Source organism: Microcoleus sp. F4-D5 (assembly GCF_036704885.1).
Lineage (GTDB): Bacteria > Cyanobacteriota > Cyanobacteriia > Cyanobacteriales > Microcoleaceae > Microcoleus.
In genome coordinates, this window is record NZ_JAUBSX010000047.1 from 1 (window position 1) to 54,434 (window position 54,434).

Consider the following 54,434-nt stretch of genomic DNA (forward strand, 5'->3'; position numbering starts at 1 on the left):
TTACTTATTATCTCGGATGATTCACTTTTATCCCCTCCATCTGCCTATGTGCCAGTTGGGGGTGCGGAATGTGGGTTGAAGGAGGAGGAAAAAGTGGGTGAAGCGAAGCTATCCCGTAGGGAATCGCTCAAAGGTTTCACGGTGCCTTAAGTTAACTAGAATGAGCAACACGCACTCTTTTCCAATTACTTTTGTCATCACTTAAGCGCACTGACTCAGCGGCGGAAATTCCCATTTTCCCGAATATAAAGTAGATGGCAGCTTTAAACAATAGGCAGCAGGAACCACCTCGATCAACCACCAATTAAACATATCTCGTTGAGCCGCAGCAAAACCAGAAATAGCATCCCCAGTAATGGCATTGTACAGAATATCTAAGATGGCATTGTAGGCTGTTTTGGTGTTGAGTGTTTGCAGCAAGCCGTAGAAAATATTATAAGCTTCGTCAGTAGCTTGATATTTTCCAATTTGGTTGATATTAGGAAACAAGGTATCTGCCCAAGTTTCTGGGATTTCACAACTATCCTTCAGCCAACAAGATACAATTCCTTCAACGATATCAGCTTTGTGTTCTTCAGGAAAGTAATGTTTAATAGTCGGTTTAGCTGCTAATGCTATTCCATAAGCCATATAGACGTATCGCTGATGGGATATTAGATCATTAGGCATTCCAAAGGCTGTCATTACTTCTACAAAAGCTTCTTCTACATTGCACTTTCCACCTCGTTCGTATAAATCGTCATATTTTCTGTCCCAAACCGTCTGAAGTGTTTCCTGTAATTGCTCTGGAATAGTTGAGTTGCTGGGCAATTTAAAATCGGTGTAGTGACCTAGAGCAAACTTTATCATTGACTTTCCCTCCTTATGTATTTAATTTAATCGTAAATCCCGAGCCAGCTAATGTTAAACTTCAGATATACCGGCACATTTGAAATTAACTGCAAACTCTGCTCGGACACCTATTATTCAGCCCATTTTAATCGTTTATGAATTGACATACCCTGCAATTTTTTACTTATTTCATATAAATCAACTTGCGGATAATCCCCCTTAAATAGCGGAATTAAAGCCTCAACAACAGCAGCGATTCCCTTCGGTGGCACTGCATTCCCAATCTGCCGCCGCACTTCAGTAGTAGAACCTTCAAAAACAAAATCATCGGGAAATGTTTGCAATCTTGCCCTTTCACGATTTGTCAAAGAACGCGGTTCTAAATAATGATAACCCCAAGTCCCGCCACCTCCACCCGCAATAATTGTCGATGATGGTTTATCTGGATGAATTCTGCGATAAACGTGACTGATCATGCCTTTGACATAGTATGGACTATCCTTGGGAATATCAGAAAAATTACCTCCCGGTTGAATTCGATTTAAAATTTCAACGGTGCGAGAATGAATTTTATGATGTTTGTTATTGTCAATAACTGTTTCTACATTTTTGAGTGCTTCGCCCGCTGTTCGATAGGGATATTCTCGATTTAGCCCGTATTCTGGCTGAGGATGCACAAAGTTAAATCCTGTATCCATCCGAATACCAACTAATAACACTCTTTGCCTAAATTGCGGAACTCCGTAATCGGCAAAGTTGTAAAGTTTAGGTTTAACTAAATAGCCCGGTGCTATACTTTCAAAGTCGGAAATTATTTGTTTGATTGCTTGATAATTATTGGCGCTTAATAAACCTTTTACATTTTCTGCTACAAAAGCTTTGGGCTTTTTCTTGTTGACAAAATCTAGAAAGTATGTATATAAATTACCTCTGGTTCCTTCAAGTCCGGGACGTTTCCAAATTAGGGAGAAATCTTGACAGGGGAACCCTCCTATACATATTTCTGCTTCGGGAACTTGTGCAATGTCTATATTTTCTATGCTGTTGTTGACGATGACATCGGCGATGTTTCTGCTGAATGTTTTGCAGGCGTATTTATTGGAGTCGATCGCCCAAACTACCTCAAATCCGGCTTGGTGGAATGGCAAGTCCATACCGCCACAACCAGAAAATAAGGATATGAGTCGCGGTTTTGTTGTCCAGGCGATCGGCTGGAGACGTTCGATTAACATAGGAGTGTAAAGTTAGCCAAGGGCGGGCTGGATGCCCGCACCACAAGAGTGTCATCATACCAAAACACGATCGAACTCGACTCATCAATTGATATTTCACTCTTCCTCATCTAACTCGATCCCCGCTTGACGCAGTTTTTCGGCCAATTTTTCCGCGCGGAGTCGTTCGCGATCGCCCCGCTGACGTTCTTGTTCTACTCGTTCTTCCGACCAAAGCAACAACTCGCCTTCTGCATCCCACCACCTCAGCCAACAGCCAGTTCTTCCTTCGTGGGTTCCTTCCCAAATACCCAAAAATAGGTCTAATCCCGGTATCCAATAACGTCCGTGTTCATCTGGTTTTTGCAAGTTGTAGTGCTCTGATTCTAAAGCGTAAACTTCTAAACGAGCGGTTTTGGCTCGAAATATGACGTATCTGGGGACTTTGATTGCTTGCTCGTAAAAATACCACTTTCCCACCCGCGAGGTAAATTCAACCGAGTATTCTTCTCCATAGGTTTCTGAAAGAAATTCCATCACGATTTGGGGGATGGTTCCTTCTGTGTGTGGGGTGTAACTGCGGCGGACTTGCGAGACATTTTTTGGATTGACGGGTTTCACGTACATCCAATCTGGTGCTTTGCAGATAATACGCTGTTCGTCGCTAATTGAACCTGGGAAACTTATGCCGGCACACAAGGCAAAGTTGGAAACAATTAAGGCATCCTGCATTAATTCAGGAAATCCTGTTAGCGGCTGGCGCAAAGCGGCAGCTAACAATGGTTGGCTTTCGTCTTCCACGGGGTCGTCTGGTAGTTGGAAATCTTCTGGTAGTAGCGGCCAGGTGATTGTGAGTTTTGTTTCTGGGTTTTTAGTTGCTACAGACATAGTTTATCAGAGGTTAAATGTTTTAATGTTTCAATTATATCTCTTGGTTTTTGGGATTAATGTTAATGGCTTAATCGCGAGGCAGAGCCTCTGGATATGCGTTACCGGGCAGAGCCAATTAGTAACGACTTAAGCAGACAGTCCGCCAGGGGTTGAAACCCACGGGGCTTTTAGCTAAAGTCCTCGCTATGAGGACTGAGAAGAAGACTGTTAAAATAATTAGTCATCATAGCGAGGACTTTAGCTTTGAGGCAGGGAATGAATTCCCTGCCGGACTTAATATGCAGCTATGATTTTCTGCTGTAGCTCATTTGTCATTGCTAGTAGTTCCGATTGCCCGATCGCACTTTGTTCACCACTCGCCAACCACTTCAATTGTACAGTTTCGTTTTCAGCTTCCGCATCTCCCAAAACTAAACAGCCAACTGCACCGCTTCTGTCGGCTCTTTTAAACTGTTTCTTGAAAGGACTAGCACTCAAATCTATCTCTACACTAAACCCGGCACTTCGCAATTTTTGAGCTAACAATACCGATTGCTGTTCTGCTTTTTCGCCCCTGGATACCAAATAAAAATCCAACTTGGGCGCGGGCAAAGGTTGCAACTTTTGCAGCAGGATAATCAACCTTTCGATACCCATTGCCCAACCAACGGCCGCCGTATCTGGACCGCCCAATTCTTTTACTAAACCGTCGTAACGGCCGCCTCCGCAAACTGTTGCTTGCGCTCCCAAATCGTCGGAGATAATTTCAAATGCGGTGTAGGTATAGTAATCTAAACCGCGCACTAATCTGGGATTTAACTGATAGCTAATTCCTAAATTTGTGAGCATAAGCTGCACTTGCTCGAAGTGCGATCGCGATTCCTCTCCCAAATAGTCCAAAATACTCGGCGCACCAGCTACAATTTCTTGAGTGCGCTGATTTTTGCTGTCCAAAATCCGCAGCGGATTGCGAGTCAAGCGATCTTGAGAATCCGCGTCTAATTTGTCTTTGTACGGTGTAAAATAATCGATCAAAGCTTCCCGGTAATTTTGTCTGTCTTGCTTATTTCCGACAGAATTAATATCGAGGCGCAAATTTTTTAAACCGAGGGTTTGCAGGATGTCGGTGGCGATCGCAATTACCTCGACATCCGCACGGGGATTCGCACTCCCCAAGACTTCCACGCCAATTTGATTGAACTGCCGCTGTCTTCCTTCTTGCGTGTGTTCGTAGCGAAACATCGGCCCAGCATACCACAGACGCTGCACGTCACCAGCCGCGTACAAACTGTTTTGAATAAAAGCTCGGACTACTCCGGCGGTGCCTTCTGGGCGCAAAGTAGTCGATCGATCGCCCTTATCTTTAAAAGTGTACATTTCTTTGCCCACGACATCGGTAGCTTCGCCGATGCCGCGTTCAAATAAAGATGTTTGTTCAAAAATTGGCGTCCGAATTTCTCGATAAGCCGCTTTTTTCAAAATTGTTCTAGCGACTTCTTCGACATTTTGCCAATATTGAATTTCAGCGGGCAAAATATCCCGCGTTCCCGGTAAAGTTTTAATTGCATTCATTTTGTTAGTCAGTAGTCATTAGTCAGCAGTCATTAGTCATTAGTCAGTAGTTATTAGTTAACGGTTATTAGTTGTTAGTCAACAGTCAACAGTCAACAGTCAACAGTCAACAGTTAACAGCTAACTATTCCCAATTCCCAATAACTAATGACTTAATAATTCCCAAGCTCCGTAACGCTCGCCATAATAAGCCAAAATTCGATCTACTCGCTCGCGGCCGACCAAATCGAACCCTTCAGGATACTGTATCCACAAACCCCCAACTTGGCTGTCGCTGTAATCAAAGCGCTGCGATTGCTGCGGAATTAAACCGATTTGCACCCCTTCAACTTGACGCAAATGGGCCGCCACTTCGCGATACACCGCCAGCGGCAATCCGCTGCATTGAATTTGATAGCCCAATTGTTTTTCTTGTGCCGTTTGCATCATTTCTTTGCCTGTCCCCAACCATAACCCCTACTTAAGATACTTCTTTATCGATCGGCCCCGGTAGAGGGCAGCAGTTAATATTGTCCAAACAAACCTTTCCCCACTGCAACGCCCAGCGTACAAGCGTAACTCGATTGTCAGCGCGCGTCTTGTTCAAGATATTGCTAATGTGGTTGTCAACTGTACGCTTGCTAATCTCTAACTTTTCCGCGATTTTCTCATTAGTCAATCCCGCCGCTACTAACTCTACCACTTGCAATTCTCTGTCCGACAGTGTGACAGGGGTCCCAGAGACACTCCCACTCATAAATTTTTCCTATGTCTGCATATTTACCTATCTACAATTCTAAAGGATGAGGGATCGAGTTATGAAGACAAAATTAAATTTGCTGTGCTACTTTTTCGGGCGCAAAGCACAAACTCGCTTGCAGAATCGCCTGGAGTGCAAACCCAGCCCCGAAACAGCAAGACGCGCAGCCACCCACTTGCACTGCTTGTGCGTCGGGTGCCGGATGCTGCCTTTACCTGCCCCTATCTGACATCCGGGCCCAACCTGCAGATGTTTGGGCGTTAAACAACTAACTGATATGCCCGCACTATACTTCAGTCTTAAGGGAGTAACTGCCAGTATCAGTAGGTCTGATATTATAGGAGCAGCCATTAAAAAATAGCTTGCAATTTTTCTGGGATGGGTTAAAAATCATTATTGACCTGTCTACTGCTGGTCTAAAATCTCAAATCTCAAATTCCTATGACTTATCCTCGCGTTCTGTGTCTGGGTGAACTTTTATTTGATTGTTTAGCAGACAAACCAGGAGTATCTCTCGAAGAGGTAGAATCTTGGACGGCATATCCCGGTGGTGCTCCTGCTAATGTTGCCTGTGCTTTGGTTAAATTGGGTACGGCGGCGGGATTTATCGGTGCTGTAGGTGCGGATGAATTGGGGAATTCCCTAGTGCAGGTATTGCAAGAAGTAGGGGTTGATATCGCTGGAGTGCAGCGGCATCCGAGTGCGCCGACGCGGCAAGTTTATGTCTTGCGGAATGAAGCCGGCGATCGAACTTTTGCCGGTTTTGGCGAATTCAATACTGCGGATTTTGCCGACACCCGTCTCCTCGCTGCAAAACTACCCGAGGTGCTGTTTGAAAATGCCGAATTTTTAGTGCTAGGCACTTTAGAATTAGCTTATCCTGAAAGTCGAGAGGCGATCGCCCGAGCGATCGAACTAGCAGAACAGTACGACGTTAAAATTATACTTGACATCAATTGGCGTCCAGTGTTTTGGTCAAATCCAGACGAAGCAAAAGCGCGCATTAGAAAAATCTTAAAAAAAGTTGATTTTGTTAAGTTATCTGAGGAAGAAGCCGAATGGTTGTTTGCAACTACCGACCCTGGAGCTATTACCTACCGCCTCGATTCTGTAGAAGGCGTTTTGGTGACTGCGGGCGAGAAAGGTTGCGCCTATTGTATCTCGGAAAATGAAGGAAAAATCCCCGCCTTTGCAGTAGATGTTGAAGATACAACAGGTGCCGGCGACGCATTTCTGGCTGGTTTTGTACGCCAATTGTGCAAGCATGGAATCAAGAATTTAGCCGATCCAAAAATAGCCCAAAAAATTGTAACTTATGCGAGTGCGGTAGGTGCGATGACAGCGATGAAACCCGGGGCAATTAGAGCTCAACCAACCGCCGCTGAAGTAGAAGCTTTCTTGTATTTATACAAAAATTAGCACCCCGAACCTATCAGTCTGGAAACGGAGAGGGCGCTAAATGTGGTTCACAAGCCCGGTTAATCCGAAAAAAAAATAACTCTTATACTAAATCCGCCTTAAAAAACCTCGATCCGGCTGTTTGAAATCCATACTATACAGAAATCCTTGCAGGAGTCATAAATTTTTTACCCCACCCCAACCCTCCCCGAACCCGCTGGGAGTCCGTAAGAAATTCACAAATGATGCGAGGATTGCTATACAAACTATCCTCCTAGCTGAGAGAAACTAAGAATTCAAGGGGTATAGAAGCCAGATTTGGTATTAGAGGTTTTATTGTGGGGAATTAAGGCCAGATCAGATTATTTCTAATTTGGCGCAAGATTACCTCTAGCGGTTGCGAAGCATCTATGATAATTGCATCTTCTGGTTCTTCGAGAGTGTCTAACTGGCTTAACAACAAGTCTGCTTTCATGTAGTGATTTTCGCGACTTGTTAACCGGGCTGCCAATAGCTGAAAAGAACATTTTAGATAAACTATCTTCATTCGCTGTTTGTCGCGGCAGAGTATTTCGCGGTAAGATGCTTTTAAAGCAGAACAAGCCAACACGACATTTTGATTTTCTAACAGCCACCTGTCTATTGCCGCTTGCAATTCTAATAGCCAAGGAAGGCGATCCGCATCTTCTAAAGGAATACCCCGACTCATTTTCTCGATATTAGCTGATGGGTGAAAATCATCGGCATCGCTGAAATGCCAATTTAGAGATTGCGCCAGCAACTTGCCAACAGTAGTTTTGCCAGAACCGGAGACTCCCATCACGATCGTAATCATGGCACTTATTTACCGAAATACTTGCAATCTCATCGAGTTGTGCGATCGACAAACCGGGTTTCTGAAGTTGCAGGATGAATTATACCACCCTAAAAAATTCAATAAACCCGGTTTATTTTTGATTCTCGTTTGATTCTCGATCAAATTTCTTCCAGAGTGGGTCTAATCAAGTTATAAGCCAAAACGCCGATAATTCCACCAACCACTGGGAATACAATAAACGCCCACAACTGTTGGATTGCCCATCCGCCTTGAAAAATTGCTACACCGATACTTCTAGCTGGGTTAACTGAAGTATTGGTTACGGGAATTCCGATTAAGTGAATCAACACCAGCATCAAGCCGATCGGAATTCCGCCCAAACCGACGGGATATTTGGGATGGGTAGTACCCATGATTGTAAATAACAGAAAAGCAGTCAGTACAATTTCCGTCAAAGCTGCTGCCAAAAGTCCGTAACCAGTGGGAGAATGTTCTGCAAAACCGTTAGACGCAAATCCCGAAGCCGCCGCATCAAAACCCGGTTTTCCTGATGCTATCATATACAAAATAAGACCGCCTAAAATTCCCCCTACAATCTGACCTCCTATATAATAAGGAAGCAAAACAGCATCGATCAGTTTGGCAACTACTAAACCGATGCTTACCGCCGGATTAATGTGGCATCCCGAGATAGGGCCGATCGTATAAACCATGATCAAGAGAGACAGACCAAAGGCGATCGAAACTCCCAAAAAGCCGATTTTGTCTCCAGCTAAAACCGCACTGCCACATCCACCTAATACCAACACAAAAGTACCAAAAGCTTCAGCAACCCCAATCTTTATTTTCTTGTTCATACTCACAATTCTTTGAAGTTTATGTTCGGTCTATTTCGCACCCAGACGAATTCTAATTATAAAAAGTAGAACTCAAATTTGTTTCAAGCAGAGGAACAATACTAATGGAACTCATTAGCACTGTGTAGCTCTAACTTTCATGAATTTTACGGGCTTAAACTGAGACGGCGGAATTTGGAATCGATAAATTAGCTCAAACGTACTCTATTATAGAAAAAATGTCAACATAGAGTTAATTATTTGTATAAATTGTGCAATCTTCTGTATTCAATTCACAATAATTAACTTGACTTATTCCCTAATTATGCGATCGTAATTTTACTTATTGTTGCTGATTATCCGATCGCACTCGCAGCTAAAACATCACTGCTAAACGGCTGGTACCTCCAACCTTGGAAGGGGCGAAAGTCTCGCCAATCGGCGGTCATCTTGCACAGCAAGCGGAACTGTAGCGGCGTTGGGGGTTGATTGAGGCGATCGACTTCTACGCGCACCAATTCTCGATGCTGCGAGATAAGTTGAAAAAAATCCCCGCAAAGATAGCGCGGACAATAGCCTACAATCCCGCGATCTTTCGTACACAGAAGCAAAGCAGAGGAATCGTGCGGATTTTGAAATTCGCGGGCTAAATACAAAAGTTCGCCCACTTGAAGCCGATTAATCCGTTCAATTGCCGGCTTGCGAAGGTGTCGCAGTCCACGTGCAAAAAAATGGATGCGGTAACGTCCATTTTCATCCGGTTCGGGACAGGGGAATACCTCAAAATTATCAGTTACCCGTTTCCCTCCGCTGCGGGCCAATAAAGCAATTGGGTCATCTTCGTGTTGAGGGATATTCAACCACTGTACAAATTCAGGGTAGTCAGGGCGCGATCGCGGCATCACTCGATTGGAAAACAAGGGAAACAGTTTCTGTGAAGTGTAAACATTATTGAAATCAGGGAAAGATGGCAAGGGTTCAAACCCGCACTTATCTTTAGCTTCTAGAACACCATTTGTATAATTGAACTGGTATTCTTTACCGTTAAATGTCAATCGACCAATCGGAAACCAACAACCGCCGCTTGGGTCTTGCCAAGCCAAAAATAGTGCTTTCAAAGCAAATCTCCTGTCAATTCAAGTAGGGGGTTCCGTGTGTACTGCACAAACACAACTCACCTACGCGGCTTAAAAAATGTTTACCCGATCGACCCTTGACATCTTACTCTCAAAATGAGAGTATAAGTATACAAACAGGACTTATACCAAATCCGAGTTTACTACCCCTGTTATAAATATTCCGTCATTGTTGCTGTGCGAAGCAATCGCTTGCGTCTGTGCTATTGCTTTGCACAGCGCACAATGACAATAAAGGGGATGCCTAACCCGGATTTGGTATTACGCTGCATAACCGAACTTTTACATCACTTGTAGAGTTTTGGTGGACAGCCATCTACAGATAAAATCTGTGAGTAATTCCTGTATAAAGTGATGGAATAAGCGACGTTAGGGTAGGGAAAGAGATGCAGTACAAAACCACCAAAAAACTCAAAACAAATGCACCTAATTTCGCTCCGCAACCTCCGTAATGATGCTGCTAAGTACCCGGATGTCAAAAACCAAATTGAGATTTGGAAAGAAACTGTCAACAAAGCGGAATGGCAGAATTTGGAGGATGTTCGCAAAATTTATCGGGATGCCGAAGCAGTAGGAAACTTTACCGTCTTTAATATCAAAGGCAACGACTATCGCCTGATTGTTGGGATTAACTATGAGAACCAAACTGTTTTTTACAAATATTTCCTAACCCACTCTGAATACGACAAAGAAAAATGGAAAAATGACCCTTACTTTTGACCAAACGACTTACAGCAACTTGCTCGCAGAAATTGCTCCAAAGGCGATCGAAACTGAGGAAGAATACGATCGCCTCCTGGCAGTTGCAGAAAGGCTAACATTTGCTAAAAACCTCACTCCAGAGGAGAAAGTTTTATACAAGTTGTTAGTCACTTTGATAGAAGTTTACGAGACAGAAAACTATCCGATAGATAAATCCGAACCTCATGAGATTTTACAACATATCATGGAATCCAGCGGCACCCGCCAAGCAGACTTGGTAGGTATCATCGGATCTAGCGGCGTAGTATCTGAAGTTGTTAACGGCAAGCGATCCATTAGCAAAGCACAAGCTAAGGCACTCGGCGATTATTTTCAAATCTCACCTAGCTTGTTCATTTAATTTAAAATGAATCGATCGGTTACGATTTAATTCCATCCATGTCTTGTAGGGGCGGCTTGGGCGACAATAATCGCCTAGAATCGACAATACAATAAACCCGCCCCCGCCCAGATCTAGACTAATCGATCGAACATAATATAAGGTGCGTCATATCCTAAACCCTCGATAAATTCTAGAGTGAAAGTCTGACGCACCCTACAACTGGTAAAAAGCAACTATCTAACACAGGAATTCGCGCGGATCGGTGACATACCCAGTCAGGGCAGAAGCCGCCGCCGTATAAGGCGAAGCTAGATAAACTTGCGCTTCTTTGTTCCCCATGCGGCCGGGGAAATTCCGGTTAGTTGTAGACACGCAAATTTCTGCTTCGTTCATCCGCCCGAAAGTGTCTTTCGGCCCGCCCAAACAAGCGGCGCAAGAAGGCGCTGCGGGTTCGATGCAGCCGGCAGCTAAGAAGATTTCTGAAAGCGTTTGACCTTCGTATTTTGTGACAAACAAATCTTCGTAAACTTTCTGAGTTGCCGGTACTAAATAAGTCGGAACTTTGACTTGGTTTCCTTTCAGAATGCGGGCGGCATTCAGGAAGTCGGAGGTTTTGCCGCCGGTGCAGGAACCGATGTAAACTCGATCGATCTTGACATCGCGGCAATTGCGGGCTAAGTCGCGGTTGTCGGGAGAGTGCGGTTTGGCGACGACTGGTTCTAATTTGCTGACATCGTAGGTGCGATCGCTGTAAAATTTAGCATCCCCATCGCTGTAAAATGAATCGAAGGGTTTGTCAGTCCGCGAAGTAACGTAATCAAACGTAGTTTTGTCCGGCGCAACCGTGCCGTTTTTACCGCCAGCTTCAATCACCATATTGCACAGCGTCATCCGTTCTTCCATCGTCAAACGCTCAACTGTATCGCCCGCAAATTCCATCGTCCGGTAGTTAGCACCGGCCACGCTAATATCACCAATAATCTGCAAAATCAGGTCTTTTGCTAACAAATAATCCGGCAGTTCGCCGTTGAACACAAAGCGCATGGTTGCGGGAACTTTGATTAACAGTTTGCCGGTTCCCATGATAAAAGCCGCGTCTGTATTGCCGATACCGGTGGCAAATTGTCCGAAAGCCCCGGCATTGCAGGTGTGGGAATCTGTGCCGAAGAGCACTTCGCCCGGCCGGGTGTGGCCTTCTTGTGCTAGCGCGATGTGGCAAACTCCTTTGTAGTCGGGATTTGCTTTGAAGTCCGATCGATCCGTGATGTCGTAAAAGTATTTTATCCCTTGTTCTTTGGCAAAATCGCGGAGAATATCGACGTTGCGGTTAGCGCGTTCGTCGTTGGTGAAAATGTAGTGGTCGGGAATGAGGACGATTTTGTCAGGGTTCCAGACTTTAGCATTCTCACCGAATTCGCGTTTGAAAACGCCGATGGTGCCGGGTCCGCAGACATCGTGGGTCATCAACACGTCTGTTTCTACCCAAATATTTTCTCCGGGCTCTACTTTAGTGCGGCCTGATGCTTTAGCTAAGATTTTTTCGGTCAGGGTCATTCCCATAGTGCGATCGCTCTTTTTTATTAGATGCTACATAGTGTATTGTAATCGAAACATTCCCTGTTGCCGAAGATACTAAGGTATGAAAATGTCTTGGATGTACTTCCAACTTTAGAGAACCCTCAAGTTTTATAGCAGTTTTCAATTGCATGGAATACCAATTGTAGGGCTGGAAATCCCCACCTTACGAAATTATGCGTAATGTTATGTGTTGTTAAATAATTAGACTTAATTATCAGGATGTAAAGTATATTAGACATCGACCTAATTTCAATATTCAGTTTTTGCCGAACAAAAATTCTGTAATATTTTGCGTACAGGTCGCAAGGAGAAATTACTATGATTTGCGAAAAAGTTCAACATTTCAAAGTGCAGCTAATACAAAGCGATCGCCTGCCGGAATTTGTACCGATCGCCAAAAAAACCCGATCGCTAAAAAGATCCGCTGCGGGAACTGCGATCGGCACTCTGCTAATTTTGTTAGCACCGCCGGTTCAAGCTGCTAATCTGACATTCGTGAGCGATCGCGCTGCATTAGGAGGAAGCGATCGCCTTGATTGGTCGATTTTAGGGCCAGTCTCGCCGCCGTTTAAAGTATTGCCCAATTCCTTCTCAGTCACCTCGGAACAAGGACTCGGAGTTAATGTCAATATTCCCCTCGCAGCAACTCCTGGAGTGACGCCTCCTTTACTTTTTCAAACCTTGCCTTCACCCGGCATTCCCACCAACTTTGCCAGCGGCGATTTCATTTTGTTTACAGGCTTAATACCAGGCCCGCAGCCAGCAGTAGGAAACCCTGGCCCGCTGACGATTACCTTCGATCGCCCCGTGGCGGCCGCAGGAACGCAAATAGCGGTAGATGATACTTTTTTATTCACTGCATTGATATCGGCATTTGACAGTGATAATAATTTGTTAGGCAGTTTTTCCACACAAGGAACCTCCTCATTAGCGCTGGATAATTCAGCGCAATTTCTCGGAGTTCGCAGCGATGTTGCTAACATCTCGCGGCTTGTTTATAGCAGTTCTGAGGGCGATCGCGCTTTGGGCATCAATTCGCTCAGTATTGCCGAAGCTGTGCCAGAACCTAGCAATGTTGCTGCCACGATCTTTGCAGGATTGGGGTTGTTGGCAGTCAAAATTAAGAGGCGATGTTAAATGACTTGCGTAATTGTCACATTTCAATATGTCTCTTATACCAAATCCGCGCCGAGAATTCCTCACGGTTAGTAGGGACACAGCACTGCTGTGTCCCTACATTTATCAGGTGCAATTTACCGAATTTGAGATAGTTTATGGATGCAAAAAATCTAAATGTTCCCCCGGAATTTGGCTCAACTCTTGGGGAGTTCCTGTTAGTTTGAGTTCGCCCCGATCGAGCAGTACAATCAAATCGGCGCGCTGAATGACTCGGGGACGGTGGCTGATTAAAATGGTCGTTTTGCCCTGACGATAAGCCAGCAGTCGATCGAGCACTTCAGTTTCTGTTGCCGGATCGAGGGCTCCTGTAGATTCATCTAAAATCAAGACAGGCGGGTCGGTAACAAGGGCGCGGGCGATCGCCAATCTTTGCCTTTGTCCGCCAGAAAGATTCGCGCCAAACTCGCCCAAAACAGTCTGATACGTGTCGGGAAGTCCGCTGACAAAATCGTCGGCACCGGCAATTTGGCAAGCTTTTACTATTTGTTCTAAAGTCGCGCTAGGGTAACAAAAGCGGAAATTCTCAACAATCGATCGGCTCCAAAAGTGAGCTTCCTGTGGCACGAGCACCACTTGTTCGCGCAGGCATTCTAGGGACAAATCGGATTGATTGTACTGTCCGAAGCGGATATTGCCGGATTGCAGCGCATACAAACCGGCAAGCAGTTTTGCCAGCGTACTTTTGCCGCAGCCGGATTTGCCAATCAAAGCTGTCACCTTGCCGCCGGGAATCGTCAGCGAAAAGTCTTTCAGCAAATCCACGCGGCCGATGTGGTGGAAGTTGAGGTTTTTGCAAGTAATATCGGCATCAGCGGGAATGTCGGCACGATCGCGCGGGGCGTTCTCCCCCATTTCTGGCGCGGTGTCGATGATGTCGCCGAGACGCTGCGTAGCAGTTTGAGCGCGGGCGAACTCGTCCGTCAAGTTGATGGCGGTGCCAATTAGGGCGGTGAAGTTGCGGTTCATGCCGTTGAATGCCAGCAGTTGACCGACGGTAAGTTCTTGGCGAATCACCAGAATGCTGCCAAAACAGAGGACGGCAAGGGAACCGACGCCGGAGGCCAGAGTAGAGAAGACGCTGTTGAGGATGCTGATTTGTAACAAGCTGAAGGTGACATTTGCCAGATGACCGAAGCGACTTTGCAGTTCTTCCCAAGCTTGAGGCGCGGCATTGTTGGTTTTTAAAGTCAGGGCTCCCTTGAAAGTCTCGACTAGGATGCCTTGGTTTTCGGTGTCTGTGACCAAAACGTCGCGGGTTTTCTGTTGCAGGGCGGGCAGGAAGATTAGGGCTGACAGAGTTGTGAGGAACGAGACGGCGACGGCAGCGACAGTCAGTTTCCAGCTATAGACCAGCATAAATCCCAGGGATACTAGGGCGATGAAGAATTCGCTAGGCAGGCTGGTTACTACCTGGGAGACTAGCAGATTGATTTCCCGGATGTCCCGCAGGCGGCTGACAATTTCGCCGCTGCGGTGCGATTCGTAGTAGCTGAGGGGAAGCCGCAGGATTTGGCGGCCGAATTCGAGTGCGAGTCCTAGTTCCAAACGCTGAGCTAAGTGAGCCACTAGATTCGCCTGAACTAGGCTTAGCAGGCTGCTGAAGAGGATTGTGGCGGCGGTGGCGATCGCGATCGTAATTAGCAGTTCCGTGTCTCTCCGCACCAATACGTCATCGGTGAGTACCTGAATCAGCAGCGGGAATGCCAGAGAAAGTAGGCCGATCGCCATGTTCAGCGGCAAAACTTCGGCAACTAAGCCGCGGTAGTGCCAGACGCGCTGCAAAAAGCGCCCAAATCCCCCGATTCGGTCATTTGGCAGTGCGTAAAAACGGTTTTCGTCCGGCACTAGCAGCAGCATCACTCCATTGTTCCAAGACTCTGTGAGTGCCTCGCGGGTAAGGTAGCGCAGGCCTGCACCGGGATCGGCAACTACATACTTTTTGCCCCGGCGGCCGTAGAGGACAACCCAGTGAACGCCTTTCCAGTGAATGATCGCGGGCAGCGGGGCTTCGTTGAGGCGATCGATTAATTCGGGCGTGGCTTTGACGGAACGGGCGTTAAATCCCAAAGCTTCTGCCCCGCGGCGCAATCCCAGCAGCGTTGTTCCCAATTGTCCGGTGCCGACGGCTTCGCGGACGCGGTTCATGGCCAACGTGCGCCCGCAGGATTTGGCAACGGTGGCGAGACACGCGGCACCGCAGTCTTCTTCGCTGTGTTGGAGAACGATCGGATATTTCATCACTAATTAACTTTTTATTAGAGGGTAAGTATTGATAGAAAGTTGAGCGGTTTTCTTTACTTTTTTTAACAAACCGCAGAGGACGCAGAGGACGCGGAGTGAGAGAAGATAGAGAGATTTGCTGGTTGAGAAACGCTTTAAAATTGTTGGGAGTTACGTATCAGACCAAAGAAAATGGGTTTTTACGAAAATCTTTTGTTGCAGCCAAAAGTTTAAGTAAAAAACCCGGTTTCTGACTACCGATGCGTAAGTCCCGATCGCTCGATCGGCGATCGTTGGGTTTGGCTCTCAGGAGTTCTCTTATAAAATAAGTTTTTGACACAGGATATGAAATCGTGGCTAACAGTAAATTTCCCGCTGCCGGTGCAAGTCAAGCACAGCATTTTTCCGAGATATTTCCTCAGTTGCCAATTCTTGGGAGCGATCGCGCAATTTGGACTGGTATCAGTTTAGAATATCACCGCCAGCCACCGTTTGAAACCTCGGAATATGCGATCGGTTCTCACATGATCGCCATCAACCTCGGACAGAGTTTCCACATGGAACGAAAGATTGAGCGAAAGTGGGAAACATCGCAAGTATTGCCAGGTGCGATCGGTCTTTGTCCGTTCAATCTATCTCACGAACTTCGCTGGCATAGTGAAATGAATTTACTCTCTCTCAATCTAGAACACGAATTCTTAGTTCGCAGCGCGCTGGAATTATTCAATACCGAGCAAGTTGAGTTATTGTGTCCGATGGGCTTTCAAGATCCGTTAATCCAGCAAATTGGACTGGCACTCAAGGCAGAAGCGCAATCAGATGGCGGGGGCAGCCGCCTTTATGCAGAGACAATGGCCAATGCCCTTGCCGTACATTTATTGCGGCATTATTCGACGCAAGGGCATCGTAAACTCGACGGCAAATTCGCAATGTGTCCGCACAAATTGAGGTGGGTAAAAAACTATATCAACGATTATTTAGAACGGCAATTCAGTGTAGATGAACTGGCGGGTATCGCCCAACTCAGTCCCTACCACTTCTCCCGCGCTTTCAAACAATCTGTTGGTATCAGTCCGCACCAATACGTGATTCAACAGCGGGTTGAACGGGCAAAACAATTGCTGTTGCAGGGAAAGATGAGTCTGTCTGAAATTGCGATCGCCTGCGGATTTACTCATCAAAGCCATCTCACTCGCCACTTCAAACGCTTAACCGGAGTGACTCCCAAAACTTTGCTCAAATCCCAGCAATAAGACGCAGAGGTGAATCATGTCGCAGCAGGAAGTACCAGAAGTACCAGAGGTTTATTCAACTGAAGATAATCGATTCCTCGATATTTCTGAGAGATCGCCCCTTCTCATTAGCAATAGCTCGGGATGGAGCGATATCGATCTGGCATCTTTTGACTTGCCAGCCGCAGAGATGGCTGAATATAGCATCGATCGGTATGCAATTGGAATTAATATAGGGCAAGGTTTTCACTTAAAACGATCCTTAGAAGAAACTGTGCAAGAGGGATTTATTCCTCCTGGTACAAGCTGTATTTGTCCGAGCTACTATCGCCAAGCTTACCGTTGGGATAGACGCAATCAGATTATCTATCTTAACTTGAAATCAGAATTATTGACTCGGCAAAAAATCGCATTACTAAAAACAGATTGTGTGGAGTTAATTCCTCATTTTGCAGTTCAAGATCCGCTGATTTATCAGATTGGGTTATCACTGAAGGCAGAACTTGAAACAAATGGATCGAGTAGCGATATTTATGTCGAGTCTGCCGCAACGTTCTTAGCCGTTCACCTGCTAAAAAATTACTCCACTCGAATCTACAAAATCCGAGATTATGTTGGAGGACTGCCTCAACATAAACTAAGGAATGCGATCGACTATATCCAAGAAAATTTGTCAGAAAATATATCACTTGAAGCAATAGCTAACCATATTGACATGAGTTCCTATCACTTTTGTCGCCTGTTCAAACAATCAACTGGTTTCAGTCCGTACCAATACGTCATTCAACAGCGGGTTGAACGGGCAAAACAATTGTTGTTGCAGGGAAAGATGAGTTTAGCTGAAATTGCGATCGCCTGCGGATTTACTCATCAAAGCCATCTCAACCGCCACTTCAAACGCTTGACAGGGGTAACGCCTAAAACGTTCCAGTGATAGCCTCTCCAGTGGATAATGGCGGGTAATGGGGCTTCATTGAGGCGATCGATCAACTCAGAAGTGGCTTGGACCGAACGGGCATTAAATCCTAACGCTTCTGCCGCCCGACGTAGCCCCAAAAGCGTTGTCCCTAGCTGCCTGGTTCCGATCGCTTCCCGAATGTGTGGAATGGCAAATGTTCGTCCATAGGATTTAGCAACGGTGGCGAGACAGGCGGCACCGCAGTCTTCTTCGCTGTGCTGGAGAACGATCGGATATTTCATCGAAAGTTCGCCATGCAAGTCCTATCGTTGAGTCGGAAGTTGCCCGCCAGAGTACAATTTGCATTGGCTGAAACCATTGCCATGCTTGAACTATAGCCACTGGGTTTCAAAATTGTGCACTCATGTAAGACTGGCGAACCCACAAAATTTGCCTGACAATAGTTTCAGACACAAGTTGCCCCCTTCGTGGGGCAACTTCCGCCCAACCGAGCCGTCTTGACCCTGGCTGTGGCTCAAGCGATCGGTCAGTTGTAACCAGCAACTTGCGCTTGCACAAGTTTAGCAATCGCCCAGCCCAAAGTGCAGAAGTACACTGCGCCCCAACTTCCTAACCATTTACTGCACAACTTTAGCAATCGCCCAGCCATAACCGCAGAAGGGCACTGCGCCCCAACTTCCTAACCATTTACTTTCGTTGTATAAACATGTCTCAAAAGCGTCGCTTCCACCTTTGATTTGGGCGCATTGGTCATCATCCAAGTCTACTACTAGTTCAGTAAGCATTACCGCTTCATTGTTCTGATTTGGAGAAGCAGGTAGAGTTGTGATAGAGATATTTGACATCTTAGTTCTTCCTGTTTGAAATAGATCCATCTGACTTAATATTGGCAGGAAATTAGACAGACATCTTGCATGATATTGCTATTTTTGCACAATCTTGCTACAGCTTGAGCAAAGTTTTAGGAGTCGCACTTAAAAAAGAACTGGCGGGTATCGCCCAACTCAGTCCCTACTACTTTTCCCGCGCTTTCAAACAATCTGTTGGTATCAGTCCGCACCAATACGTAATTCAACAGCGAGTTGAACGGGCAAAACAATTGCTGTTGCAGGGAAATATGAGTCTGTATGAAATTGCGATCGCCTGCGGATTTACTCATCAAAGCCATCTCACTCGTCACTTCAAACGCTTGACAGGAGTGACTCCCAAGACTTTGCTCAAGTCATAGCAAGAACGTGCAAAAACAGCAATATCGTGCAAGATTCTTCTGCCAGTGCGTGCGACTATACAAACTACTAAGTAACTAGCAAAGGAGCCATGAGATGTTTCGCAAGCCCTTAAATAAGAAGTTACAATCTTTTCAATCGTCACTACTTGTGCAATGCGAACTGAGCGATCGCGAGCAAGAAAGAATTTGTGGCGGTCAAAACTCTAGACCTTATACAGGTCCAACGGCTGTTCCAGGTTGTTGGGGCCCCAACGATATGTTACCTCCAACTTCTGGTCAACCTCGGTGTTAGTCATTTCGGAAATGGTTCGTTCATTCAGAATCATTCCTATAAGCGGTAATCAGAATGCCAGCGATTAAAGGGAGAAATGTAGATATGGAAACAACCCAAACAAACATGGAAACAACCCTTTGGCATGAACTGGATGAATAAACCTCAGAAACCATTTCTGGCGGTGCAAAGGTAGAGGGATGCCTGGCCTGGAGTATTCGTTTCGGTGATGTCACCCGAACGCCATCCTCCGAGGTATCCTCCGACGTATTTTTTGTGATTTTGTAATTCCGATCTGCTTGATAAATTCCTACAAGGAGGTTAAGTAATCATGCTGAATTTGTTCAAATCTCAAGTTCAATCTTCAAATCAAATTAAATTCTCTAAATCTCACGATCTTTGGAATGATTTGTCCTTAGATGAGTCTTCATCTCATGTAGGAGGACATGGAAATCCTTTGATTTGGAGAGATCCAGAATTCGGGTGGTGCCGACGCAGACTAGACGGTGATGTGTCTTGTAGATACAGAGAACCCGGTATTCCTTAGGGTTATGCTCTTTGACAACTCTCCCAAATTTGCCTAATAGCGATCGCTCATGTAGTGGCTGTTCCTTCTATCAGCCATGAGCCAAGCAGATGCAGGAGTTAAAAAGGCAGTTCTCAACGATTTGTGAAGGCAAGATTCCCAACATCTATAATAATTCGGGAATCTAAACTCGTAGCAAGAACGTGCAAAAACAGCAATATCGTGCAAGATATCTGGCTAATTTCCTGCCACTATTAAGTTTACCAGAAAAGTTATAACCTCGAACCCCTGGTAAACGCCATGGTTTTTTTTATGTCGAGTAAAAAATCATGAATACAGTCTTAAATTCCGAAAATGAGGTTAAGTAATCATGCTGAATTTGTTCAAATCTCAAGTTCAATCTTCAAATCACATTAAGTTCTCTAAATCTCACGATCTTTGGAATGATTTGTCCTTAGATGAGTCTTCATCCCATGTAGGAGGACATGGAAATCCTTTGATTTGGAGGCAGTACGATCCACAATTTGGGTGGGGGTGGTGCCGCCGCAGACTAGACGGTGGTACGACTTGTAGACACAGACAAACCGGTGTTGATTAGGGTGATGCTCTTTTACGGCTATCCCGGATGTTTGGCGGGAAAAATAGCGGCTGAACGAATTTTTCTGAAGTGTCAAGGCCCAAAACGTTGATGCAGAAAGATTATCAGCTTGCGTTACCACCACAATTATCGGAGAGCTGAATCCGCATTTTTTCTTTCGCGGTAAGGTGCGTCGCTGTGGAATTTCTCCAAGCAGCGAGAACAGTCTTCGCGACGCACCCTACTTTCACTTCAAAAACACGATGAATTAACGTACAGGAGTAAATCTGATGAAAGCAATGCAGCCTAAGAAATCGCCAACCATACCAAACGATCCCAATCAAGCTTTATGGAAAGAAATCGGTGATGAGGTAGCTGCTCAAATAGGCGGCGGGGAAAGAGTGAAGGGATGGGGTTCATGCCAAGTACCTGGCAAATGTGAAGTAGGGTTGAAATTTACTATCTTCAGATTTTAGCAAGCATACTACTTAGCAAGCTAACTACGTGAAGGTCGCAGCTTGGATGGTGGGCATTGCCCACCTACACAAAAGCTTGACAAATATTAGCACGCTAAAAACGAATGTTCCCGACACAAAAATTTTAATTCATGTTCGTTAATAAAAAGTATTTCTAGATATTAGGCTTGCAGGATTTTGGGCTACAAAACCTTTTAATTACATCAAGGAGCAAGAGACTATGGCTAGCAATGTGATATACGGAACCGCAGCAAGCGAAAATCTTGTCGGTCATGACATCCCTTTCTGGTCTATTGAAAACGATCAGTATGTCCTCAGACCACCCGACGATACCATCTATGGTTACGGCGGCAATGATGATTTAAATGGACGGGGTGGCAATGACGAATTGTTTGGTGGTTCTGGCAATGATACTTTGGAAGGTGATGATGGTAATGACGAATTGTTTGGCGGTTCTGGTAACGATCAATTGTATGGCGGTGATGGCAATGATTCAATGTCTGGCGACTCCGGCAACGACACCATGAGTGGAGGGTCTGGAAATGACACTTTAAATGGTGGATTGGGAAACGACTTCTTGAATTCGCAGGATGGTAACGACTTTTTAACGGGAGGAGATGGTGCAGACCAATTAAGGGGTGGAAATGACGCTGATACTCTTAATGGTGGGGATGGTAACGACTTTTTACGCGGAGAAAATGCCAACGACAGCCTAGTAGGAGAAGCGGGTGATGACAACCTGCAGGGTAACGAGAATAATGACATTATCAACGGTGGAATTGGTGATGACAATTTATCTGGTGGTTTTGGCACAGATACATTGATTGGTGGAGACGGTAATGACTGGATTCGCGGTGCTGATGGCGGTGCAAACGATATAAATACCAACCAATTCGACAGATTAACGGGAGGTGCTGGCGCAGATAACTTTGTTTTGGGAGATGCGTTATTTGTAAATAGTTGGCCGCATTATTTGGGGGTTGGTAACGCTATTATCACTGACTTCAACATTAGTGAAGACAGAATTCGTCTCTACGGTAATAGAGACAGCTACTCTCTTAATGCGAGCGGTCCTAATAATACCGGCATTTATTACCAGGGCGATCTGATTGCAGTCGTTCAAAACGCAACAAATCTCGATCTGTCTCAGCCTTATTTTGTTTTCTACCAATTCTAACCCTTTCATACCAAGGTGAGCGTGTGGATCTCCGACGAGAGAAAACACGGAGTAGGGACGGGTTTTTTACCCACCATATATGTCGAACATCAACCATCTGGTAAACCCGCCCCCTCATATTTTTACAACAATCCAAGGAGTTGAAAAATGCTTCAAAAACACAAAACAGATAATTCAGTGCTGTCTGCCTTCGATTTTGTCTCCTGGCAAGCGCTTGTTGTTGAGTTAGGCGAAGAAAATGAGGAATTGCTGTCAGGAGGTCACACTGGTGAGGATATACTTCGCCGTCGATTGACCGCAAGAGATGTAGAACAAGTAACTGGCACGGCCAGTATAGCCAGTCAGTACGGAATTCGCAGTATTCCTACCTTAATGATTTGAACAGGACTTACCCACGCGGAGTCAAAAACCCGGTCTCTCTGTCAATATCTCTCGCTAGTAAGGCACAATTTTTCTCAGAAACCCGGTTTTTTGCGTAAGTCTGGTTGAAGAAAGGGCGATCGCTCGATTCGTAGCAAGAACGTGCAAAAACAGCAAAAATGTGCAAGACATTCAAGAGCGACATCTGACATTGTTTAAGCCAGACACAAAACCGATCGTTAAGTTTGAAGCAAAATGGAGGTTTTGATGATGGAAATTCGACAACTGTGGCAAGAATTCAATGACGAACAAGCTGAAAAGCTTTCTGGTGGGGAAATTGAGGGTTGCTTAGCTGGGAGTGCTGGATTCTCCGATGTCGCTCGACCAAGCACCTCACAGGCTCCATCCTCTTGCACTTTCTATCCAGGAAGTAGTCTGTCTAAAAACTCAAATGTTGAAGCGGAAGGAAAGATTAGGGGAACATTAATGTTCTGAGCGATCGCCCTTGAATGCCACTATCTTATTTGTACGATCGCATCTCCCATAATTTATCTGTTTAAAAACCGGGAGGAAAAAAATGTTTCGCAAACACCAAACTAAAAATTCATCAAAATCAGTGTTGGATGTTAAAAAAATACATCCGCTAGTGATGGATTTAAACGAACAAGAGCAAGAATCGATATCGGGTGGGGAATTACAGCGTCTCCAAGTGGAGTTCGCGGCTGGGTTAGCGACTGTAGGCGCGATCGTTCTCCCTTCTCTACTTGGTCAAGTCAACAAGGCAAAACATTAGTAACTGTAACAGGAGGCTTGGAAATGCTTAATCAGAGTGCTTGGCTGAGCGATCGCGCACTTCAAGATATCTCAGATACAGAAGCCAACTTAATCGCAGGCGGTCAAGTTACAACCGTTCCTGAATTGATGGATGTTCGGCCAATAGATGTGAGTACCGAACCCAAGAAAACATGGGGAATGCTGTCTCAAAACTTTAAATCCATGGGATTGGCAGCACTGTCTACTTATATCAGCCGTATAATCCTCTTCCTTAATTAAACTAAGATTTCACAAAGGAGTTGAAAAATGTTTCGCAAACAGCCAATTAACAATCCATCAAAACCTGTTTTGAATATCGAACAATTACAACAGCTAGTGGTGGAATTAAACGAACAGAATCAGGAATCGATATCTGGTGGAAAATTCCCCTGCGATGGTCCGGGTCGCGGTGGAACCTGCGATATTAGTTCTTGGGATCACCCTATTTTATTTGCATCCAGGTGAACTGAAGCTCGTCCTTAACTTGTAAACCCACGCTCTCTAAAAGGAGGCTTGAAAAATGCTTAATAATAGTCCTTGGCTGCGCGATCGCGCACTTCAAGATATCTCAGATATGGAAGCCGATTTAATCGCAGGCGGTCAAGTTATCGGCGTTGATAAATTTGGGGATTTTCGGCCTGCGATAACTGAATCCAATAACAAACTGGCTATGAGTTCCAAAAACTCAACCCAAACAGGATTAGCAGCACAGTTTCCTTTTATCCTCAACTTGGTACTCTTGTTCCCCAATCCTTTTGCTTCTTAAAGGAGTTCAAAAAGCAATGACTAGCGAGGTTTTTTGTAACCGTATAAAACAGGATAATTCTTACTCTCAAAGCCTTCTATTGCAAAATCTAGAAACCTGTTTGGATATGAGTGAAAGCGAACAGGAGTCGATTAAAGGAGGTCAGACGAGTCCGTCGTCACGTCTAACATTTTGGGGGGTAAGAACTTCGGGCGGAATTTGGACATTTTGGTGGGATCGCGCCACTAAAAAGTTTGGCTTTAGTTACCAGTGGACTTGAATTTAAAGCAGCCGTAAGGTGCACACAGTGCACCCTACGTATCGAGTTTGTACGTAAATCCTGGCTGAGATATCGAGACAGGATAAAAGTTCAATTTTTCAGGGCTATATCTGTGCGAGGTGATTATGATACAATTAAAATGTCTCATATTTATTACAGCGATCGCGGCGCTTTTTAGCTTTCCTAGTGCCGCTGTAGCCAATGACCAAGATGTTCAAGCAACAACTATTCCTGCTAGTGCTTGTCGCCCGGAAAGTGACACTGCGGACGCAAGTGTCAGAATGGTGAACGGCGCTTTTATTTTCAATGGAAATAGTACGGGAACAGTAAGATTTTTCTGCCCGCTGCCAATCAATAGGTTGACAGTATCCGATTCATCAAACGACAACGATTTGACAGGGTATCGCGTCTACTACCGGGATACGGATGGCACTGGAAATGCGGTTGAAATCACCACGCACCTTTTCTATCGCAATAGCAATGCTAACGCTTCCATACCAGTTAATGCAGCGTGGAGTTCTAATTCTAACTCTAGCAACTCGACAGTCAATACATCTTTCTTTGTTGACGATCCAAATCACCAATTTGAGTCGTTTAGGCTCTACTTTTTTGTCGTGACTATGAGGCGGAATAACATAAATCAAGACCCGGCATTTGGCGGGATCGACTTTGTTCTTCCTCCAGTAGGTTAAGTAGCATTAAAAACACGACTTAGGATCGTCAATTAAATAATTTCCCTTTTTTCTTGTGGGATGGGCTCTTATAGCCCGCCCAGAAAGGACGGGCTATAAGAGCCCATCCCACAACAGTCATGAAAAGTGGATTTTATTTAATTCTCATCCCTTACATCGTTCGTTGGGTGGGGGCAGGTTTATGAGATTGTGGGTTTTAGGCCAAGATTGTCGGTGAACCTGCCCCTACAAGACCTTGTGTTGTATAACAAAATAATGACTGATGACTGATGACTAATGACTACTGACTCTTCTTTTGACTTTCTCCGCACCGCGAAACCGGATGAATTCTTGCCGCCCGTCAGCCGCTGGATAACGGCGGGCGGATTCTTTTTGTTGGCAACTTTTGGCGGTGCGATCGCCCTTGCTGCTGTTGCTAAATATAATGTTACCGTCAGAGCTCCCGCTACCGTCCGTCCTGCTGGAGAAATCCGGATTGTAGAAGCGGCGACAGCAGGTACGGTTAAAAGCATTCAAGTCAAAGAAAATCAGGCTGTCAAACAAGGAGATGCGATCGCCATCATCGACTCTTCCCAACTTTTAACTAAACAAAGCCAACTGCAAGGAAATATCCAGCAAAACCAACTGCAACTGCGTCAAATTGCCGCTCAAATTAGCGCTTTAGACGATCGCCTAGCAGCGGAAACCCAGGCAATGGAAGGCGCAGTTGCCTCTGCCCAAGCAGGTTTAAGCCGCAGCCAGCGGGAATATGGAGAACGGCAAATTACCTCGCTGGCTGAAGTTGAAGCGGCCAAAGCTAATTTACAATTAGCCCAGTCGGAATGGGAAAAATCGCTGCCGGAATTGCAAAAAGAACAGGCTTCCTTGCAAACAGCCGCAGCAAATTTAAAGGCTGCCGAGGCAAATTTAAAAGCAGCCGTTTCTAAGCGCGATCGCTATCAGTCAATCCAAAAAACAGGCGCTATTTCGCTGGATTTAGTGGAGGAGACGAAACTTGCCGCACAGCAGCAAGAACAAGCCGTGGCAGGGCAAAAAGCCGCCGTAGAAGCGCAAAAAAAAGCAGTTGAAAGCCAAAGAAAAACCGTTGAACGCCAACAACAAGCTGTTGAAGTGTCCGCTGCTAAATTGAAAGTTGTTGAAGCTGCCCTGAATCCCAGTGCCGCACCGATTGCGATCGCCCAACAGCAAATTGCTCAAGAAAAAGCCAAGGGTGAAGCAGCTTTGGCAGCGTTGAAAAAAGAACGATTAGTTTCGATTCAGAGTCGCGCTGACATCGAAAATCAAATCAATCGCGATCGCCAAGAGCTCAAACAAATTGATACCGAACTTGCAAAAAGTGTCGTTCGTTCTCCCGTAGACGGCACAATTCTCAAACTGAATCTGCGAAATCCCGGACAAACTGCACAACTCGGTGCGGCAATCGCTCAAATTGCTCCCGCTAATGCTGCGATTGTCGTCAAAGCTCGCGTGGCGGCTCCCGATATTGGTAAAATCGCGATCGGTCAAACATCTATCCTGCGGATTTCTGCCTATCCCTATCCCGACTACGGCGTACTAGAAGGGAAAGTTAGCGCGATCGCACCCGATGCCATTGCTGGTGAAAATAACAGTCCGCCTTACTATGAAGTGACTGTTAGGCCCCAAAGGACTTATTTAGTCAAGGGCGATCGGGCTATTAGCCAATCTGCCGATCGACAGTGCTGTCAGTATCATATTCAAGCAGGAATGGAAGTTACAGCAGACATTATTTCCCGACAAGAAACCGTACTTACATTTATTCTCAGAAAAGCCAGGATGATCGCCGATGTTTAACCAAATTTACCACCACCCATTAGTATATTTTATCGTGTAATTCACCCCGACCTTCTGAGGGCGAGTTGCTATACTGGTACGCACGGCATCTTTACCTATCTTCAAGTTTGCCGATTCACAGTCAAATCAGGTATGGAAACGCAACCTGGATCAACGCGATCGGCATTGCCGAAGCAGCGCCATAACCTAGCAATATTGCTGCCCTTGCTGTTGCAGGATTAGGCTTGTTTCTCTTCAAGATTAATAAACAGCTAGGTTTTTTTACAGGGCTAGGTGTTGAAAGCGATCGCGTTTTTCCAATCAGCGCGATCGTCTCTCATGTAGAAATTGATATTTTGCGGATTTGATAGTAAAATTTTGTCCTGACCGAAAACAACCAGGGTACAAGCCCCCGCATAAATCCGTGGGGTTGCTTTCTTCAATCTAAAATCTAAAATCTAAAATCTAAAATCGATGCAATATTGCTGCCCTTGCTGTTGCAGGATTAGGCTTGTTTCTCTTCAAGATTAATAAACAGCTAGGTTTTTTTACAGGGCTAGGTGTTGAAAGCGATCGCGTTTTTCCAATCAGCGCGATCGTCTCTCATGTAGAAATTGATATTTTGCGGATTTGATAGTAAAATTTTGTCCTGACCGAAAACAACCAGGGTACAAGCCCCCGCATAAATCCGTGGGGTTGCTTTCTTCAATCTAAAATCTAAAATCTAAAATCTAAAATCGATTGACTGTCACTTTATTTTTCGCCGATCGCTAATCTATACAATACCCTCTAAGTAGGTAGGCGCTGTAAAACGCAATTATGTAAACGATTGTCAAATATCCAAATGCCTTAAGCGTGGCTAAGTCAGCCCTGTTTACATACTGTTACATAGAGCGGTTTAATTCCGCCTACCTACCTACTGCCTTTAACACAAAAATAAAATTTATGCAAGTCACTCGATTATGCGACTGGTAACTAACAGCTAGCGAGTGTTATTAGTTAGTGATTACTTAAAAAAAGCAACTTAAATCAGGGACTGTCAAAAAATTTCAGAGTGCATTTCTACAGTTGTAGACCTCAACAAGAGTGAAATGAGCTAGATATGCCCACCGCAAAGGTATCTGATTTCGTCATTCTCACCCTGTATGCCAATGGAGATACTTCTCATGAATTCCCAGACACAAAAGCGTCAGCGCGCAATTATTTTGACATCTGAAGGTATTGATAAATTCCCAACAGCAAAAGCTGAGGCAAAAAAATACCAAAATTGGTACCAAAATTCTACTCTCAAAGTCAAGAGCGATCGCACTAACAAAGAGTCAGATAATTTCATTAAGGTATTAGTCAAGCAAATCTTGGATCGGGTAGGGGCGATAGTTGTGGAGATTGCAGGGCAAGTGAAATTCATGACTCAACGGGCAGAAGAACTTTTGAGCCAGTATTTTTTACCCCACATCCCATATTCCTTGCCAGAATCCTTACAACATTGGTTCAAAGATCAGATTGCGCGACTCAAGTTCAACGGAGATGTTCCATCTCGCTGTTTACCATTGCACATTCAACAAGCAGGAAGACAGTTGAGCGTCCGTCTGATTCCCGATCCCATCAAGGAGCAATATCTGTTGCTATTAGAGGAAGAAGAACTGCAATCTTTATCTATTTCCGCCCTGGAATTGCTAGGACTCACCAAACGCGAGGCGGAGGTTTTATTCTGGATTACCAAAGACAAAAGCAATGCAGCAATCGCTAAAGTTCTCGGTTGCAGTGAAGGAACAGTGCGTAAACATCTCGAGCATCTTTACGGGAAACTAAGCGTACAAACCCGGACTGCTGCTGTTATGGTTGCTCTGGAAAAATTGGGGTTATTAAAAGCAGAATCTGTTGCAATATCTTCATAATTGAATACGCAGATGGTCGTATTATTGCCCGAATTGATGTTGAAGAGAATTAGAGCATACACAAAGAAAGCAAACAGCGTCACCGTAGTTGCTGTTTGCCTGAAGTGTCTAATTGACAACAACTAAAACCTAAATGAAGGCAACAAGATTATGGCAAACCATGAATTGATAGAACTCGACTACGATCCTTTAGAATTCCTAGATGGGGAGGGACTAGCCACCTTGGTTAGTCCAGAAGGTGTTGCGGAAGTACCCGCAGCCGGGAGATGCCAGCAACTTTAGAACTCCATGAAGCCCTCTCCGGTTGCTTTAACATCATTGGACCGATCGCAATTTGCTATTCCAAAATTGGCGATGGCTTTAAAGTCTGCCTGAAACTGGCAGGACTTGAGGTAGCCTGCGCCAATATAGGTCTCAATAAGTGCCAGACACTTCAAGGGAATATCCTTTTAGCTAAGGCATCAATTCAAATGTGTTTACAAGGTAAGTGTCTGACTTATAAAGCACAGGCTTGTTATCGGACGACTCCTTTTTCCTCGTGGAAGTGTGTTTCTCAGAGTGGCACGATTATCTGCTTGTAGCTAGCTTTTTTGCCGGAAACCCCACGCCATACGCCATAAACGCAAGGCTTGGCGCTGGGGTTTCCGGCCGGATTTTTCACGCCAAAGGCTTGTGAGAAAAAGCTATGCCAAAAAAGGCAAAATTTGTTGCAATGTCTTCACAATCCTGTACGCGGATCGTCGTATTGTTTCCAAAGTTTATTTTGAGGAGTATTAGAGAGAACGCTATAGGGAGTCTCTAATTTATGTCCCAAAAAAATAACTGCGGAGGTAAAAATGGAAACCAATAATGTAGATGCAACGGTCGATTTTGTCGATATCGGTGTTCAGAAACAGGATTCGGCAGTTCGCGAAGGTCAATCTGATGCTAAACCGGGCATCGAACATCAAACCTTGCTTCACACGCTACGCGCATCATCTACGTCCGCTGTGGAAAACAAAGAAGTTTTACCTCAAAAAAGCCAAGAAGATTCAACAGTCGATTTTGTTGATTTCGGTGTACTGAAACAAGATTTCGCAGCTAGTGAAGGTCAATCTGATGCTAAACCGGGCATCGAAAATCAAACCTTGCTTCACACGCTACGCGCATCATCTACGTCCGCTGTAGAAAACAAAGAAGTTTTACCAGAAGTGACTCGTTCTTAAAAAGGGGTCTAGAAGCCTATTGATTGACAATTACTCATTGTAAGAGGTGGAATATGCTCACAATTTGCAACAAGTATACACATGGTGTTTGGGTCGCTATTATGTACTATCGTCCCAACTGCCCCGATGGTGGAAATTGGGCAAAAAAAGGTTGGTGGCGGCTCAATCCTGGCGAATGCAAAGTGGTGTATGGGGGGAGTTTGCGTAGCCTGAATCGCTACTACTGTTACTATGCCGAGGCTGATAACGGAGCACATTGGTCAGGGCCTTACGTCAGGCCAGTCCCTCCACAAGCATTTGACTGGTGTGAGTGGACAAGCAGCAGCCAAGCAACTAATGTAGGCTTCCGGTTGCTTGATATTAACAGTTACGACAATTTCACGCTGAATTTGACAGCATAAATCTGAGTGGCGTTGTCATTCGATTTTCGATTTTCGATTTTGGATTGACTTGCGCGAGATAAATGCGGGGGGTTGAGGATTTTCGATTTGCGATTTTGGATTGATTCCACGGATCGATCGCGTGGCGGGTACCACCTTTGAAATTCTTGGTCAAGTTAAATTTTTATTCTAAATTTAACTTGACAAATCAATCCAAACACGAATCGTAACAGTTACGTAAGTTGTTGCAATATCTTCATAATCCTATACGCGGATCGTCGTATTGTTCTCCAAATAAATTTGGATGATTATTAGATCAAAAGCATTTATCTAGCTTCAGCAGATAGCTAGAAACTACTTCCCATTAACGTTGTTCAACAACAAGGAAATAAACTATGTCTCCTACAACAGAATTTCCTGCATCGACTTCGATGCCACAGTTTCCAGCAGCTCAGGAAAACCAAGAGGCTAACCTTCTTGAGGTGCGTCAACTGGGCGCACCTCAAGAAGGAGCTTCGCCCCAAACGTTTTTCGGTAATGGCTACCGTTATCGCCATGACTGGGGCGATCGCAACGGACAGCACATCTTGCATCTTAATTGGGGCATAATCACACGCGACTCTCTCGTTTTCGTCGCGATTGGTGAAGGTGCTGCTGGAGGTGGAAAGTTTATCGGTAATGCTCGATATACTCTCCATAATGTTGCCCCAAACAACGGTGTTGTTAGTATTTGGGTCAACATCGAATGGGGAAGCCCGATTCGGCTCTATGTTGACTATTTCGTATTCAACCCTTAGGAGCATGGATGAAATACAGGGCTGTTTCCTCACAAGTCACAGCCTTGGAATTCAATAAATCTCTTTTCCAACTAAAGGCATTATCGAACACTCAATCAGAGGTATTTATGTCTGAACAACCTAGTTTTCACATCCCAGCAACTGCCCAAGCCGATGAAACAACAGGGCGTTACATTATTACTTTCCGCGAAGATGCGGTGACAGAAGGATTAGACCTCCTGAGCGACCAAACTGGCATCAGAGGACTGGCAAATGCTGCCGATTTCCCCGACTCTGCTCTAGACTTGAGCCAAATTGCAGCAGCAGGGGGAGCGGTGTTTCCCACTCTCGGCGTGGCCGTCGTCTCGTTAGACGAAGGGGGTTTCAGCAGCATTATGACCTCAGCGGGAGAGGATTCGGCTATTCTGGCGATCGAACCGGAGCGCACTTTCTACGCCATTAGCGATGGTTTGTCGGCAGAATATTTGCGCGGCTATCGCGATGCGGTGAATAACCTGTACGAGAAAGCCACTACTACAGAAGCAGCAGAAATCGCAGCCCAACCATGTTTTTCCGATGATATCCAATCTACTTGGGGTCTGAAGGCAACGAAGGTGATGAACTCTCTGTTGACTGGTAGTGGAATGAAAGTTGCGGTGCTGGATACGGGGATGGATCTCCAACATCCCGACTTCGCAGGTCGATCGATCGTGTCGCAGTCTTTCGTCCCAGGAGAGGACGTACAAGATGGGATGGGTCACGGTACCCACTGCATTGGAACAGCGTGCGGGTTCAAGGATCTCAACGGCCGCAGGTACGGGGTTGCTCGCGAATCGACCATTTATGTCGGTAAAGTGTTGAGCAATGCCGGTAGCGGCGCTGGTGGCTGGATTCTGGCGGGGATGGAATGGGCGATCGCCAATGGGTGTCAAGTGATCTCGATGTCATTAGGAAACACCAATCCAAAGCCCTCTACGGCCTACGAAACTGTCGGTCGTCGGGCACTGCAAAATGGGTGTCTGATCGTGGCGGCCGCCGGCAACCACGGACCAACCAAAACCGTTGGACAACCAGCGAATAGCCTCTCGATTATGGCTGTTGCAGCCGTCGATAACTGTGTCCAAGTGCCTGACTTCTCGGCTAACTCTGACCTCATTCAAGGAACTAAAGTCGATATCGCCGCTCCAGGAGTGAAAGTATACTCATCACTGCCTATGAATAAAGGGCGTTATGCTGCCTGGAACGGCACTAGCATGGCTACACCTCACGTAGCTGGCATCGCGGCCCTGTATGCCGAATCGACTGGTAAACGAGGTGCTGAACTTTGGCAATTGCTGACTTCCTATGCTATGGCGCTACCCTTGCCAAATACTCGTGTCGGAAGCGGTTTAGTACAAGCTCCGTAATGCAGAATACCCAAATCCCCGCAGCACTTTAAGCCTGCGGGGATAACTGAAGACAATTTACAATAGCGCAATGGATTTACTCCAAAGGATGCTAAATATGTCTGACGAACAAGTACAGCGCATCATAGTGACTGTTGACGATCAAAACATATCGGTAATTCAATCGGTTGTCACTGCCTTAGAATCGGCGGGCATGAAAGTGGAGCAGGTGCTGCCTGTGATTGGCATCGTTACTGGAGAAGTTTCTCAGTCGAAGCTAGAAGGACTAAAGAGCGTAACGGGTGTGGCTAGTGTCGAGATCGATCGAGAAATGCGGGCAATTTAAACTAATCAATCATTTAGGGTTAGTAGATCCAGTTTTGCTAACCCCAAATAGCGAACACCTTCCGGAGTCACGTCAAACCGGCAAGGCAAAACTTCGACACCTTCACTCATAGCCTGTCTGAACAATTCTCCGTAAAGGCGATCGGCACTATCCCCCGGAGCAAAATCAGTACAATCCCCGCGATTAATAAAATACAGCATTACAGCCCTCGAACCCTGCCGCACAACTTCGATCAATTCCCTCAAATGTTTCTGTCCTCTTTCTGTGACAGTATCGGGAAATAAAGCCAAGTTTTCTTTTGCCCAAGTTGTATTTTTAACTTCTAGAAAAATTGGTTGAGTATCGCCCGTCAACCAAAAATCAACTCGGCTTTTTTTGTCTAGCCCGTAAACTATTTCTGGTTGAATTAAACTGTAATTACCCAACTCGGGAAACAAACCTAATTCCAAAGCTAATTTAACTACTCGATTTGGCAGCCCAGTATTAACTCCCACCCAAGTTGGCACAGTGTCGCAAACTTTAATTAATTCCCAAGTATAAGCTAACTTGCGTTTAGGATTGTCGCTGGGAGATACTAGCACTGGATTGCCGGGAATGCAAACACCAGTCATCGGGCCGGTATTCGGACAGTGCGCGGTAATTATTTCTCCCGAATCTAGTTCGATTTCGGCAAAAAATCGCTTGTACCGCTTGATGAGAATTCCTGGTACAAGAGGAGGATATTTGTAAATTAAGTTATTCATTAGTAATTAGTCATCGGTCATTAGTCATAAGAAATCTGGTTCGCTATGCCTCTTTTTTTGTTTCTTAGACAGGGACGAGAGTTTGTGCCACTGCAAAGTCTCTTCGCCGGGAAACACGGTTATCAAATCCAGTTTTCCCATGTCTTTCTTAACTAATTGATTTAGTAGCTCAAAGGCTAACTTTGCTGACCTTTTATCAACTGTTTCATCTGCGATTTAAAGGCTTCCACCAGTTCGGGACTGGCTTGAGTTTTTTGCCAAGAAGCGCGGGAATTTAGCCGATCGCCCCAAGCCTGCAAATTGGGGTATTTTTCCAAAGACACGCCTAACTCGGGCAGCCAAGGCACAGAAACTCCTGCCACAACATCGGCGAGGGTAATGCCACTGCTGCTGCCAAAAAAAGGTCGATCGCCCAATAAATCCTCAAAAAACCTCAGTACCGCCGCCACTTGCTGTCGAGTTTGTTCCAACTTCTCCGGGTCGCCCGCCCCACCGAAAGTCTGGCGTACCAAAGGACTCATTGCCGGTGACAATTCGTTGACTGCTACCATTTGTACCATTCGGACGATCGCTCTTTCTTTAGCATCCTCCGGTAGCAGTGCAGGGGCAGGATACTTAGCTTCCAAATAATCAAGAATTGCCAGCGTTTCTATTAAATGAAAATCCCCATCAGCTAAAACAGGAACGTGGTGAAAAGGGCTAATTGCCAGAAAATCAGGCTGAAATTGATCGCCATTTAACTTGAGCGCCACTAATTCAAACGGAATCTCTTTTTCCAGCAAAGCAATCCAGACTCGGCGAGCATTAGTGGACAGCGGATTGTAATAAAGTTTCAGCACAGTCAAATCTCCTAACAGTTAAATTGCTAAAATTTCGTGAGTTGCTAGAGCGAATTAACTCCAAAAAATGATAGCACGAAACACAGGCACGCAGATAAAAAAGGGAAACGGCATCGCCTTGTCCTGTCGGCGTTGCACATTTAGGGTATGCTCAACAGATATACTCAACTAACAAAACCTATAATTTGTCCGGACTGTCAGTCCACCCATATCAATAAAAATGGCTGAAAAAAGAGGGAAACAAAACCATATTTGTCAGGACTGTGGGACTTACCCATCGGAACTCAGAAACCGGGTTTTTTACCGAATCTGCGGTCTACAACGGGTATTTGCGTAAAAAACCCGGTTTCTCAACATCGGGCTCGGGGACGATCGACAATAAAATTGGTTTGATTGTTGGTAATTGACCGGATGCAAAACAAGTCCTGTGAGGGCGATCGCGCAGATCGCCCTCACAGGACTCAGCTATTTTCAAACCTCACCCACTTACACCATAGCCGGAGCACCAACAACCTCACCCTTCAACATCCGAGAAGCAGCATCAAGCAATTGCTCCTCCAAATAAGGCTTGGTAAAATAGCCTTTGGCACCCAAACTGTAAGCCATTTGGCGGTGTCTATCAGCACCGCGAGAAGTTAGCATCGCGATCGGCAACTCGCACAAAACCGCATCCTTCTGCATCCGAGAAAGCAGTTCCAAACCGTCCATTCTCGGCATCTCAATATCGCAGAACACGATATCGCAAGGCAAACCAGATTTCATCTTTTCCCAAGCTTCCTTACCGTCGCGAGCTTCTTCAACCCGGTAGCCAGCTTTCTCAAAGGTAATCGAAAGCAGCGATCGCACCGTAATCGAATCATCCACAATCAGCACAGTCGGCTCAGTCTTCTCTGTTTCCGCCTCCTTAGTAGCCTTCTCGGTCTCATCCCACAGCGTACCGCCAGCTTCCTTCCGCAGCCTTCCCGTAGCCAAATCGATCAGTTCCAGAACGTCGGCAATCGCGACGATCCGGCCGTCCCCGAGCACCGTAGCACCCGCAATCCCGATCGGCTTCGGCACAGGCCCCTCCAACTGCTTGATCACGATTTCCTGTTCCGTCGAAACCTGATCCACCTGCACCGCCAAGAAATTGCCAGCAGACCGCAGCACGATCACCGAAATCATGTCATCGTCAGTATTAAACCCGTAAACGCTGCCCCGGCCCAAATGGCGGTTATAAGCCAGCAAATCGCGCAGCGGCCGGAACGGCAAAATCGAACCCCGCCACTCAATGCAGGGCAAACCGTCATCCCCCGTCGTCACCTGATCCCGAGGCACGTCGATCATATCCTCCACCCCGTCCATCGGGAAAGCAATCCGAGCCCGATCGCTAATGCAAGTCAGAGCCTTAGAAATGCTCAACACCAGAGGTAAACGGATGGTAAACACAGTCCCCTTGCCGATCGTCGAATCAATCCCCACCGTCCCCCGAATCTCGTGCAAACAAGTCCGCACCACATCCATACCGACCCCGCGGCCGGCATACTCCGTAGCTTGTTCCTGAGTGCTGAAACCGGGCATAAACAGCAAATCGTAAACTTCCGATCGAGACATCCTCTGAGCCTGAGCCGCCGTCAGCAAACCCTGCTTGATCGCCTTCGCCTTCACCTTTTGCGGGTCAATTCCGGCCCCGTCGTCAGAAACCGAAATCACCGTTTGATTCCCTTGGTGGAAAGCCCGAATCGTAATCCTGCCCACTGGGGGCTTCCCGGCCGCCTGACGCACCTCCGGCGGTTCGATCCCGTGAGTAATCGCATTGTTCACCAAATGAGTCATCGGGTCATAAAGTTGATCCACAATCATCTTGTCGATCAAAATATCCTTGCCCTCAACCTGCAACTGAGCCTGCTTCCCGCACTTGATGGCAATTTCCCGCACCGCCCGGAACAGCCTGTCCGTCGTCTCCGCAAACGGCTTCATCCGGGCGCGAGTCAAACCTTCTTGCAGTTGAGTCGTGACTTGGCGCAGTTGGCGAGTCACCTGATCCGCCTCATCCACCAAAAACTCAATGTCTGCAGCCGACTCCCGCACCCGCACGATCAGCTCAATAATCTCCTGAGCCAAACTGTGGAAAGGAGTAAACCTGTCCATTTCCTCCGGTCTCCAGGCACTTTCCCGAGTGTGAGCCTGATCCTCAGAGCGCCAGGACGATCGTTGTCCCTGGCGGTTTGCCAGCAAAGCAATCTCCAAAAGACTCCGCTCGTAGAAATCCTGAGTCCGCTGGCTCACGTCGCTCAGCAGCGTCACCTGGTGCAGCAAATTGTCCAAAAACTGCCGCATCCGTTCTTGGTCTTGCTCCAAACTGTTGCGGTTCACCACCAGTTCCCCCATCAAATTGCTGAGGTTGTCCAGTTGCTTGACCGGCACCCGCATCGTCTGGTCGCCGAACCCGCCCGCGCGGGTATTCCGCCTCGGTCTGTTGAGCGCCGACGACCCAATATTGCCTTCCCCTTGACGGCCGCTGTCCTTGGAATCTTCCAGCAGTTTTTCCAAATCGCCAAATTCGTCATCGCTCCGATCGTCGGCAGCAGCGGGCGGAGCTTTGCTGCCAGTTGTCGGCGCTAACCCCTGAATTTCCGGCACAGTTGCGCTCTCGCTGAGGAGCTCTTCGAGATCCGAGAAAACTTCCGTATTTACCGGGCTCTGATTTGTTCCCCCAGAGGCTGCTATTGCAGCCCCAGCGCCCCCTGCAATTAACAGCGCTTCTAAATCGTCAAAATTGTCTTCGGCATCCTCACCACCTGATTCGTCACCGCTAAAAAAGTCCGCCAGCGATCCACTATCTTCCGACTCGGACGAATCTTCAGCGGCCGGCACTTCGTCACCGTCCCAAAAGCCGGTCGTCAGTTCCGAAGTCACCAGAACCTCAGCATCGATCGAATCCAACAAATCATCAAAACCCTCCAAATCTTCGCTCTTGAGGGTCGCTCCGGTTTCGAGTGCTTCGAGCAAATCAGCATCACCATCAAATATGCCATCGAGAGATGCTGCCGACAGCACCTCTAAATCCCCAGCAGAAAAATCGGTTTCCAGCGCTGCAAACAAATCATCATCACCCTCGGACTTGGCAACAATATCTGTTTCGTCGGGTCGAGCGAACAAATCCGCACCCACCTCGTCGAACCAGCCCTCGGCAACTTCCGGCGACAACTCCTGCAAATCAAGAGCCTCGCTCTCATCTCCCGCAGTTGGCCCATCCGCAGGCAGCACCAGCCCTTCGCCAAACATATCCTCCAACTGCTCGAAAGTTGCGCCCCCATCAGACTCGACACTGGAAATTTCCGAATCAGGACGGCCCGACAAGGCCCCAAGTTCAACCGCTGCCAAATCTGCCAAGCCTTCGTCGGAAACAGGCGCAGCATTGTTCGAGAACCAACTCGCCAACTCGCTCTCATCCGGTTCCACACCAGCACTCGGCAATTCTGAATCCCCGTCTAAATTCAGCCAATCCCCATGGACTTGCCCGGAAGCTTCACCATCATACTCAGTACCCGTAGGTACAGAACCGAACAGCTCAGCCAAATCTGCAGCCTCTCGGGAAGTAGCAGCGAATTGCCCGTGTACGGTCTCCTCATCTCCAGAAATCGAGCCCGAGGCGATATCGCCAAACAGCGCATCTAAATCCGTATCCTCCAGCTCCGGGTTTGCCGGTGGCACTGACTCGTCTTCCATGTCGAAAGCATCTTCTAGCCAATTTTCATCTGCGGAGATATCTAAATCAGAATTTGGTGTCATGTTAAAAAAGCTGCCAATTTCCTCGTTTTGTGTGCTGCGAGCAGCTAAATATCGATCGCCCTCGCTGTTCCCACCTTCGCCTTCTGAAGACAGGAAACCAGAAGTCATGTCGAAGTGCTCGCTCAAATCCGAGTCCTCGCCTAGCTCAGAGAGAAACTCGAAATCATTTATTTCATCTATTTCATCTTGAGCGAGCGTGTCGGTATCCCTTGAATCATTGCCGCCGCCTGCTGCTGGCTCGGAAAATTCTGCCTCCCAAGTGCCAGGATTGAGAGAACGCTCAGAAGCAACTGCCGGGACACCCGCTGCCTCAGATAAGCCTAAATCGCCGAACAAGTCATCCAAATCACCATTGTCTCCAGCAACAGCAGAAGTTTGGGCCGCCACTTCGTCTAAAAGCGTACCCAGGGCATCTTCCTCAGCTTCTTGTCCCGTAGCTGGGGCTACCGTGCTGTCTTGCAGCTCCAAACCGCTCCTATCTTTACCATTTTTAAGCTGTTTGCCAGTTAACGGCTGGCTCAAACCCGCTTTTTCCTGACCTGCGGCCCCGGCAGAACCCTCTGGCTCGCCTCCAAACAGCAAATCCTCCCCAAACAAATTCGTGAGGTCGTCAATCGGAGGCTCCCCGTTGCCTTCGGAATTTTCCTCACCGTATTCGTCAAACAACAAATCAGTAAAATCGCCGGAATTGTCATCCTCTGACTCCAGCATTCCCTCCGCCAGCATTCTAGAAGACTGGGCATAGTCGAGGTCTTCTTCTTCTTCCCAAGCGCCGTCGAGATCCGGGGACTCGCCGTCAAACAAGTCAGCTAAACTGTTGAGTTCTGCCGCGCCCACTTCCGGGCCGGTGCGGGCCGATCGCCCCGAAGCACCCGTCTCCTGATCCGATTCTCCAAATCCCGGGGAATCGTCGAACTGGGGCGATCGGCCGCTGCTGTAATCATTGGTCTCGCCGGTGTCGAGTTGGTCGAACAGCTCGTCTAGGCTCAGCCCTGAAATAGTCGGCTGGATTTGTTCCCCCGCCCGGGAATCGCCAGATCCGACCAAATCCCAGGCCGCATCCTCAACAGAAACCGCATTTTTCCCCGACGTAAGCGGTTGAGCGAATGCCAGCAAATCTTCAAAATCCGTTTCTGGGATCGCAACCGCCGGCAGCAGCGCCAGAAGTTTTGCGCTCGGTGCGATCGACTCTTCTCGACCCGAAAGTATCAATTCTTGGGCTTGTTTGATGTCTTTGATGACCGTTGGGGCTAAGGTGCGGTAGGTATTGTCGGGGTTGGCGATCGCCTTTTCTACAACTTCGATCAACTCTATCCAGCCAGGCAGTTCAAATTCCTCCCCCGCCTTGAGCAAGTTCCGACAAATGTTCTTGAGCTGCCGCTTGCTTTCAGACCCCTCGGGCTGTTTGAACTCTTGCAGCATTTCCCGCATCATCGCCGGCACGTCCGAGTCAAATACTAGCTGCAGGGCGCTTTCTTCTGTTGCTCTGGCATCAGGTGCGTAAACTGACCCCGAGTCGGCAAAACTCCTCGATGAGCCAAACGCCGCGATTCCCACCCCTGCCATAACTGGTTCGGGTACTGCCACAGGGCTGGTCTCGTCTGCATGGTGTTCTCCGTGTCCGACGAGGCCGCCCAAGTGTCCGTTGAGTTCTTCAAATACTGGTTCTAATTCTCGAACCATCTGTTCTCCCAACTCCTCTGTCAGCCCAAAAGGTCCCGACAGTTGCTCTAACAGCCCTTGCAACGTGTCAAAAATTCGCAGAAACAGGGACTCTAGCTGTTGGTCTACTTTAACGCTGCACTCTTTTAAAACTTTAAAACTATCTTCTAGTCGGTGAGCTGTTTGCTGAATGCTGGCCAGCCCCAGCATTGCTGCTCCTCCTTTAACAGAGTGAGCGGCCCTAAATACTTCGTTGACCAATTCTGGGTCTTCGATCGTAGTTTGCAGATTCAGCAAGCCTTGTTCGATCGTATTGAGGTGGTCTTTTGCCTCCTCAATAAAGTATCCCATTATCCTCTGTTGTTGCTCCGGCAGCATAGTTTTATTCCTGATTTTAAGCGTTATTGTATTGGGTCTATGTTAGTAGTTCTAGAGAATGTCTTTGTATATCTCGCCCCTTGCCAAGAGAATAATCTGACTGCGAGATATGGCAAATGTCCTGGCTATTTTTGCTTTCGATATGCCCTCACTTAAAAGATAGCGAATCTCCTGCACCTGTTCTGCTTTGAGTTTGCGGTTGACAGATGGAACGAAAGGAAAGCGGTTTTTTTCGCTTGGCATCGCGGGAGTTATCGGCCGGGGTTCCTTCCCATAAATGGTCGGGATTGACACAACCGCGATCGTCACAACTGTGCCAAGCAAAATAACCTGGTTTGACAGGCCGTCCAAGTTTGTGTTCCTGTACCAGTCTGCGAGCGTAGAAACTTTGTGTTTTACCGTTAATTTTAGTACCCTTAATGGCGCAACCATCACTTCTTTTAGCCAAGGTACAAATCCTGGAGCCGTTCGGCTGTCTTTGGACCAGAATACCGGGAATTATTTCTCGACCTCGCAGTTGTTTTTGAGTGGTCGGTGCAGAGGTACTTCCTACATCTTTAATACGTCCTTTAATACGTCCTTTTTTCAACCTGTTTTGAGATTTTTCCAGCCGATAACATTCCCACAATTGGTTGGAATTAATGGAGTTGCGGACATCGCGAGTATGGCAAGCCAAGTATTCAGACCCGAACTGCCGACCTAATGAATGTTCTAATACTAAACGGTGGACTGTTAAAGTTTTCCATTCCCCGTCAATCTGAAGTCTTTTGGTGGCATAGCCCCTGCTATCTTTTGCTAGACTATAGATCATACAGACCGTCGGCTGAATCTCGCCAAATCTGCCATAAATTACCTCTACTATGTTATCCTCCATCTGTGCAACTCCTAGTTTGTTTAGGTGTTGGATTGGCTTCCCCGCAGCGGTTTCAATACTGCGAGGTAGCTTTTTGTCTGCCATTCTTTCCCGACCAACGTGCTTGTAAATCAGCCAGCACAACAAGCATTAGACAATTAATTATTGTCTTTCTGCTGTTTCTACTCGGAATCTTTCTACCGATGTCAAAAGGTCGCGAGCAACGCCTACCAAATTTTGCAAAGCACCGGAAACTCGCTGCGCTTCTTGGGATGTTTCTTGAGCAGTTAATTCCACCGCTTGCATAACAGAAGCTACGGCGCGAGCTGTTTCGTTTTGCTCTACAGTATCGGCAGTAATCGATCGCACTAGCACATCAATTCGATTAGTTACTTGAATGATATCTTCAAGCGATCTCTTCGCTTGTTCTGCCAATCTTGTCCCCTCAATAACTTGCTGCGTACCTTCTTCCATCGCCGTCATTACCGCGCCGGTTTCGCTTTGAATTTGCATCACGATCTGTTCGATTTCTTTCAAAGACTTAGCCGATCTGTCTGCCAATTGTCGCACTTCGTCTGCCACGATCGCAAATCCTCTGCCCGCTTCCCCAGCCCTTGCGGCTTCAATACTAGCGTTGAGGGCCAACAAATTCGTCCGCGAGGCGATCGTTGCAATTAAAGCCACAATCTTAGAAATTTCTTGAGAAGCTTCTGCCAACCTCTTGACTTTTCTCGTGGTTTCTGCTACTGTCTCGCGAATTTCCAAAATCCCTGCCACCGTCCGCTCCACAGCCTCGCCGCCTTTCAAAGCCGTTGCCGCCGCGCCCCTGGCCACTTCTTCCGCCTCTCTAGCGCTCTCTGCGACCCGCTGAATCGCGTCGGTGAGGACTTGCACCGAATTCAGGGTTGCCGCCAGTTCCTCAGCTTGCCGAAGCGCGTCTGAAGACAAATCTCCCGCAAACTTGGCACTATCCGTAGCGCCTTTGCTGACCTCCCGAGCCGCCTGCTTCACCTGATGGACGATTTCGCGCAGATTTTGAATTGTCAAGTTAAACGAGTCAGCAACAGCACCCAAAACGTCTGCTGTCACTTCTGCAGTCACAGTCAAGTCACCCCGGGCCGCTCCTTCCACATCGTCTAGCAAGCGAATCACTTGGCGCTGCAAGTCTTCTTTTGCCTGTTCCTGCTCGTCAGACTTGCGCCTGGTATCGCTAATGGTGGTTTGGATGACCTTGGCCATGTGGTTGAATTTAGCAGCCATTTTGCCAAATTCATCTTCCGAGTAAACCGTAGCGCGAGCATCCAAAGTTCCTTGAGATACCGCATCGAACTGAGATTGCAAATTGTCCGAGGACTTGCGCACCTGCTTGGCGATCAACTGGCCGATGCCCCAAGAAGTTAAAAAGCTCGTAAAGCCTGCTGCTGCGGTCATTACCCAGCCTGTTTGGCGCAGGTAAACGATCGCCTCCGGTTTCTCTTGCCGCAGAGCCTGATAAGAGGCGATGTTCGTGACGAAAGCCACAGCAACCAGAGAAACCAATCCCGCCCCGATTGCCGTATACAACTGTTTTGTGTACAAAGGGGCATTTTCCAAGAAAGCCAGTCCCCCCTGTTCTACAGTTACCGAAGTATCCAGCGTTTCTATTTCTGTGGGAGCAAAAGTCGGCACCGAGGCATCAACAGGGCCGTTTATGAGAAATATCTCATCATCCCGAATTGCCGAGCCGTCGCTGTTGTCAAAGTCCAGGCTGCTGCCCGTCGTACCCATCATGCCGCTGCTCGAATTGCCGAAATTCGTGTTACCTCTAGTCAGGATCGAACTGGTGGCATCTTCTGAAATATCAAAGTCCGGCAAATTGCCGAAATCGTCAAACTCGTCAAATTCGTCTAAAAAGTCGCTGTGTTCTTGAGTGTTCCCAGTTTTTGACGACCAGCCGCTGCTGTTCTTGCCAGAAGCCCCAAAAGCTGTCGCTTGTTCGTTGTCATCGAAAGAGAAAGAATCGCTAAAAGCGTCGTCTTCAAAAGCATCTAAGTCGAAGCTGTTTCTAGATCCAAATGCCGGTGGTTCCGTATCGCTGTAACCGTTGCTGTTGGAAGATCGATCGACCGAATTAAATTGTCCCCCGCTCGACCTTTGACTTTGAGAGTTGGGGACAGCACCTCCCATCAGCAGAGTTTCGTCTTCTGCCAGCGAATAGTTTGACGAGTAGTCCGAGTCGTTATTCGGCTGCTTGTTTTGAGAGCGAGAAGACCCGAAACCCGACATCGGCTCGGCAAAGGGGTCTGCCTCTTCTGCCGGAGGTGCGTTCTGACCGTGATTTTGGCCAGTCTGGGGCGGGGCTTGGTAATCGTAGTCCGAGTTGCCGTCGAGTTCATCTGGCAAATCGAGCGACCCAAAAGGTTCGGCAAAATTGTCATAGGGCTCGGTGGAGGAGTCTAGTTCCTTCGAGTCCAAGGAATTTCCCATTGCTGGGGCTGCAAAACTTTGACCGTTGAGCATCTGAGTTGGAGCTTCTGAAAACAAATCTCCTGAGTAAGGTGCTGGTTTCTCAGACACTTTGTCGCTAGACAAGTCAGCAGCATCAAACCCTGGCTCATCTGAGGCAAAAGGGTCTCCAAAGTCCGAGTCGCTAAACTCGTCCATATCCAGCGGCTCGGAAGTTTCAGCATAAGCTGCCATCCCGCCACTGTCGCTAGTAAAGGGGTTGGAATGCGAGGCTAAATCTTCGTTCGCGTCGGTGCGATTTTCCTGTTGCGGTTCCCACTCCAAGCCATTCATGCCCAAGTCTGCCAAGTCCAAGTTTTCCAGGTCGTCTGGCGATTGACTCGTATAGGACAGGGATGGGGAATTTTTTTGAAACAGTCCCAAATCCGGTTCTTCTAACCCTTCATCAAGAGATAAGTCTGGGTAGAATTCCAATTCAGTTTCAGCAGACAAAGCCTCAAAACTTTCCTTTTGCAGTTCTCCAGATAAAAATTGGTCGGTGTAGTTAATTCCGCTGTGAGCGTGTTCGACCAAACTCGGGTCGTCACTCAGGCTTAGCACAACCGTGTACTGTTCCCGTGCCACCTCGTACTGTTGCAGTCCGTAGCAGTAGATGTGTCCGCACAGCAGGCGAGCGCTGGGGTCTTCGGGAAAATCTTCTACTAATTGATAAACTAGGGCCGCGGCTTCTGAATAGTTGCCAGCCATGTATGCCGCTTCTGCCCGTTGATAGTCCTGCTGAAAGTTGGTACTTGTTGCCATTTGCCGCCCTCTTTAGATTTTAGATTTTAGATTTTAGATTTTAGATTTTTATCTTGAATGTTTAGATGCGCGCCTCAAGTCGTGTGACTGTTGATGGTTAGACCCCAATCGCAAATCGCAAATCGCAAATCTAAAATCGATTTCACGCTGCCCACCGCGCAGAGCGCAGAATTTTTACTTGATCTAGCAGTCGGAGCACTTTCTGAGCTGGTGCACCTAACATCCATTCTCCCCTCAGAAATGGAATCATGCCGTCTGGTGCATTGTTCTGAGAGTGCAGTTGTTCTACGTCGAGCCAGGCCATCCCCACAATTCGATCGACCGCCAGCCCCAAAATTGTGTCTTGGTCTTCCACAGCCACGATGGGGATTTCGGGTCTGTCTGTGTTCAGAGGTGTTTGGTCTCCCAGAAATTGGCCCAAATCTGCCACCCAGATGACTCGTCCTCTCATGTTTAGCGTACCTAAAAGCAAAGAAGAAACGTTGGGGATGGGTGTCATGCGGTCTGGTGACGGCGATAGTACCTCTCTAATCCCTGTCGCCGGCAGTGCGAACTCGTTCCCCGAAGGAACGTAGAACCGCAGGTGCAGTTCGCCTTCGGGAGTTTCTAGTTCTTGGAATTCCGGAGCCTGATCTACGCCTAGTCCTGGTAATATAAAGTCTGGGCTGCCGCTAATCATAATTCTGACACCTGCATTTCTAGCAAATTGTTGACGTTTCCCGCCAAGCCGATCCCGATCGCAACATCGACGGTCAAAACTTGACACAGCCAAGCTTGACACAGCCAAGGGGTGAATGGCGCGACTGCAGGAGCTGCTTGGCAATAAATGTGCTCCGTCAATAATTCACTGCAATCAATAATTTGCGCGACCTTTGCTGACAAATTGGCTCAAATCGACTGCGAAAAATTAATGTGGAACCGTAAAGCTTCACTTTGTACTCCCACCGCCGCTAATTTGGTAAAACTCTGGGCAATTTTTACGATGAATGCTAAACCGCTACTCGGATTAACGACGGGTTGTTGACATGGCTGATGTCGCGATAATCATAAACCGAGTCAGTTAAGACGCTTGATTGCAATCTCCGACTTTGTACAGAAATGCCTAGCAATAACTGGCTCTGCGCATCGGTTTTTCGGAGCGGCTGCAAGTGGAGAACAAGTATATTATATTTGCACTTTGAGCGTGTTAGGCGCGACACGGGTCGAGAAATTGAACAGAGTTTTACCGACGCTCGATGGGCAGCGCGCGGATTTATACATTCTAGTTTATGGTGCGATCGCCCCAAGCCATCACCTTTCTCTCTGGCGGTCGAGACAGCCCTGGGGAGAGCTGGTACAAAATAGTTCCTATCCTGTCACCGATGCGGAATTTATTTTTCTTCTAATTCGTCTTCTAGCGAGCGGCCTAAGAATCTTTCCGATAGATTGGTCCGAGGATAGCCCGGGCCCACATATTTTTCTACCAGCATCAATAACTCGCTTTCACCAAAAGGTTTGGTGTAGAAGTCTGTAGCTCCGGCCATGCGGGCTTTAACGCGGTCGATAAATCCGTCGATGCCCGTCAGCATGACGATCGGCGTCTGCCGGAAAGCGGTAGAATTGCGCAGCATGGCGCAAATTTCGTAGCCGTCGAGTTCCGGCATAGCGATGTCGCACAGAATTAAATCGGGTTTGAGTTGAAAAACCAAACTCAAAGCTTCGAGGGGATTGCCGATCGCAGTAGCTTCGTAACCGTGTTCGTTTAAAATTGACTCGACTGTTTTGCGAATAATATTGTCGTCGTCAATACAGACAACTCTGGGAACCTTGGTTTCTAAAGACGACCATTCTTTTTTGTTGTTGGCCGGGGCAACAGAGGGCTCGTAAAATACTTGCACCAATCCCTGCTGCACGAAGGGGTAAATCGCCTTAGCGACAGTCAGCACGTCTCGGTTGAGGTAGCGTGCCATTTGGCGGATAGAAGTGTGGCCGTCGGCCCAGCGTCTGAGAGTATTAAAGGTATTGACAGGCAGCGCTACTCGCAGCTCGGAGGGGTCTGAAATCACCGGGCATTGGTTGGGCGACTGAATGTGAGGGTGAAACTGCTTCCACTGCTGCACCTGTTTGACAATCTTGGCCAGCAGCGAGCTAATTTCTAAGCTGGTCAGTTGAGGAGCCAAAGCTGGGCCCATTTCAAAAGTGAAGGAACCCTGGTGAAGACTGAGCAAGTCAAAGAGGGTTTCGTGGATCATGCTTTGGATGATGTTGCGCCCTTGAGCTGGGGTGAGGATGTGGTTTTCTAGCAAGGCCCACAGGTAGCCGTATTCTGGGGCATTGGTAGATGCCATATAGGGAACTTGGATTTTGTCGAGGGCGGTGTCTGCTTTGTAGCGGCGCAGGTAGTCGCGCAAGCGAAACAAACTACCCGCACTCTGGGTAGCGTAAATAATCTGACCGTTGAAGCAGAAGACATACCAGGATTGTCCTGCAAGGGAGCGCTGGGTAGGTGGAGTACCCGTGCTGCTGCCGGTGGAGCTGTAGGCCTCTACGAACAGTTCTCCGGTTCGCTGACCTAACTCAATCAATTGCAGGATGCTGCGGATGTCAATTTCACTCAAATTTCCCTGCATGCAGCTAAAGTGTCCTCCTTAAAACCGTTGGCGTCTGAGCTCGGAAAGAGTGTGTGCTGGGGCGACATTACTTTAGTTTCCGTCAATAATTCACGCTTGATTTGCTTCACAATTGGGAATTGACGAAAGGGCGATACTCTGGTTTGAGTCTGCCGCGCTACCAGTCCAAAAGCTGAAACCGCGAAACTCGGGGCCTTCTCCAAGTGTAGAGTTTCACCTTGTATTCAAACTGTCGCCTCAACTCGTAGCACCCACATCGCACAATTGCATGGTCTAGGGAGTTTGCAACGCTGGCATTCCCGAGAGGTTCAAGTCTTCGAGCGCAAGAGTTTTGAAGTTTTTGGCTGAGTATGCCGTCAGTTTATACAACACATCTTTAACGTATGGAAACTTCAAAATACTGAGGATTCTCTGGTTTTACCGGTGCTACCAACAGTCGCTGGCCGATCGATCCCGAAGGGGAACTTGAGGCTAGTATGTTGGGTTGGATGAGTTGCCAACGAGGTTTTTAGGGTTGGTCACAGCCCCCAATTCCAAGGGTGACAAGCAGTGTCGGCGTGTTTTGACAGTGGCCGCGCGCTGTTGGTCTTGTACGTTGAGTGGTGTCTTAAACCCTAAAATTACTTGCACTCAAACACGAACATTTGTTAGCAATTGTCAGGAATACGTTCACTGCGGATCGACCTTTTTGCTCGCCCGCGGCTCAGTCACAGGCTCGCGTCATTCCCCTATTCTAAGGCAGCGCGGTTCAAATCCCTAGTCCGCCTGCCGATGGCCGATGGCGCTTGGAGTATCTTGGGGCTAGATGGCGATCGACGAGCAACTAAAGCCTGGTACAATCAATAGAAAAAGTTTTTAACTGACGAACTTTTTTCGGCTTTAGGCTATGGCAGTCCCCGCAGTTTTGCTAGTCTTTAATTAAGCGGCATTGATACTGCTCTCTTCTTCGTCTAGAAAGCGGGCAGCGAAAGTGCTTTTTGAACGCTCCCCCGTGAGGCAGTGCTGTGCATGAGTGCTGCTAAAGTTGGGAAAGGATGCTATCCCCCGATCGGGCAAACGACACCAAAGAGAGGACTATTAGTGTGCTGTATCTAGCGGAAGTACAAAAACAGAGAAGCGGCTTTGGTCTCGGTGGCGGTAAGGCTGAACTGAAACTGCTAGCTTGTCAGCGGGGCGAACACAATTGGAGCGCCGTACCAGGCGATGACGTGATCCCTGTTGAGGAAGCTAATAAGTTTAACGACGGCACGCTGGTGCTGGTGGAGTTGAGCGCTAGCAAGCAAGTGCAGCGCATTCAGGAGGCGGCCCGCCAGTTGGTGAGCATTCTGCAAAATTTCTCGCGCTTGCAGGACAAGTTTAAGGATAAGGAAGAGGAAATTGAACAGTGGAAGGCTTCTCTGACGTTTTCGAGTCAGGAACTCAATCGCCGGGAAATGGAAATGCAAGCCCGCGAAGAGCAATTGGCTCAAATGGAAGAGGAGTTGGAGCGGCTGGAGGCTCAGCGCTCGGAAATTGAAAATACTCGAGATGAAGCTCACCGACTGCGAGAAGAGGTCGATCGCAGCCGCGCGGAAATTGAGACGGCTTGGGAACAGTTGCGGAGCGAGCAGCAGCAGATGAGCCAGCAGCAGTCTCAGGTTCCACAGGGCGCGGTGCTTGACGAGCAGCAAGCCAGGAGGATTCAGGAGTTGATGAACAAGCTGGGAGGGGCAATTGCTTCGGTCCAAGGGGTGCGGGAACAACTGAATCAGTCTTTTGGTGTTGTGGGGGCTCAGCAGGCAATTCTGGACGTTCACTGGCAGCAGTTGGAGCAAAAACGCGCTAACGCTCAGCAGCAGCAAGAAGAGGTCGACCGACAAAATCAGAACATCCAAAACCTCTGGCAGGAGTGGTATAAATCTCAAGATGCTTTGGCACAAGCTCGGGCGGATCTTAAGGGTCAGCAAAGTACCCTCAGCGCTAAGCAGGAGCAGGCTCAGTCGGTGTCTTTGCAGGTGCGGGCTGTTGAGGAGCTCTACCAGCAACTTTCCAGGCTCGCATCTGCTTCGGGTGCAGCAGGTACTGAGCCAAAAGTAGATGTGTCAGCCCTGGAAAAGATGCCGGTTGAGGAGTTGCAGGGGCTGGTGCAACACCTGCAACAGGATTTGGAAAAGGTGTTCCGGTTTGTTAACGATCAAGAGGAGGAGTTGAATCTGCAGCGGGAGACAATCGAGGATCTGCAAGGGAAAATTCAAGCTGCTAGCGAGTACGATCGCATGGCTTTGGAAAATGAAATGGCAGATGAACTCGAAAGTTATCAGATGTTGAACGAAACTTTGGTGGGACAGCGCCTCCGGTTGCAGGAACGGGAAGATGTTTTGCAGCAGCATCAGGCGGTGCTGTGGCGTCGCTTGGGTACTGCCAATGCTCCAAAACAAGATCGAGCAGATATTGATTTGGGGCCTCTCGTCGCACAGCTCAATTCTGTGCGCCAGCAGCAGGGCGAAGAATTGCAAAGACTGGAAAACGAAATTCAACAGGTGCGGGATGCAATATCTCAAATTGAAGCAAATGTCAACCGCAAAAATGGGGAAAATGAGGCGAAACGCTACGAACTCAAGCAGTTAGAGCAGAATTTGTTTAACCAGAAAGGCGCAGTGGCAGAACTCTGGGGCCGGGTGAATGTTTATCAAGAAATGTTGCAGCCGGTGCAGGATAATTTGAAGGGGCTGCGCCAAAAGCTGGAAGCGGTGGGGGGTGAGATCGATCGCGTGCAGCAGACAGGAGAACAGCAAGATCTGGATCTAGCTCAGTTGCGGCAAGTTATTTCGGGTTTGTTGAATCTGCCTTAGCCTAAAATTAAATATTTATAAAGATCCAAGGGTTTTCCACTCGGGCGATCGCTCCTCCAGGAAATGGATCGGTTTGCGATCGGTTGGGGGCTGCGATTAAGCTGGTTAGTTTTTCTACGCTGTCAAAGCTGGGTGCTGAGGGCAATATTTGTTGGAGTAACTGCCGCATTGCCCGTCGCTGCAAGGCAAGGGGTGCTTCCCGCAAACAAGAGCGACTTAACTTGACGGGCAGTTGAAAATTCACCTGCGGGCTGTCTTCCATTGGAGACATTGCTCGCTGTAACAAGTCGCTGGCTGCAAGTTCGAGATATTCTACGTCGGCGCGGAGGAGTTCGGCTGTTTGAGCTAGCGCTTGTTGGGCTTTTGGGTTGAAATGAGTTTCTAAATAAGGCAATAATTCCGATCGAATGCGGTTGCGAGCATATTTGAAGTCTTGATTTGTAGCATCTTCCCAAATGGGTAGTTTTTGCTCTTGACAAAATTCACCTGTTTGCGATCGGGTTATTTCCAGCAACGGACGAACGAGATAGATTTTAGATTTTAGATTTTGGATTTTCGATTGGGAATTTTTATCCTGATTTTCCAATCTAAAATTGGCAGATATTTGGGATTTGGGATTTTCGCCGGCATTCCGCAATCTAAAATCTAAAATCGGCAATCGAAAATCGGCGAGGGGCCGCGTCCAGATGAGGGCAGACAGTCCGTCGGCACCGCTGCCGCGAATCAGGTTGTAGAGGAGAGTTTCAGCGCGATCGCTGGCTGTGTGGCCTGTAACAATGTAGGGATAGTTGTGGGCGATCGCAATTTCAGTTAAAGCTTGATATCGCCAATGTCTGGCGGCTGCTTCTGTTTTGGAGATGTCCGAAGCTGTTTGTAAATAGTATGATATTCCCCAGCTTTTAGCTATATTTTCTACATGATTTGCGTTAGCTTCCGAGTCAGAACGCCAGCGGTGATCGCAATGAGCAATTGCTAGATGCCAGTGCCATTTTGGCTGCAAATCGAGCAGTAATTTGAACAAACACACAGAATCTTGTCCCCCGGATACTGCTACTAACAATCGCTGATTTGAGGGCAATATTTGTCGTTGCAGCAGCGTCCGGTGTAGTTGAGCGTGGAGGTGCGTCCAATTGGAAGATTCAGCCATAAGGGCAGTTTTTGATTGAGAACGGGAAACCATTAGTCAGTAGTCATTAGTATGAAGGATGCAGCCAGATTCTCCTCACCTCAAAACTCTCAAATTTAAACTCCCAACTATTCCCCTTCCCCTCTCCCCTAAGTAGCAGCTTAGCTCCACATTCCTAAACTTTGAGGGTTGCTATCTGGATACCTAGAAATAGGAAAATTATTACTTATTTGTGTTGAATCGCTGACATTTGGTTCATCATTTGTATCCGTTTGTTCGGAGGTATTTTCACCGTAATTTTCGTCGGTGTCAGAGGCTTCCATGGCCGCTGGAAGGGCTTTTTGTTCTTTGAGTTCAGATTCGGTCGGGCAAAACTCCAGACGCATCCTAAGTTTGCCTTTAGTCCAGGCTTTCCCGGCACTTAATACCTCGCAATCCATACCCTCTGAGAATAAATTGTCTTCTACCAATTTTGACTGCATAATGGTCATAAATTCGCTGACTTTGAATGTACATTGATACATCAAAGCGCTGCCAGGAGCTGACAACACATCGTCTTCTTTGAGAAATATTTGCGAATTGTCCATATCAATTGTCATTTTAATTAAGCAAGAAAAAAGAAAGAGAAGCAGGAAGAGAAAATAGAGAGTAAAGTTTTGCAATCTCGCTAGTTCAGTAAGGTGAGCATAGCCCACCCTACAACCGGAGATGATATTAATCCATGTTCTTTGATTGATACTCTTCTATGGCTGATTGGTCGATCGGGAATTAGAAAAACCAACCGTAGGAATGTAAACCTTTGCCTAACAGATTAACGCCTAGATAGCAAATCCAAACTACCACAAAACCTGTAGCCGCTAAAATTGCAGGGCGTCTTCCCTGCCAGCCGCGAGTAATGCGGGCGTGCAGGTAGGCAGCAAATACCAACCAAGTAATTAACGCCCAAGTTTCTTTCGGGTCCCAACTCCAGTAAGATCCCCAAGCTTCGTTAGCCCAAACTGCACCGGCAATAATGCCAACTGTCAGTAAGGGGAATCCTAAACCAATGATGCGATAGCTAATGTTATCAAGAGTTTCTGCTAGATTCAAGCGCTGGGGCGAGAGAAGTTTTGCGGTTTGAGTTTGGGAGGTTGATGCGGTTTGAACGGTTGCTAATTCGAGCACTGCGGTGGTACCCAAACCGTTATTGTTGGAGTTGAAAGAGGGTTCGCTGAAAGCTAATGCGCTGTCGGGGCTGGTTTCTGCAATTTGAGATTCGGGGTTTTGAGGGCGTTGGAGGCGGTAGTTGCCGTTGCGGTTGCTGTTGGTGCCAAAGGAACTACCGGTGAGTTCGATTTTTTGGCCGCGGGTGACGATTAAAAAAGCGATCGCCAGTAGCGCTCCTACCATTAAAGTTGAGTAACTGAGCATCATGACGCTAACGTGCATCATCAGCCAGTTTGATTTGAGGGCGGGTACTAGGGGCTCTGCAGATTGCATGGTTGCGGGCAGAGTCAGGGCGGCAAAGGCGGAAATTGCCATTGCTACGGGGGATGTGGCTACTCCGACCAAGCGGGAACGGCTCATGTTTTCCGCGACTAAGTGGATGGCGGTGATTCCCCAAACTAGGAAAAATAGGGATTCGTAGAGATTGCTGAGAGGGAAGTAGCCTGCTTCTATCCAGCGAGAACCGAGTAAAGCGGCGATGGAGAGGTTGGCGACGGCCATTCCTGCGGTGCCTAGGGGCCACAGGTAGGGAATGCCGGGGAATGCTGCACCAACCCAGTAAACGAGCATTGTGGAGAACAAAACGGCAAAGGAGATGTTGTCCAGCCAGTTCTGGAGTACGACCAGATCCATAAAAATTACTCCGGTAATGTTTTTACTTATTTTTGCTAACTAGATCGATCGTACTGGGGTTGGGCAGTTTTGGGTTTGGGATTTTGAATTTTTGTGGCAATTATGAGTGATTGGCGGTTGTTGAGGTGGCGGCGGGCTTGCGACTCACCAAGGATTGCCAATCATTCTAAAAGCAGACCAATAGTAAGGATGAGAGAAATTCTGATTCGTCGTGTTTGCCAATTCCGGGGGTAGTGGCAGATTGCCCTCAGAAGTGTGCAGCATCCCCCCTTCGATTCGCACATCTTGGCGCAACATCGCTAATTGCGCTTGCCGCAGTGCTTCTGTTTTAATCGGAGCAGTTTTTAACTGCCGGTAAAACTCTGCCATCAATCCTAAACTGCCCTCGTCGCTGACATACCAGAGAGTCGCCATAGCCGATTTAACCCCTGCTTGCACGGCTAAACCGCCAAAGCCCAACTCGGCATCTCGATCGCCCACAGCAGTCCTGCAAGCGCTCAAAACTAACATCTCCACTTGCGGGCTGTGCCATCCCATTTGTCGCAACCGATCCAAACGCAGTTTAGTATCCCACAACTGAATAAAGGATTGGCTGGGGTCTCCCGATCGAAATTCGGCGTGGGTAGCCAAGTGAATCATCCCAAAAGGCTGCTGCTGGCGCTGCGATTTCAAATTGGCCAGGGTGAAAGCTTCGTTCAAGAAAGATTTGCCCGGCCACTGCTGCGGGGTGATTGTCGATACTTCTATTTCCACCGCAGGTAAAGGACTCATATCTGAAAAATGCGACGCCCCCATTGCCAGAACTTGGGTATTTTTGAAATTGGCGGGGCTGGTATCTGTCAAACTCAGACTCGGCATCGAGCCAACACTGTAACGCTCTACCAGAAAGCCTTTGCCGTCGTGCAGCGCGCCCATCGGTATCGATCGCAACCCCATATCTGAGATAAAAGATAAGTTCTCAATGCCTTGGGCTTGCAGCTCTGCTTCGAGCGGCGCTACTATCCATTGGTAGAGTTGCTGAGCCAAGGGCAAATAACTTTTAGTTTTGCGCTTTACCGGATTAGTCAATTCATCGCGAAATCTTTGGACAGCTTCCATTACCTGGGCGCGAGAGGTTCCAGGGATGCGCTGGCGAACGGGTACGCCTTCTGGGGCGATCGTTATCAGTTCCAGTTCGTCAGAGGCTTGAATTTGCTGTTCTACGCGCAAGATGCGGGAACTGTTGTAAGGCCGATCGACTTTAGAACCCTTGGGTACAAAGCTGATATAGATGAGAGCTGGTTTGATGCCTGTGGCTCGTTGAACGGTGCGAAGGGTGTTTTGGGCATTTTCTAGGGTGGCGATCGTATTTGTTGATGGCAAATTTAGGTAATCGATAAACTCCCAGGTAAATCTCTCTTCTACGGGAAAAATAACGCCGTCGAGGTTGGTTGGCAACTTGGAAGCGTCAGTATTCCCAGACGCGGGAAGTGAATTGCGCTGTTGCAAGGAATTAGATATCTGGTTTTGCTGTTGCAAGCTGAGCACCAATAAAGGATTTGTGCTGGGTGGCTGGTTGGCTGCGAGTTCCGGTGTCGCTATCGGTGCGAGATTTATTGGCGCAGCAGCAGGCGCAACCGCTGGATTTTGAGTAATTGTCGGTGCTGGGGGCAAATTTGAGACTGGGGCTGGATTTTGAGTAATTGTCGGTGCTGGGGGCAAATTTGAGACTGGTGCTGGTGCGGGTGCGGGCGCTGGTGCTGGTGCGGGCGCTGGTGCGGGTGCGGGCGCTGGTGCGGGTGCGGGCGCTGGTGCTGGTGCGGGCGCTGGTGCGGGTGCGGGCGCTGGTGCTGGTGCGGGCGCTGGTGCGGGTGCGGGCGCTGGTGCGGGCGCGGGCGCTGGTGCGGGTGCGGGCGCTGGTGCTGGTGCGGGCGCTGGTGCGGGTGCGGGTGCTGGAGCGGTAGCGGGGGGTGGAGGGGGGGCGGGTGCGGGGGGGGGTGGGGGGGG

General features: G+C 47.5%; 56 protein-coding genes. 29 read left to right on the top strand and 27 right to left on the bottom strand.

What is annotated here, in order from left to right:
* Window positions 1–201: 201 nt before the first annotated feature.
* The 6 genes from QUA80_RS20625 to QUA80_RS20650 all read right to left on the bottom strand — a co-directional run bounded on the left by QUA80_RS20625 (window position 202) and on the right by QUA80_RS20650 (window position 5,220).
* A complete protein-coding gene (locus QUA80_RS20625) occupies window positions 202–849 on the bottom strand; it encodes a hypothetical protein (RefSeq protein WP_333426956.1) in 648 nt (215 codons plus the stop codon).
* A 113-nt stretch (window positions 850–962) separates the two neighbouring features.
* On the bottom strand, window positions 963–2,063 hold the full coding sequence (locus tag QUA80_RS20630; protein ID WP_333426957.1) for a DNA cytosine methyltransferase: 1,101 nt from the start codon (window positions 2,061–2,063) through the stop codon (window positions 963–965).
* A gap of 96 nt (window positions 2,064–2,159) precedes the next feature.
* On the bottom strand, window positions 2,160–2,930 hold the full coding sequence (locus QUA80_RS20635) for a Uma2 family endonuclease (RefSeq protein ID WP_333426958.1): 771 nt from the start codon (window positions 2,928–2,930) through the stop codon (window positions 2,160–2,162).
* A gap of 276 nt (window positions 2,931–3,206) precedes the next feature.
* Window positions 3,207–4,484 (bottom strand): histidine--tRNA ligase, encoded by a 1,278-nt coding sequence (gene hisS / locus QUA80_RS20640; RefSeq protein ID WP_333426959.1) that lies wholly within the window; start codon window positions 4,482–4,484, stop codon window positions 3,207–3,209.
* Between the two features lie 144 nt (window positions 4,485–4,628).
* Entirely contained in the window at window positions 4,629–4,910 is a 282-nt protein-coding gene (locus QUA80_RS20645; RefSeq protein WP_333427006.1) for a hypothetical protein, read from the bottom strand.
* 34 nt (window positions 4,911–4,944) lie between these two features.
* On the bottom strand, window positions 4,945–5,220 hold the full coding sequence (locus QUA80_RS20650) for a photosynthetic electron transport-dependent transcriptional regulator PedR (RefSeq protein ID WP_293251134.1): 276 nt from the start codon (window positions 5,218–5,220) through the stop codon (window positions 4,945–4,947).
* 61 nt (window positions 5,221–5,281) lie between these two features.
* Between QUA80_RS20650 and QUA80_RS20655 the strand changes: the two genes are divergently transcribed.
* On the top strand, window positions 5,282–5,452 hold the full coding sequence (locus QUA80_RS20655) for a hypothetical protein (RefSeq protein ID WP_333426960.1): 171 nt from the start codon (window positions 5,282–5,284) through the stop codon (window positions 5,450–5,452).
* Window positions 5,453–5,664: 212 nt separating this feature from the next.
* A complete protein-coding gene (locus tag QUA80_RS20660) occupies window positions 5,665–6,642 on the top strand; it encodes a carbohydrate kinase (protein WP_333426961.1) in 978 nt (325 codons plus the stop codon).
* A 325-nt stretch (window positions 6,643–6,967) separates the two neighbouring features.
* On the opposite strand, the gene QUA80_RS20665 is transcribed toward QUA80_RS20660, so the two are convergent.
* The 3 genes from QUA80_RS20665 to QUA80_RS20675 all read right to left on the bottom strand — a co-directional run bounded on the left by QUA80_RS20665 (window position 6,968) and on the right by QUA80_RS20675 (window position 9,392).
* Entirely contained in the window at window positions 6,968–7,456 is a 489-nt protein-coding gene (locus QUA80_RS20665; RefSeq protein ID WP_333426962.1) for a gluconokinase, read from the bottom strand.
* Between the two features lie 140 nt (window positions 7,457–7,596).
* Window positions 7,597–8,295, bottom strand: a complete 699-nt coding sequence (aqpZ, locus tag QUA80_RS20670; protein WP_333426963.1) for an aquaporin Z — start codon at window positions 8,293–8,295, stop codon at window positions 7,597–7,599.
* A gap of 335 nt (window positions 8,296–8,630) precedes the next feature.
* A complete protein-coding gene (locus QUA80_RS20675) occupies window positions 8,631–9,392 on the bottom strand; it encodes an HIRAN domain-containing protein (RefSeq protein ID WP_333426964.1) in 762 nt (253 codons plus the stop codon).
* Between the two features lie 438 nt (window positions 9,393–9,830).
* Between QUA80_RS20675 and QUA80_RS20680 the strand changes: the two genes are divergently transcribed.
* Window positions 9,831–10,130, top strand: a complete 300-nt coding sequence (locus tag QUA80_RS20680) for a type II toxin-antitoxin system HigB family toxin (protein ID WP_333367349.1) — start codon at window positions 9,831–9,833, stop codon at window positions 10,128–10,130.
* Complete coding sequence (locus QUA80_RS20685; protein ID WP_333426965.1) at window positions 10,114–10,512, top strand: transcriptional regulator; 399 nt, start codon at window positions 10,114–10,116, stop codon at window positions 10,510–10,512. Before QUA80_RS20680 ends, QUA80_RS20685 begins: the two co-directional genes overlap by 17 nt.
* Window positions 10,513–10,731: 219 nt before the next feature.
* Here QUA80_RS20685 and QUA80_RS20690 read toward each other — a convergent pair whose 3' ends face one another.
* A complete protein-coding gene (locus tag QUA80_RS20690) occupies window positions 10,732–12,054 on the bottom strand; it encodes a 3-isopropylmalate dehydratase large subunit (RefSeq protein ID WP_333426966.1) in 1,323 nt (440 codons plus the stop codon).
* A 336-nt stretch (window positions 12,055–12,390) separates the two neighbouring features.
* Between QUA80_RS20690 and QUA80_RS20695 the strand changes: the two genes are divergently transcribed.
* A complete protein-coding gene (locus QUA80_RS20695; protein ID WP_333426967.1) occupies window positions 12,391–13,209 on the top strand; it encodes a hypothetical protein in 819 nt (272 codons plus the stop codon).
* 135 nt (window positions 13,210–13,344) lie between these two features.
* Here QUA80_RS20695 and QUA80_RS20700 read toward each other — a convergent pair whose 3' ends face one another.
* Window positions 13,345–15,489 carry a peptidase domain-containing ABC transporter gene (locus tag QUA80_RS20700; protein WP_333426968.1) on the bottom strand — a complete coding sequence of 715 codons (2,145 nt, stop codon included), beginning with the start codon at window positions 15,487–15,489 and terminating at the stop codon, window positions 13,345–13,347.
* Window positions 15,490–15,824: 335 nt separating this feature from the next.
* Between QUA80_RS20700 and QUA80_RS20705 the strand changes: the two genes are divergently transcribed.
* Both QUA80_RS20705 and QUA80_RS20710 read left to right on the top strand, forming a co-directional pair.
* Window positions 15,825–16,724 carry an AraC family transcriptional regulator gene (locus QUA80_RS20705; protein WP_333426969.1) on the top strand — a complete coding sequence of 300 codons (900 nt, stop codon included), beginning with the start codon at window positions 15,825–15,827 and terminating at the stop codon, window positions 16,722–16,724.
* Between the two features lie 16 nt (window positions 16,725–16,740).
* Complete coding sequence (locus tag QUA80_RS20710; protein ID WP_333426970.1) at window positions 16,741–17,637, top strand: AraC family transcriptional regulator; 897 nt, start codon at window positions 16,741–16,743, stop codon at window positions 17,635–17,637.
* Here the strand turns inward: QUA80_RS20710 and QUA80_RS20715 are convergent.
* Together QUA80_RS20715 and QUA80_RS20720 are read right to left on the bottom strand one after the other, a co-directional pair.
* Window positions 17,574–17,903, bottom strand: coding sequence for a cysteine peptidase family C39 domain-containing protein (locus tag QUA80_RS20715; protein ID WP_333426971.1), 330 nt, complete (start codon window positions 17,901–17,903; stop codon window positions 17,574–17,576). The two genes, QUA80_RS20710 and QUA80_RS20715, sit on opposite strands and share 64 nt — an antisense overlap.
* A 336-nt stretch (window positions 17,904–18,239) precedes the next feature.
* On the bottom strand, window positions 18,240–18,467 hold the full coding sequence (locus QUA80_RS20720) for a hypothetical protein (protein ID WP_333426972.1): 228 nt from the start codon (window positions 18,465–18,467) through the stop codon (window positions 18,240–18,242).
* Between the two features lie 104 nt (window positions 18,468–18,571).
* Between QUA80_RS20720 and QUA80_RS20725 the strand changes: the two genes are divergently transcribed.
* From QUA80_RS20725 to QUA80_RS20825, 21 genes are all read left to right on the top strand, one after another.
* Window positions 18,572–18,850 (top strand): helix-turn-helix transcriptional regulator, encoded by a 279-nt coding sequence (locus QUA80_RS20725; protein WP_333426973.1) that lies wholly within the window; start codon window positions 18,572–18,574, stop codon window positions 18,848–18,850.
* A 602-nt stretch (window positions 18,851–19,452) separates the two neighbouring features.
* Window positions 19,453–19,668, top strand: coding sequence for a hypothetical protein (locus QUA80_RS20730; RefSeq protein WP_333426974.1), 216 nt, complete (start codon window positions 19,453–19,455; stop codon window positions 19,666–19,668).
* Between the two features lie 846 nt (window positions 19,669–20,514).
* Complete coding sequence (locus QUA80_RS20735; RefSeq protein WP_333426975.1) at window positions 20,515–20,700, top strand: hypothetical protein; 186 nt, start codon at window positions 20,515–20,517, stop codon at window positions 20,698–20,700.
* A 220-nt stretch (window positions 20,701–20,920) separates the two neighbouring features.
* A complete protein-coding gene (locus QUA80_RS20740; RefSeq protein WP_333426976.1) occupies window positions 20,921–21,877 on the top strand; it encodes a calcium-binding protein in 957 nt (318 codons plus the stop codon).
* Window positions 21,878–22,024: 147 nt separating this feature from the next.
* Entirely contained in the window at window positions 22,025–22,258 is a 234-nt protein-coding gene (locus QUA80_RS20745) for a hypothetical protein (protein WP_333426977.1), read from the top strand.
* Window positions 22,259–22,504: 246 nt separating this feature from the next.
* Window positions 22,505–22,732 (top strand): hypothetical protein, encoded by a 228-nt coding sequence (locus QUA80_RS20750; RefSeq protein ID WP_333426978.1) that lies wholly within the window; start codon window positions 22,505–22,507, stop codon window positions 22,730–22,732.
* 82 nt (window positions 22,733–22,814) lie between these two features.
* On the top strand, window positions 22,815–23,030 hold the full coding sequence (locus QUA80_RS20755; RefSeq protein WP_333426979.1) for a hypothetical protein: 216 nt from the start codon (window positions 22,815–22,817) through the stop codon (window positions 23,028–23,030).
* Between the two features lie 23 nt (window positions 23,031–23,053).
* Window positions 23,054–23,290 carry a hypothetical protein gene (locus tag QUA80_RS20760; protein ID WP_333426980.1) on the top strand — a complete coding sequence of 79 codons (237 nt, stop codon included), beginning with the start codon at window positions 23,054–23,056 and terminating at the stop codon, window positions 23,288–23,290.
* Between the two features lie 27 nt (window positions 23,291–23,317).
* Complete coding sequence (locus QUA80_RS20765) at window positions 23,318–23,515, top strand: hypothetical protein (RefSeq protein ID WP_333426981.1); 198 nt, start codon at window positions 23,318–23,320, stop codon at window positions 23,513–23,515.
* Window positions 23,516–23,570: 55 nt separating this feature from the next.
* The gene (locus tag QUA80_RS20770; RefSeq protein WP_333426982.1) at window positions 23,571–23,816 is read left to right on the top strand and encodes a hypothetical protein; all 246 of its coding nucleotides are present in this window, start codon (window positions 23,571–23,573) and stop codon (window positions 23,814–23,816) included.
* Window positions 23,817–23,832: 16 nt separating this feature from the next.
* On the top strand, window positions 23,833–24,075 hold the full coding sequence (locus tag QUA80_RS20775) for a hypothetical protein (RefSeq protein ID WP_333426983.1): 243 nt from the start codon (window positions 23,833–23,835) through the stop codon (window positions 24,073–24,075).
* 125 nt (window positions 24,076–24,200) lie between these two features.
* On the top strand, window positions 24,201–24,767 hold the full coding sequence (locus tag QUA80_RS20780; protein WP_333426984.1) for a hypothetical protein: 567 nt from the start codon (window positions 24,201–24,203) through the stop codon (window positions 24,765–24,767).
* Window positions 24,768–25,043: 276 nt separating this feature from the next.
* Window positions 25,044–26,579 (top strand): HlyD family efflux transporter periplasmic adaptor subunit, encoded by a 1,536-nt coding sequence (locus QUA80_RS20785; protein WP_333426985.1) that lies wholly within the window; start codon window positions 25,044–25,046, stop codon window positions 26,577–26,579.
* A gap of 1,145 nt (window positions 26,580–27,724) precedes the next feature.
* The gene (locus tag QUA80_RS20790) at window positions 27,725–28,456 is read left to right on the top strand and encodes a helix-turn-helix transcriptional regulator (RefSeq protein WP_333426986.1); all 732 of its coding nucleotides are present in this window, start codon (window positions 27,725–27,727) and stop codon (window positions 28,454–28,456) included.
* Window positions 28,457–28,606: 150 nt separating this feature from the next.
* Window positions 28,607–28,738 (top strand): hypothetical protein, encoded by a 132-nt coding sequence (locus QUA80_RS20795; protein ID WP_333426987.1) that lies wholly within the window; start codon window positions 28,607–28,609, stop codon window positions 28,736–28,738.
* On the top strand, window positions 28,723–29,037 hold the full coding sequence (locus QUA80_RS20800; RefSeq protein ID WP_333426988.1) for a hypothetical protein: 315 nt from the start codon (window positions 28,723–28,725) through the stop codon (window positions 29,035–29,037). The genes QUA80_RS20795 and QUA80_RS20800 overlap by 16 nt, the downstream gene beginning before the upstream one ends.
* Window positions 29,038–29,292: 255 nt before the next feature.
* On the top strand, window positions 29,293–29,661 hold the full coding sequence (locus tag QUA80_RS20805) for a hypothetical protein (protein WP_333426989.1): 369 nt from the start codon (window positions 29,293–29,295) through the stop codon (window positions 29,659–29,661).
* A gap of 53 nt (window positions 29,662–29,714) precedes the next feature.
* Entirely contained in the window at window positions 29,715–30,062 is a 348-nt protein-coding gene (locus QUA80_RS20810) for a DUF1036 domain-containing protein (protein ID WP_333426990.1), read from the top strand.
* A 374-nt stretch (window positions 30,063–30,436) separates the two neighbouring features.
* Window positions 30,437–30,838, top strand: coding sequence for a hypothetical protein (locus QUA80_RS20815; RefSeq protein ID WP_333426991.1), 402 nt, complete (start codon window positions 30,437–30,439; stop codon window positions 30,836–30,838).
* A gap of 107 nt (window positions 30,839–30,945) precedes the next feature.
* Window positions 30,946–32,223, top strand: coding sequence for a S8 family serine peptidase (locus QUA80_RS20820; protein WP_333426992.1), 1,278 nt, complete (start codon window positions 30,946–30,948; stop codon window positions 32,221–32,223).
* A 97-nt stretch (window positions 32,224–32,320) separates the two neighbouring features.
* Window positions 32,321–32,548: a hypothetical protein gene (locus QUA80_RS20825; RefSeq protein WP_333426993.1), complete on the top strand. Its 228-nt coding sequence runs from the start codon at window positions 32,321–32,323 to the stop codon at window positions 32,546–32,548.
* A gap of 5 nt (window positions 32,549–32,553) precedes the next feature.
* On the opposite strand, the gene sfsA is transcribed toward QUA80_RS20825, so the two are convergent.
* From sfsA to QUA80_RS20865, 9 genes are all read right to left on the bottom strand, one after another.
* Window positions 32,554–33,291 carry a DNA/RNA nuclease SfsA gene (gene sfsA / locus QUA80_RS20830; protein ID WP_333426994.1) on the bottom strand — a complete coding sequence of 246 codons (738 nt, stop codon included), beginning with the start codon at window positions 33,289–33,291 and terminating at the stop codon, window positions 32,554–32,556.
* A 176-nt stretch (window positions 33,292–33,467) separates the two neighbouring features.
* Window positions 33,468–34,130, bottom strand: a complete 663-nt coding sequence (locus QUA80_RS20835; RefSeq protein ID WP_333426995.1) for a glutathione S-transferase family protein — start codon at window positions 34,128–34,130, stop codon at window positions 33,468–33,470.
* Between the two features lie 486 nt (window positions 34,131–34,616).
* Window positions 34,617–39,944, bottom strand: a complete 5,328-nt coding sequence (locus tag QUA80_RS20840; protein ID WP_333426996.1) for a response regulator — start codon at window positions 39,942–39,944, stop codon at window positions 34,617–34,619.
* Between the two features lie 51 nt (window positions 39,945–39,995).
* On the bottom strand, window positions 39,996–40,121 hold the full coding sequence (locus QUA80_RS33895) for a helix-turn-helix domain-containing protein (RefSeq protein WP_445302273.1): 126 nt from the start codon (window positions 40,119–40,121) through the stop codon (window positions 39,996–39,998).
* Entirely contained in the window at window positions 40,093–40,902 is an 810-nt protein-coding gene (locus tag QUA80_RS20845; protein ID WP_333426997.1) for an HNH endonuclease, read from the bottom strand. The genes QUA80_RS33895 and QUA80_RS20845 overlap by 29 nt, the downstream gene beginning before the upstream one ends.
* Before the next feature lie 57 nt (window positions 40,903–40,959).
* Window positions 40,960–44,043 carry a methyl-accepting chemotaxis protein gene (locus tag QUA80_RS20850; protein WP_333426998.1) on the bottom strand — a complete coding sequence of 1,028 codons (3,084 nt, stop codon included), beginning with the start codon at window positions 44,041–44,043 and terminating at the stop codon, window positions 40,960–40,962.
* A 142-nt stretch (window positions 44,044–44,185) separates the two neighbouring features.
* Entirely contained in the window at window positions 44,186–44,719 is a 534-nt protein-coding gene (locus QUA80_RS20855; protein WP_333427007.1) for a chemotaxis protein CheW, read from the bottom strand.
* Window positions 44,719–44,883 carry a hypothetical protein gene (locus tag QUA80_RS20860; protein WP_333426999.1) on the bottom strand — a complete coding sequence of 55 codons (165 nt, stop codon included), beginning with the start codon at window positions 44,881–44,883 and terminating at the stop codon, window positions 44,719–44,721. The genes QUA80_RS20855 and QUA80_RS20860 overlap by 1 nt, the downstream gene beginning before the upstream one ends.
* A 530-nt stretch (window positions 44,884–45,413) precedes the next feature.
* The gene (locus QUA80_RS20865; protein WP_333242196.1) at window positions 45,414–46,652 is read right to left on the bottom strand and encodes a response regulator; all 1,239 of its coding nucleotides are present in this window, start codon (window positions 46,650–46,652) and stop codon (window positions 45,414–45,416) included.
* 1,082 nt (window positions 46,653–47,734) lie between these two features.
* Here QUA80_RS20865 and hmpF point away from each other — a divergent pair.
* Entirely contained in the window at window positions 47,735–49,483 is a 1,749-nt protein-coding gene (gene hmpF / locus QUA80_RS20870; protein ID WP_333427000.1) for a pilus motility taxis protein HmpF, read from the top strand.
* Between the two features lie 7 nt (window positions 49,484–49,490).
* On the opposite strand, the gene tilS is transcribed toward hmpF, so the two are convergent.
* The 5 genes from tilS to QUA80_RS20895 all read right to left on the bottom strand — a co-directional run.
* Window positions 49,491–50,630 (bottom strand): tRNA lysidine(34) synthetase TilS, encoded by a 1,140-nt coding sequence (gene tilS, locus QUA80_RS20875; protein ID WP_333427001.1) that lies wholly within the window; start codon window positions 50,628–50,630, stop codon window positions 49,491–49,493.
* Between the two features lie 140 nt (window positions 50,631–50,770).
* Entirely contained in the window at window positions 50,771–51,196 is a 426-nt protein-coding gene (locus QUA80_RS20880) for a KGK domain-containing protein (RefSeq protein WP_333427002.1), read from the bottom strand.
* A 181-nt stretch (window positions 51,197–51,377) separates the two neighbouring features.
* On the bottom strand, window positions 51,378–52,448 hold the full coding sequence (gene ccsB, locus QUA80_RS20885) for a c-type cytochrome biogenesis protein CcsB (RefSeq protein WP_333427003.1): 1,071 nt from the start codon (window positions 52,446–52,448) through the stop codon (window positions 51,378–51,380).
* 144 nt (window positions 52,449–52,592) lie between these two features.
* The gene (locus tag QUA80_RS20890; protein ID WP_333427004.1) at window positions 52,593–53,975 is read right to left on the bottom strand and encodes a CHAT domain-containing protein; all 1,383 of its coding nucleotides are present in this window, start codon (window positions 53,973–53,975) and stop codon (window positions 52,593–52,595) included.
* Window positions 53,941–54,434: hypothetical protein (locus QUA80_RS20895; protein ID WP_333427005.1), on the bottom strand; the 494-nt coding region annotated here is incomplete at its 5' end. The genes QUA80_RS20895 and QUA80_RS20890, both read right to left, overlap by 35 nt.

Coding starts and splice junctions, on each gene's coding strand:
- QUA80_RS20720 (WP_333426972.1), bottom strand. CDS start 18,467: ATGTCAAATATCTCTATCACAACTCTACCTGCTTCTCCAAATCAGAAC.
- QUA80_RS20630 (WP_333426957.1), bottom strand. CDS start 2,063: ATGTTAATCGAACGTCTCCAGCCGATCGCCTGGACAACAAAACCGCGA.
- QUA80_RS20785 (WP_333426985.1), top strand. CDS start 25,044: ATGACTACTGACTCTTCTTTTGACTTTCTCCGCACCGCGAAACCGGAT.
- QUA80_RS20840 (WP_333426996.1), bottom strand. CDS start 39,944: ATGCTGCCGGAGCAACAACAGAGGATAATGGGATACTTTATTGAGGAG.
- QUA80_RS20685 (WP_333426965.1), top strand. CDS start 10,114: ATGACCCTTACTTTTGACCAAACGACTTACAGCAACTTGCTCGCAGAA.
- hisS (WP_333426959.1), bottom strand. CDS start 4,484: ATGAATGCAATTAAAACTTTACCGGGAACGCGGGATATTTTGCCCGCT.
- QUA80_RS20695 (WP_333426967.1), top strand. CDS start 12,391: ATGATTTGCGAAAAAGTTCAACATTTCAAAGTGCAGCTAATACAAAGC.
- QUA80_RS20635 (WP_333426958.1), bottom strand. CDS start 2,930: ATGTCTGTAGCAACTAAAAACCCAGAAACAAAACTCACAATCACCTGG.
- QUA80_RS20735 (WP_333426975.1), top strand. CDS start 20,515: ATGAAAGCAATGCAGCCTAAGAAATCGCCAACCATACCAAACGATCCC.
- QUA80_RS20800 (WP_333426988.1), top strand. CDS start 28,723: ATGCCAGCAACTTTAGAACTCCATGAAGCCCTCTCCGGTTGCTTTAAC.
- QUA80_RS20730 (WP_333426974.1), top strand. CDS start 19,453: ATGCTGAATTTGTTCAAATCTCAAGTTCAATCTTCAAATCAAATTAAA.
- QUA80_RS20795 (WP_333426987.1), top strand. CDS start 28,607: ATGGCAAACCATGAATTGATAGAACTCGACTACGATCCTTTAGAATTC.
- QUA80_RS20740 (WP_333426976.1), top strand. CDS start 20,921: ATGGCTAGCAATGTGATATACGGAACCGCAGCAAGCGAAAATCTTGTC.
- QUA80_RS20690 (WP_333426966.1), bottom strand. CDS start 12,054: ATGGGAATGACCCTGACCGAAAAAATCTTAGCTAAAGCATCAGGCCGC.
- aqpZ (WP_333426963.1), bottom strand. CDS start 8,295: ATGAACAAGAAAATAAAGATTGGGGTTGCTGAAGCTTTTGGTACTTTT.
- QUA80_RS20700 (WP_333426968.1), bottom strand. CDS start 15,489: ATGAAATATCCGATCGTTCTCCAACACAGCGAAGAAGACTGCGGTGCC.
- QUA80_RS20755 (WP_333426979.1), top strand. CDS start 22,815: ATGTTTCGCAAACACCAAACTAAAAATTCATCAAAATCAGTGTTGGAT.
- QUA80_RS20655 (WP_333426960.1), top strand. CDS start 5,282: ATGAAGACAAAATTAAATTTGCTGTGCTACTTTTTCGGGCGCAAAGCA.
- QUA80_RS20865 (WP_333242196.1), bottom strand. CDS start 46,652: ATGCAGGGAAATTTGAGTGAAATTGACATCCGCAGCATCCTGCAATTG.
- QUA80_RS20760 (WP_333426980.1), top strand. CDS start 23,054: ATGCTTAATCAGAGTGCTTGGCTGAGCGATCGCGCACTTCAAGATATC.
- QUA80_RS20850 (WP_333426998.1), bottom strand. CDS start 44,043: ATGGCAACAAGTACCAACTTTCAGCAGGACTATCAACGGGCAGAAGCG.
- QUA80_RS20880 (WP_333427002.1), bottom strand. CDS start 51,196: ATGGACAATTCGCAAATATTTCTCAAAGAAGACGATGTGTTGTCAGCT.
- QUA80_RS20845 (WP_333426997.1), bottom strand. CDS start 40,902: ATGGCAGACAAAAAGCTACCTCGCAGTATTGAAACCGCTGCGGGGAAG.
- QUA80_RS20765 (WP_333426981.1), top strand. CDS start 23,318: ATGTTTCGCAAACAGCCAATTAACAATCCATCAAAACCTGTTTTGAAT.
- QUA80_RS20680 (WP_333367349.1), top strand. CDS start 9,831: ATGCACCTAATTTCGCTCCGCAACCTCCGTAATGATGCTGCTAAGTAC.
- QUA80_RS20815 (WP_333426991.1), top strand. CDS start 30,437: ATGTCTCCTACAACAGAATTTCCTGCATCGACTTCGATGCCACAGTTT.
- sfsA (WP_333426994.1), bottom strand. CDS start 33,291: ATGAATAACTTAATTTACAAATATCCTCCTCTTGTACCAGGAATTCTC.
- QUA80_RS20810 (WP_333426990.1), top strand. CDS start 29,715: ATGCTCACAATTTGCAACAAGTATACACATGGTGTTTGGGTCGCTATT.
- QUA80_RS20780 (WP_333426984.1), top strand. CDS start 24,201: ATGATACAATTAAAATGTCTCATATTTATTACAGCGATCGCGGCGCTT.
- QUA80_RS20825 (WP_333426993.1), top strand. CDS start 32,321: ATGTCTGACGAACAAGTACAGCGCATCATAGTGACTGTTGACGATCAA.
- QUA80_RS20645 (WP_333427006.1), bottom strand. CDS start 4,910: ATGCAAACGGCACAAGAAAAACAATTGGGCTATCAAATTCAATGCAGC.
- QUA80_RS20710 (WP_333426970.1), top strand. CDS start 16,741: ATGTCGCAGCAGGAAGTACCAGAAGTACCAGAGGTTTATTCAACTGAA.
- QUA80_RS20820 (WP_333426992.1), top strand. CDS start 30,946: ATGTCTGAACAACCTAGTTTTCACATCCCAGCAACTGCCCAAGCCGAT.
- QUA80_RS20715 (WP_333426971.1), bottom strand. CDS start 17,903: ATGAAATATCCGATCGTTCTCCAGCACAGCGAAGAAGACTGCGGTGCC.
- tilS (WP_333427001.1), bottom strand. CDS start 50,630: ATGGCTGAATCTTCCAATTGGACGCACCTCCACGCTCAACTACACCGG.
- QUA80_RS20665 (WP_333426962.1), bottom strand. CDS start 7,456: ATGATTACGATCGTGATGGGAGTCTCCGGTTCTGGCAAAACTACTGTT.
- ccsB (WP_333427003.1), bottom strand. CDS start 52,448: ATGGATCTGGTCGTACTCCAGAACTGGCTGGACAACATCTCCTTTGCC.
- QUA80_RS20745 (WP_333426977.1), top strand. CDS start 22,025: ATGCTTCAAAAACACAAAACAGATAATTCAGTGCTGTCTGCCTTCGAT.
- QUA80_RS20805 (WP_333426989.1), top strand. CDS start 29,293: ATGGAAACCAATAATGTAGATGCAACGGTCGATTTTGTCGATATCGGT.
- QUA80_RS20790 (WP_333426986.1), top strand. CDS start 27,725: ATGAATTCCCAGACACAAAAGCGTCAGCGCGCAATTATTTTGACATCT.
- QUA80_RS20775 (WP_333426983.1), top strand. CDS start 23,833: ATGACTAGCGAGGTTTTTTGTAACCGTATAAAACAGGATAATTCTTAC.
- QUA80_RS20660 (WP_333426961.1), top strand. CDS start 5,665: ATGACTTATCCTCGCGTTCTGTGTCTGGGTGAACTTTTATTTGATTGT.
- QUA80_RS20625 (WP_333426956.1), bottom strand. CDS start 849: ATGATAAAGTTTGCTCTAGGTCACTACACCGATTTTAAATTGCCCAGC.
- QUA80_RS20650 (WP_293251134.1), bottom strand. CDS start 5,220: ATGAGTGGGAGTGTCTCTGGGACCCCTGTCACACTGTCGGACAGAGAA.
- QUA80_RS20770 (WP_333426982.1), top strand. CDS start 23,571: ATGCTTAATAATAGTCCTTGGCTGCGCGATCGCGCACTTCAAGATATC.
- QUA80_RS20750 (WP_333426978.1), top strand. CDS start 22,505: ATGATGGAAATTCGACAACTGTGGCAAGAATTCAATGACGAACAAGCT.